Genomic DNA, 57,671 nt, shown 5'->3' on the forward strand with positions numbered 1-57,671 from the left:
AATGTTGAACCTTGGTGAAACTGTTGAGATACAGATGTTGTTTGCACACCATCACCATTTTTAGTTTTACCCGAGGTAAAAACTGATGATGCATACACATCAGCAAACTCAGCTCTCGACTCTTTAAAACCTGTGGTATTTACATTGGCGATGTTATTAGCTGTAACATCTAAATCTTTTTGTGCGGCAGCGATGCCTGTTAACGCAATATTGAAGCTCATAATTGACCTCTAAATTGTTAATATTTAGCCTTCGGCTAGAAATATACTTTAAATGGTTTATGCAATTTCTGCGACATCAGTCAGCTTAATCGCACCGGCTTTAGTGTTGATAATGATGCCATTAGCGCCATTAATACTTACACTTTCAATGTTTTTATATGTGGCTACAGGTAAACTGGTAAATTCCTCACCCATGCTGCCCTCAGCTTTTATACTGTATTCTCCTGCTGGAAGGCTTTCACCTGCTTCATTTTTACCATCCCAGTTAAAGCGTAAACCGCCTGCTGGTTGAGTATCTAAATTAATAGTTCTCACAAGTTGTCCAGAGGCATCCGTAATACTGAGCTTTAAATCTTTAACAGGACTTTCGATTGCGATTATGCCCGAGGCTTCACCGCTGCTGTTAAGATCTAATGTATCTGCTTCTACTAAAGCCTTCTTACCAACCAGAGTTGATGCCTGCAACGCAGAATTGGAGGTCATTGAAGCCGCCAAAGACTCAAATTTTGAATTTAAATTTGCGATACCTTCCGCCATAGTGAAATTAGTCATCTGCGCAATCATTTGATCGTTATCTGCAGGTTTGCTGGGATCTTGAAACGACAGCTGCTGCGTTAACAACGAGAAGAAATCTTCTTGCGTTAGTGCATCACTTTTCTTTTCGCCAGTAACTTGGTTATTCGTCCCGCGAAGTGAATCAATGTAACTTGACGATGCAGTGCTGATATCGTTACTCATAATCTAACCCTCAATTACCGCTGCCCAAGCAACAGTGTTTTACTTAACATTTGCTTCGCTGCATCAGCAACTTGCACATTGGTTTGATAAGAGCGTGAGGCAGAAATCATATTAGCCATTTCTTCAACGACATTAACGTTAGGTTTGTAGATATAACCGTTTTCATCCGCACTTGGATGGTTTGGGTTATATTCAATTTGTAGCGGTTTATCACTCTCTACAATGCCTAGTACTTTAACGCCAACAGACGACCCCTGATTACTGCCAGTTGATTCTGATGCTTTCATCAGCTCAGCGGCAAAAACAGGGTGACGCGCTCGGTACGTTTTGTCTTGGCTTGAGCTAATGGTATTCGCATTCGAAATATTACTCGCGGTTGTATTCAAGCGCACATTTTGTGCACTCATGCCACTACCTGAAATATCAAAAACGTTATATAAACTCATGCTTATGCTCCTTGACCACCGAGGGCTTTTTTAAGGCCTGAAATTTTACCACTCATAAACTGCAGGCTTGCCTGATACTCTAATGAGTTCTTTGTATACAAGTTTCGTTCCACTTGTATATCAACTGAGTTACCATCACCTGTATCTGCTTGATTTAGCGAGCGAAACATTTCACTATTACCAACATAACGACTGCCACCGGCAATGTGATTTGCATCCGTTGTGACCATGTTATTGCCGCCTTGTTGGTGGCTTTTTGCCGCTTTTAATGCTGAGGCAAAGTCGATGTCTTTCGCTTTATAGCCCGGCGTATCAGCATTAGCGATATTGGTTGCTAATAACTCTGCACGTTGCGAACGGATCAACATTGCATGAGGATGAACCCCAAATGCTTTATCAAAACTGATAGCCATAACCATCTCCAAAAAATTGACTTAGGATGTTTAATGCAAAAGGTGAGCCAGTTTAACTAGCTGCTAGGGAGATAAAGGTCTAGGGGAGCAACTCGGTGTTTACATTACTTGTAGGGAGTGGCTTGCCAGCGCGTTTACGTTAAATATAGGAACTAGGTTCTAGGGAAGTGACTAGCCGTTAGGATCCTAAAACCGAGCAGTTGGAAATTCATGGCTAAAGCCATTTCCTACGGTGTGTCTGCTCATTTACCCACATTCACTTCTCTTTGTGCAAAATATATCTTTAAGTGATTGATTCACCATAGAACAGCGAGTTAAGAAGTTAAGAGCTCGCTACGCTTATGCGCAATGATTGTAAGAATAGGCACTAGGTTTTAGGGAAGTGACTAGCCGTTAGGATCCTAAAACCGAGCACTTGGAAATTCATGGCTAAAGCCATTTCCTACGGGTGTATCTTGTGCAAAAGAGCTTTATTTACACAAGATAAACGCGAGCCTAGTTATAGGGGCAGTAAGGTCTTAATTTTAAAATATTATTTCTTTTGATAAATAATACCGGGGTTGCAACGCACCATATCAAATTCGTCACTTAAGCCCGACATCGATTCCGAGGCCCCTAAGAATAAGTACCCTTTAGGATTAAGCGCCTGCGCGAATTGCGCAATAATTTTTGCTTTAACTTCTGGAGCAAAATAAATGAGTACATTACGGCAAAAAATAATATCGAATTTACCCATTAACGCATATGAATCCAACAAGTTGAGATGGCGAAAACTGACCAATTTCTTGATTGAATCATTCACTTGCGCCATACCATTGCCGCTATCTTTGAAAAACTTTTTCCTACGCTCTATCGACAGCCCGCGCGCTAAAGCAAGCGAGTCATATTCTGCATGCTTGCACATATCCAACATGGTATTAGAAATATCGGTACCGATGATCTGAGCGCCCATTTTTAACACGCCTGGCTGTTTAGCTTGAAACTCAGCAACCGACATTGCTATAGAGTACGGCTCTTGGCCTGACGAACTTGCCGCAGACCAAATTTTCAGCGGCCGACGTAACTCTTTATATTCTGGAAATAATTTACTTTGTAGTAGTTCAAACGGGTATTGATCCCGAAACCACAAGGTTTCATTGGTGGTCATAGCATCAACTACTGCGGCACGTAACTGCCGCTCATGTGGGCTCAGCGTTTTACTAACTAGTTGCGACAATGATGCGACATTAAAGCGTACCATTAGCGGAGCAAGTCTGCTTTTGACTAAATAAAGCTTATTATCACCTAGCACAATACCGCATTGTTGCTCTAAAAAAGAACGAAACTGATCGTACTCGCGTTGCTCTAAATGCTTATTTTCCAAAGTTACACCGCCTTTTCAAATTAGTCACAATGAACCCATTTCTTCACTGCTGTCGCTAATTCATCCGGGTTGAACTTAGCAATAAAGTCATCAGCGCCCACTTTTTCAATCATCGCCTGATTAAATACGCCACTAAGTGATGTATGCAAAATCACATGAAGTGGGGCGAGCTTAGGGTCTGCTTTAATTTCTGCCGTTAAGGTATAGCCGTCCATTTCTGGCATTTCAACATCAGAGATCAATAACCCTACTCGCTCGGTAATATCGTTTTTACAATCTAGCTCGGCAATCTCTCGTAAACGTATCAGCGCTTCTTTACCATTTTTAGCAAGCTCTGTTTGCACGCCTAATGGTTCAAGCGCGCGTTTAACTTGATTACGAGCAACCGCAGAATCATCGGCAATAAATACAATGCGCTCACCTAAGTCTTTTTGGATCTCGCCGTCGTTTGCTATTTCAGCACTGACTTCGGTATTTACCGGACAGATTTCATTTAATATTTTTTCAACGTCGAGAATTTCTACTAATTCGTTTTCAATTTCTGTTACCGCAGTTAAATATGAATAGCGACCCGCTCCTGATGGCGGTGGCATTATTTTTTCCCAATTCATATTAACGATTCGTTCAACACCACCGACTAAAAAACCTTGCACAGAGCGATTATATTCAGCAATGATGATAAAACTATCTTTAATATTCTCGATCGCTGGGCCACCTACAGCCATCGATAAATCGATAACTGAAATAGTTTGCCCACGAATGTGCGCGACCCCTCTTATGTAAGGGTTTGACTTTGGCATATTTGTTAAAGGAGGGCATTGCAGTACTTCTCTCACTTTAAACACATTAATACCAAAGCGCTGCCGCCCTCTGAGCTTGAATAATAATAATTCAAGGCGGTTTTGCCCAACCAACTGAGTACGTTGGTTAACTGAGTCTAAAATGCCTGCCATTTCAATCTCCTAAAGAAAGCGAATAATAACGGAACAATAATTGCTTTCTTTTTGTAAAGCTACATAACTACATGGGAGCGTCTGTTTATTGACGCTAAATATTTATACCCTGTTTTCAACCATAAGCATAGTCGAAACATTATGAGTTTGTTAAAAAAAAGCCGAAGATACAGTGTTTTTTATTTTCTTGCTAGCCTATGCCTAGTTGCGCCACTGGCTGCGCAAACTTACAGTAAAGAGCAACTAGAGGAACTCGCTGTATCTTATGTATACGATCAGCTTGATCCTGCTACCGCAGATGATAAACAACTTAACGCTTTAAGTTTAGATAGTCGCATTCCTGATCGCAGTTGCGAGAATGCGCCCTCCTATACAATTCCAACCGAGCCTCCTTTTAATCGGCAGATCACCGTACAAATTAAATGTGATGATTTAAATGGCTGGAGTCAATACGTGCACGTGCGTATGATTGAGCTCTCCCCTGTTATCGTCGCCAGTGAAAATCTAAGTCGTGGTGAAGTGATTGAAGCTCATCATTTGAGTCTAGTTATGAAACCAAAACATTTTGTTCGCGCACAATATTTACAAGACGAAGAGCTGTTGATTGGCAGCCGCAGTAAACGTAATATACGCAGCGGCTACCCCGTTGCTTTAAATCAAATTTGTATGGTCTGCAAAGGGGATAATGTGACTATCTTTGCGACCATTCGCGGATTAAAAATAAAAACTTCCGGTTTAGCCCTAGAAGATGGTACTTTAGGGGAGCAAGTTAAAGTAAAAAATGCAAAATCAGGAAAAGTTTTAAATGCCCGTGTTGACGGCGTTGAGTCTGTGCAGGTAATTATCTAAATTTTCGCATTTATGCTAAAGTTTCTAATGTGTATGCCGATAACTAGGCATAAGTTGGGTAACGTATAGGTTAAAATCATGGTAAGCCAAGTAAATAAAGGTCAGCAACAGGCTAATGTGTTGACCAATGCTAAACAGCAAAAGGTTGATTTGCAAAACAATAATGCAAATACTGCGCAAGCAAATGCCCCTAAAGCAGCTGCTGACTCAGTGAGTCTAACTCCTCAAGCTCAGCAATTAAAATCATTACAAGATAAGGCTCAACAGTCTTCTGGTTTTGATAGTAATAAAGTTGCTGAACTTAAAAAGGCCATTAGTGAAGGTAAATATCAAATTGATGCTGAAAAGTTAGCCAAAAATATCGCTGCATTTGAGTTTGACGTGTATGGCTGATCACAACAGTTTGATCTGCTCTAAACTTGTTATGCAGCTCAATAGTTTAACATCGCTGGCTGATATCTTAGATGATGAATTAACAGCTATCGCCTCCCGTCGTGGTGAGGGCTTAAAAGACATCGCGAAACAAAAGCTTGGTTTTTTGAGCCAAATACAAACCTTAGATAAAGAACTTAAAACTTTACTCGCAAGTAATGAACTCGAATCTACCGAAGTCACAGACTTGATTGCTGACGTACGTAAATTATTAGAATCATGTAAAAAGAAAAATGATGTTAATGCTCATGCAGCCCATCATGCCCAATTAACTGTAAAACAGTTAAAAGACATTTTAATTGGCGTGCCAACGTCAACAACCTATGACCAAGGTGGTAGTGTTGTCCACGGTAACAGCAAAATCGTCCATAATTTAAAAGCGTAGTGCTCGCTCGTAGAAAATATCCTTTGTAATTTCCTTTCCTGTTTTTAGCAATACTTTTATTAAGCTAGCAACTTATTTATTAGACTGCCCCCAACTCCTAGTTAACCTGAGCTTCGGATAAGAAATTACTAATTTAAAGGAACTAAATGCTCGTTCCATGATCCGATCATTCGACCAAGAGTGATTAGAACAAAAAGGAACGAGCATGAACAAGTTAGTTGAAACGTACTGTGATGTCGATGATTTTTCAAAGTTATTTTTCCCAAGCTGGCAGCGTATATTGCTCGAAAATGGTGAAATTAAACGTCGAAGAGCATGCCGCTTATCTCCGTCAGAGGTGATGACTATTATCATCCATTTTCACCAGTCACATTACAGAGATTTCAAAAACTACTACCTTCACTATGTTTGCCGTCAACTTAAAGCCTATTTTCCAGAGTTGCTGAGTTACACAAGGTTTCTCGCGCTTATGCCTAGTGTGGTGGTTCCGATGTGCAGTTACCTCACATCAAAACTTGGCAAGCCCACAGGTATACAATTTGTTGACTCCACTAAAATAGAAGTGTGTCACATCATCAGAGCTAAAAGAAATAAAGTGTTTGAAGGCGTTGCTCATCATGGAAAAGGCACTATGGGTTGGTCATATGGATTCAAACTACATTTAATAATTAATCATTTAGGTGAGATTGTGGCGCTAAAGCTCACAACGGGCAATGTGGATGATCGAGAGCCTGTTTCTGATATGGCGGACTCTATCTTCGGAAAACTCTATGGCGACAAAGGTTATATCAGCAAAGCGCTCTCTGGTGAGTTACTAGAAAAAGGTGTCGAGTTAATCACGACGGTTCGAAAGAATATGAAGAAAAAATTTATTTCATTGTGGGACAGGGCTTTATTGAAAAAACGATTTATAATCGAAACGGTGAATGATCAATTGAAAAACATTTCTTACATTGAACACTCTAGACACCGCAGTATGCATGGCTTTATGCTAAATTTACTTGGTGGATTAATTGCCTATTGCCTAAAAGAGGAAAAGCCGTCATTAGATTTAACATCGCAAGAACTTGAAATTTTAGAGAGTAATAATCTAATGTTGGCTTAACCAGATCTCAGGTTAATATATTTAGCGATGGCGTAATCTTCGCAATCACCAAAACCTTTACCTAAGGTTTCGAGCGGCGTTGCCCAATAGTCATTTTGTTGCCAAAGCTGGATATCAGTGCGGTAGCGTAAGTTGCGCGCAAAAAAATCATTTACGATTAAAATTTTTTGTTGTTCAGTTTTATTCTGCGATTGGACTAACATTGTTTGCCAATTGCGAGCGACGGCTACACGAGCAGGGCCAAACTGTTGGTTCATTTTTTCTAAAAAGGTATTAAATTGGATAGGAAGACGGTCAGCATACACAAGCGTGGTAACAAGTATTAAAAGCAGCACAAAATGCAGTAACGGGCGATTACTCCATTTACTCAAAGATACACAACCAGAGCGAAAAGCCCTCACAGAGGCAACCTTGAGTAGGTCACTAAAAAACGCGTCGAGTTTCTGCTTGCCACAATCTTTATTCAATAAAAAACAGTAAATAAAGCATAGCACTGAAGCGTTAACAGTGAGATATTTTAGTCACTATTTTGTTGCTTATTAAAGCTAAATAGCAACAAATGTATTAGAGCTTAGTAATAGGTTACTTTTTTCACTTCGCGAGGTTTTATCTCGCCGATGTATAAATCATGCACCCGTTTCATATCAAGCTGTAACTCGGTTGCGTAGGTATCACCTACCGCGTAACTCTTAATCACTTGCGCACCTTTGATTATCCCTTGCACTTGGCTTTGCAATTGATCATTTTTTGCAATACTGCCTTGTACCGTTGTGCCTGCGGTGATCTTTTGCCCATACACTTGCTCTGCAAGCTCACGGTAGGCTTCAAGTTTTGATGCTTTTATCGCCATTAATGAACGTTGTGATTGATTATCACCTGGCTGCGCACTAATTGGCGCATAACCGACCGCTTTTAAAATCGGGTAGTTATCTGGCTCTATATACTTATATTCAACATGTTTATCAAAAATACTGCTGCAACCAGCTAAACCTAAACTTGCTAGTAGACAAATTGAAATCACAATACGCATGGCTTCTCTCACGCTTAAACGAATCATTAATTGCTAAATCAATGCACGATCAATGCCATAATTAACCCCTTTACTGGTTTTAAACGCTCAACTCATACAATTGGTACAGTCCTTGCTCTGTTACTTCTAATAGTAAATGCTAATAGCAAATGTATGATCATGGGGTTTGGGAAATGAAGCGAATTATATCAACAGTAGTCATCGCCAGCAGTTGGCTGAGCATCAGTCTATTTTCTCCCAATACAATTGCGCAGTGGTATGAATCAACCGGTCACGCGAGTATAAAAAATGGTGACATCAGTGGTGCTAAATCCGCGGCTATCAAAGATGCCATCACCCAAGCTTTAGTGTTTTCAGGCGCACGGGTAAGCTCAATGCAAACCTTAGTAGATGGGGTGTTAACCCAAGATCAACTAAAAATAAACAGCCATGGTGAAATTCAAAAAATAGAGATGATCAGTGAAGATCGAACATCTGACCAATTTGCTATTACGTTACGCTTAGATATCTTCCCACAACAAGAGCACTGCCCTGCAAATCAATTTACTAAATTTGTTGCGATCACCCAAACACAATTGATTAATCGTGAACAGGCTCGTATGGGTCAAATTTTTGACATTGATAAAGCCACCAGCGAAGCTTTGTATAAAACCTTAAGTAAATCGGCGATGAATGCTAAGCCAACCGCTTATTTTAACTTTCCGATCCGGGTCAGCGAATTTTTTAATCAGCAATACGACTATAGCAACGCCCTATTAGAAGAGATCTCGAGCCGTAGTAATTCGCAATATGTGTTACTCAGCCAGATTGTTGATATTTCTAACAGCGACAAGCTCAATAACAGTTATGCATTTTGGCAAGACGAAACCTATCAACGCTCTTACAAGGTTGATTTTGCTTTATTTGATGGCACCACGTATGAGCGACTATGGCAAAAAAGTTATCGCAGCCAAGCAATTTGGCCATTTGAAAAAACTAAAATTATTGATGTATACAGTGAAAAGTTTTGGAGCTCAGATTACGGCCAAAACATTGCAGATATAAACCAGACTGTAAGCTACGACTTACAAGCGGCGATGGCCTGCTTAGAAACCCAAGGAAAGATTCTACACATTGAAAACAATAAGTTGATCATTAATTTAGGCACAGCTCATGGTATAGAAAAAGGCCAACGTTTAAGTATTGCTCATCATAATTATTTAACCGATGCGGCAGGAAACAAAATGCCCCATCTGATCACCACACTTAATCAGCTACAAGTAGAGCAAGTTTATAAGCAAAGCGCAGTTGCCGTAAGCGTTGATCAACAGCCGCTGCCTAATATTCAAATCAATGATGTTGTTGAATTGATTAGTTCAGAGCCTTAGCCACTGCGCAAGCACCTCAATACCCGCTAAATGTGGGTAATGTTTACGGCATGCCATTACAACATTGCGCTGCTGAGTAGGAAAAATTGGTAAATAACTGATCCCTGCTCGTGCAATACAGGCTAGCTTAGGCACAAAGGTTACTCCGTCATCCATTGCCACTAAAGCTAATAAAGTTTCTAAACTGTTTCCTTGATACTCATTTGATACATCAACGCCTGCGGCAAAACAAAATTGCTGTGCCTGATCTTTAAAACAATGACCATCACTGAGCATCAACAAATTACAGGCTTGCAACTCATCCAAGGCAATTTTGCTGCGTTTTGCAAGGTTGTTTTGGGTTGACATTGCCACCAAAAAGTCTTCTTTGTATAAATTAACTGTATGATAAAGCTTAAGTTCAGGCACATCTGCTAAGATAGCCACGTCTAACTCACCATTATCCAACGCAGTTAAAATGGTGGCAGTTTGCATCTCAACAAAAGCAAATTGACTCTCTGCAAATGCTTCTTTCATAGAGGTAAGCAAGGTTGGTAATAAATACGGGGCAATTGTTGGAATAATGCCTATTCTTACTTTACCTTGAAGTGGCGCACTCGATGTGGCCGCTAGCTCTTTTAATATTTGGGTTTGCTCTAAGATCACTTTTATTTGTGATAACAAACGTTCACCCTGCACCGTTAAAGTAACTTGCTTAGTAGAACGGTCAAATAAAGTTACCCCTAACTCCTGCTCTAATTTTTTTACTTGGCCACTGAGCGTCGGTTGGCTTACATAGCACGCATCGGCAGCTTTACGAAAATGCTTAAAGTGCGCAATTGCTTTTACATATTCAAGGTCTTTTAAATTCATAGCAAACTCACAACTAATCGGTAATACCTATCATAGTAATATAAACAAACGATTGGAGCTATTGTAACTTTCACGACATAATGGCTATCAACAAATCAAGAGGAACTAAAAAACATGTTAAACAATATTGAAGGTCAAACAATTCCACAGGTTACATTTGCAACTCGCGTAAACGACGAATGGAAATCAGTAACTTCTGACGACATTTTCAAAGGTAAAACCGTTGTTGTATTTTCACTACCAGGCGCATTTACGCCAACGTGTTCATCAACGCATTTACCACGCTACAACGAGCTTGCTGGTGTACTTAAGCAAAATGGCGTTGACGACATCGTGTGTGTATCAGTAAACGATACCTTTGTAATGAATGCATGGGCTGAGCATCAAGAAGCACAAAACATTACCTTATTGCCAGACGGTAACGGCGAATTCACTGACGGCATGGGCATGTTAGTTGATAAAAACGATTTAGGTTTTGGCAAACGCAGCTGGAGATACTCTATGCTGGTAAAAGATGGCGTTATCGAAAAAATGTTCATCGAACCTGATTTACCAGGCGACCCGTTTGAAGTATCTGACGCAGATACCATGCTTGATTACATTAACCCTAAGCAGGTTAAACCAGAAGCAGTAAGCTTATTTACTAAACCAGGTTGCCCGTTCTGTAAAAAAGCAAAAGCCTTACTAGAAGAAAAAGGCCTAGTTTACGAAGAAATCACTATGGGTGCTGGCGCCTCACTAACTAGCCTTAAAGCAATATCAGGCCGCGAAACCGTGCCACAAGTATTTATCGGCGGTAAGCACATTGGTGGCTCTGACGATTTAGAAAAATACTTTGCTAAATAAGTAGTTTTATAACCCTCATCAAACTAAAAAAAGGGGCGTTAACGCCCCTTTTTTATTAAAGGACAACACTATGAAAGAACTGCAAACAGACGTTGTTGTAATTGGTGCTGGCACCGCAGGCTTAAGCGCATATCGCAATGCTAAACAACACACTAACAATGTACTAATGATTGAAGCAGGCCCATACGGTACAACCTGTGCGCGTGTTGGATGTATGCCAAGCAAGCTTTTAATAGCCGCAGCCGAAGCCGCTCACTCAATTGAAGTAGCCCCTGCATTTGGTGTACACAGCTCAAAACCAACTATAAACGGTGTTGAAGTAATGGCCCGGGTACGTAACGAGCGCGACCGTTTCGCAGGCTTTGTAGTCGAAGCCGTAGATGAGTTACCAAGTGAAGATAAAATCAAAGGTTACGCAAAATTTCTAGACACTAACCGCGTACAAATTGACGACCATACCATTATTACCGCTAAGCGTTTTGTAATAGCTACTGGCTCACGCCCTGCTTACCCTGGCGTATTTAATAACTTTGGCGACAGACTGATCATTAACGACGACGTATTCAATTGGCAAGATTTGCCAGAATCTGTCGCTGTTTTTGGCCCTGGTGTAATTGGCCTTGAAATTGGCCAAGCCCTACACCGCTTAGGTGTTAAGGTAAAACTATTTGGTGTCGGTGGCGCGATTGGCCCAATTACCGACCCTGTTATAAAGGATTACGCAAATACTGTATTTGCTGAAGAGTTTTTTGTTGATACCGATTCAAACGTCTCTGACATGCAACAAGTGGGCGATAAAGCCCAGCTTAGCTATGTAGACAAAAACGGCAACAAACAAACCGAACAATTTGATTACGTGCTTGCCGCTACAGGCCGCGTACCAAACACCGACAAGCTCGGCCTTGAAAACACTGGTATTGAGCTTGATGAACGCGGCGTACCAATCGCGGATAAACACACAATGCAATGTGGCGATTCAAACATATTTATAGCAGGTGATGCCAGTAACATGATCCCACTACTTCACGAAGCAAGCGATCAAGGCACTATTGCAGGCCAAAACGCAGGGCGATTCCCTGATGTGCGTAATGGCCTTCGCCGCGCTGCAATTGCCGCTGTATTTAGCGACCCACAAATTGCTATGATTGGTGAAACATATAAACAAATAACCGAGCGTTTTGGTGAATGTGGTTGTTTTGAAATTGGTGAAGTCAGCTTTGAAAACCAAGGCCGGAGCCGCGTAATGTTGAAAAACAAAGGCCATATGCGTTTATACGCAGAGCAAGGCACAGGCTTATTTTTAGGTGCCGAATTTATTGGCCCACAAGCTGAGCATATCGCCCACTTACTGGCATGGGCTGTACAAAACAAAATGACCGTACCGCAAATGCTCGATATGCCATTTTATCACCCAGTGATTGAAGAAGGCCTGCGCACCGCACTGCGTGATTTAAACGCCAAGCTTAAATTTGGCCCAGACATCATTAACCAATGTATGGAATGTGGACCGGGGAACTAGGTTGCTAGGTTGCTAGGTTGCTAGGTTGCTAGGTTGCTAGGATAAAAATATTACCAATAATCAAGGAGGTCTAGGCCTCCTTTGGTATTATTGGTTAACTCTATCACCATGACTTGGCGGCGTTGAGGTAACAATAAAAACCAAATCCTCCTCACCATAATTACATAGTAGATGAACAACCCCCGCAGGCACATGCAAGCCCTGCTGCGGATTTAATATGTGCGTTTCAGCTTCCACTATCAAACTAGCCTGCCCATTAAGTACAAAAAAGAACTGCTCTGCAAACTCATGCTTATGCAACTGCTCACAACAGCCCGGCGGCACTCGCTCTTGGATCACACTCAATGCCGCACTTTTCACCAAATGCCAACCATCGCAGTTATCACCCCAGTTATAATGCTCAGCGTTTTCTATTGAAATAGGCATTGCCATATCTTCGTTATCCCTTAAAAACGACTGCACAACAAGGTAAAACATCACAGTTTAAAATGGTAGTAAATTTAATTCATACAACATAATAACTAGGCTTAGTTCTGGCTATTATGTAAAACATAGACCTCGCAAAACACCTCATATATTTATAGAATAATAGCCCACTTAAAAGGAGTTATTATTTTGATGAACAATATAGAAAACTTTGAACAAACCCTATATTTAGACGCGAAAGCAGGATTCACTAAAATTGTACAAGATCACGGTAACGATCTTTATGTACTCGGGTTTTATCACACTGGAAGCTACAGCCTGCTGCCAATGTTTAATACTTTATCCGATTTAAAAGAAGTCTTTGAAGAAGAATACGATAGCAAAGAGGATGACTTTTTATTAGCAAAATGGAATCCGGATGACTTTCCTTCACTTGAAACCTACTCTGAATACTTTGCCAGCACTGAAGAAGCCTGCTATGAACTCAATGATACCGATTTCAGTGTAACTCATGAACAAGCACAACAGCACTGGCAACAATGGTTACAAGTATTAGAACGCGTGTTAATTCGTCTCGACACCGAAGGCATGTTTGCAAACGGTATTAATCGTAACAAAGTCACCTTAGCAATACTGGCTTACGATGAAACCGAGGAAGAACAGTTTTCACGTATTAAACGCATAAATCCGCCCGCAGTTTTAGCAACGATTCAAACAGATTTTGCAACAATGATTGCCAGCCGTAACGAGGCAGAGCAATTAGCGATGGCAGAATTTGAGCGTATTCTACAAGAGCGTTAGTTTTTAGAAATATGTGAGTAAGTCAGTATTAAAAACTAACCCTGTCAAATTATTATCGTTAACTAATTTTTTGAAATCGTCGGTGCAGTAAAGTGACAGACCTGATTGCATTTTCGATTTAAAAATAAGCTTATTGCTTATATCCTCATCATCAAAAACAAGTGATTTTAACCCATCTTCAAAGCCATCTAGGTATGCTCTTTCTGTTAGGCTCAAATCCTCTTGAGCAAATATTAATGGATTGAACAAATATAAGTTATCACCATGAGGATGTAACTAATTTTGTGTAAATGCCTATCATAATTTACTCTATCAAGAGTTTAAGGATTAGGCGATGAACATGAATAAAGAAGAACTTGAAGCGTTTGCAAAAGAAGCAGCTAAAAGCATTAAAACACCTGACGATTTAAATCAATTTAGTCAGATGTTAAAAAAGATAACCGTTGAAGCCGCACTTAATGCAGAAATGGATGAACATTTAGGCTATCAAAAACACAGTAAATCCACGAGCAGTAATAGCCGAAACGGTAAAACAAGTAAGCGTATCAAGACAGAAGACGGTGAGTTTGAGCTTGATACGCCCCGCGACCGTGAAGGCTCTTTTGAGCCGCAGCTTGTTAAAAAGCATCAATCTCGATTCACCTCAATGGATAATAAAATTTTATGGCTGTATGCCCAAGGAATGAGCACACGCGATATCGTGAATGCTTTTCATGAGTGGTATGGCGCTGATATCTCTCCCACATTGGTGTCACGTGTTACCAGTGCTGTTATGGAGCAGGTCACTGAATGGCAATCTCGCCCCCTGGATGCGATTTATCCTATTGTTTATTTGGATTGCCTGGTTGTAAAAATACGCCAAGATAAGCGCGTTATCAAAAAGTCTATTTACCTTGCTTTAGGTATTAATATTGACGGCCATAAAGAATTGCTTGGCATGTGGATTTCAGAAAATGAAGGGGCTAAGTTTTGGTTGAGCGTGCTCACCGAATTAAGCCAACGGGGCGTTGAAGATATCTTAATCGCGTGCGTAGATGGCCTGAAGGGATTTCCTGATGCAATTAATACTGCTTACCCGCAAACTCATGTTCAATTGTGTATAGTGCATATGGTTCGCAACTCATTGAAATATGTCTCATGGAAAGATTATAAAGCCGTGACGGCTGATTTGAAGCTGATTTACCGCTCGTCGACAGAAGAGGAGGCGTTGCTGGAGTTGGAGCGATTTGCAGAGAAATGGGACAATCAATATCCTCAAATAGCAAAGTCATGGCGTGCGAATTGGGACAATTTAAACACGTTATTTAATTATCCGGATGCAATACGAAAAGCCATTTATACAACGAATGCCATTGAGTCACTCAACAGCGTTATTCGCCGAGCGATTAAAAAGCGTAAGATATTTCCAAATGACGACTCTGCGAGAAAAATGATTTATTTGGCAATAAAAGAGGCATCGAAAAAATGGACGATGCCAATTCGTGACTGGCGAAATGCAATGAGTCGTTTTATCATTGAATTTGAGGAACGACTCAGCAAGCATATTTAAAATGTAAAACGGGCAGTTACACAGAATCCGTTACAGGCTCTATCACCATTAGTCTTTAAATCAATGAACTCACCAAATTCACTTAAAGAGGCATTTAAGCACTCATAAGCAGGTTCATTCAGCACTAAAAATGAGCCGTATAAATTAACGTCATAATTTTGCTTTTTTGCCCTTGGTTCATGCTTACATTCAAAACCATTAGGAGATAGCTCTGATAATGTAGCTTTTCCTTTAGGGACATCATTCATAACGATTTGAATAATATTATCGCTCAAAGGCTTATTCGAGTTCTTAACTATCTGTTTTGACATTTCCATTATATCAAGGTTAATTACATCGTAAGCATTTGTTGGCTTTCTTAATTGATATACATTCATATGCCTTTCCACTGCTTATCTATTTTCTCAAATATTTTACTTGGCAACGTACCAGTCCTAATTGCAACTTTTACATTTCGAAGTTTATTCATAAATAAAGCTTTATTTGCATTCATGTCACCACCTAAGCTACCACCTATCCATGATTCATAATTATATCTATGTATTTTTCTGTGAGGTGGCGCATCTTTTGTAGCCCAGTCATGAGACTTATTTTTAACAAAGTTAATAAGCCAAATACCATTGTGTGGATCGTTAATTCCTATACCTGCCATATGAAGGTTTAACCTTGCTCGTAATATGGCTTGTTGGTTATATCGTCCTTTACCTGAAATTATATGATGTGCTTCATGCTCTTTTGTCGGCTTAGGTTCACCAACTGAAAACAAGAAACGCGCAAGTATATTTGTTGGATGATGCTGTTCTTCCGCAAGTTCAAACTGCGCAGACGATGAATTTAATTCTCGGTATTCCTTGAGTGCTATTTGCGCAAATGATACTGATTCGATGCGTTTTTTCTCTGCTTGTAGATGATCATAATCTTTAACTAATTTTTTTAACTTCTCAGCATCTGGATTCTGTTTGTTAGCCTCGTCATGGTACTTTTTTGCTTTTAATTCGAAGTTATAAATAGCCATTGCTAGCGGAGATGGATCTGAAGGGCGTTAGGGTCTAGGGTACGTTTTTTGTAATTGCATAGTAAAATAGTCCATTATTTCAATGTGGTGAATTTAATATAGCCCCAGCCCAAACGCAAGCCATTTTATAATTACACATATTATAAACCACTCCAAAATGTAGCGGTCAACCTAATCTAGAAGCATACTTAAGCACTTTTTAATAACCTTATTTCACATTCTCGCCCACACACATAGCTTACTTCGCAACAACTTTGTCACTATGACTTAGTGGTGTTGAGGTAACAATAAAAAAGTAGTGTTTTAATAAATATAAGTTCACCACACTTATTCGCGCATAAAAGTGTGAAAACCCGCACTTATTCGCGCGTAAAAGTGTAAAAACTTGCATTTATTCGCGCAATAAAGTGTAATTAATCATCTAGTGAGTAATGTGAGACCTGCCATGCAACGATTAATTTTAGAAAAGTTATTAAATTGGAAATCTAAACCAGCACGAAAACCATTATTAATTGATGGCGCTCGCCAAACTGGTAAAACTTATTTATTACAAACTCTGTTAGGCAGTACTTTTGCAAACGTGATTCGAATCGATTTTTTAGAATCCCCACAAATGAGCGAAGCGTTCGAGGACTCGTTATCACCCGATGACGTACTATCTAATATTGAGCTACTTACAGGAAAAACGTTTGACCCTAATACAGATCTACTGATCCTTGATGAAATAGGCGAATGCCCTAAAGCAGTCACATCTCTCAAATACTTTGCTGAACAAGCGCCGCATATGCACATTGCCGCCAGTGGTTCTAATATCGGTTTATTAAACTCCTTTCCGGTAGGTAAAGTGGAGCAACATAATCTGCGCCCTCTCACATTTCGTGAGTTTCTGATCGCCTCGAAAGAAACCGCTCTAATTAAGGCATTTGCAGCACAAACAAACTCAAGTGCAGCACATAGTAAATTATTCTCAAAACTCACTGATTATTACTTTACTGGTGGTATGCCTGAGGCTGTAAGTACATGGTTCGATTTATCTGATCACAGTATCATTGACCGCGTTCAAGCTGTAACTGACATTCATAAAAACTTAGTACTGGGCTATCAACGAGACTTCGGCAAATACTCAGGAAAAGTAGATGCAGGTTTAATCGAAGCTGTATTTAATAATGTTCCAGCACAGCTATCATCAGTGATGGATGAATCGGTTAATCGCTTTAAATTTAAAGGGATGCACGATAAAAAATCTCGCTATGGTGATTTTGAAAGCGCTATTTCTTGGTTAAATAAGTGCCGCTTGATACTCAAAAACCACCCTATTGACGGCACACCTAAAAGCCCATTAGCAGCATATAAAAAAGACAATATCGTTAAGTTATTTCTTTTTGATGTCGGCTTATTAAATCATATGCTAATCATTGGGTATAAAGAGATAAAACAACAAGGCTATGAATACAAAGGCTTTGTGGCGGAAAACTTTGTACAACAAGAACTTGCTGCACAAGGCATTGACCCAACATATTCATGGGGTGATGCAAGAGCGGAGATCGAATTTGTAGCCTCTGATGACGAAGGCAACATACTGCCTATCGAAGTAAAAAGTGGTAAACGCACCAAAGCAAAATCACTACAATCGTACATAAATAAATGCCAGCCCATCAAAACAATTAAACTCACCGGCACGCAAGGTTCATCACCACTGGAGAAGGAATATATTGTCCTGCCGCTCTACTACAGTGAATATGTAGTAAGCAAACACCTGAGGCTGATAAATTGATAAAAGATAGACCTCTCAAACTTCATTACGATATAAATGAAGAGGCTGGCGAATGCTCGCAAAGCTCATATCAAACACCAATACAAAGCCAAAAATTACCTTTAGCTAGCCATTTGCAACATTGGCAAAGAGTGTCTTATCTGGAGTTCTGTAAATAACTGTACTTAATAAAGCCATTATTGCTTTCTTAGTCAGCTTTGAGCGAGGAACTGTCGTTGAATAAATTAATCAACTGGCATATAAAATTTGCCACTGTTATAAGTTGCTTTAGAATATAAGCAAGCGATGTTGCGGTAGAAAAATTGGCAACTTGCCTTTTAATAAACTGCTAGAAGTATAAGGGAATTATGGTGTATATTTGTAAGAGTTGCATTGAGATTGATGCAGTACAACGAGAGATTGAGAAACTAAGCGTAGGTAAGAAAGTTTGTGATTACTGTAATTCAACTAATCTCGTTGCTCCGAAAGACAGCATCTTTTCATTCATAGAGAATAATTTTTTTGAATCACTTGTCCACATTGATGAATGCAGTGCTCATGAGCGCGCCTCTTTTTGGGGAGGAAGTAATGATCTCTATGTTAAGGAAATCTGGGAAATCATTAACGATCTAGAATTGAATAACGAACTCTTAGAAGAAGACTTAACTAAGTACTTAACACAAGGTCTTTCCATTCATGATAACCTTTTTACACTAGATGACGGGACATTAGAAAACAATTCCTATCAAGATAAATGGCTTAACTTTATTGACTCCATATCACATGGTAAGCGATTTTTTAATATTGAAGTCAGCCAGTTCTTAGATGACTTATTCTCTGTATTACATAAAGAAAATCATATTAATGAGGCTATATGTACGGTATTAGACCCAGAGGTTTCATTGTATCGTGCACGTATCGCAAATACTAAACTCGAACGTGAAAACATCATAAGTGATCCATCAAGGCAGTTAGGTGCAGTACCAGCCTATTTAGCCAGTGACCAACGAATGACACCAAGTGGCATATCAGCATTCTATGCATCATCTGATCGAGATACATGCTTTAGTGAGGTTCGCGCTATTACTGGTGATTTGGTAATTTCTGGAGAGTTTACTGTTAACCGTCCACTGAAATTCTTAGATTTACGAAAGCTTGAAGAGATAAGCAAAAATAAATATCACCCTTTTGAACCAAATTATGCAAAAAATTCACATAAAAGTGCTTTTTTAAAGCAACTAATGTTTCTTTTATCAAAGCCAGCCTCGAAGAGACAAAACTCTAGTTACCTAGAAACTCAAGTTATATTTGAATATCTAAGAGTCAATTTTGGTGACGACATTTCAGGCTTGGTGTTTTCATCGGTACAAACAGGTCTAGAGGGGCTTAATGTGGTCTTATTCCCTGAAAAGTCGAGCGTCAGCCTCTATACGTACCATGAGGGGCAATCAATGGCGTTTAGCGAATCGCATTATCCCGAGCTTGGCTTTTACGCATATTCCAAAAGCTCGACTAGTGAAACTCAAATAAAAGATCATAAATCTGATTTATCATTTGTAAGCAATAGCTTGGAATTACACTATATCGAAGCAGTGAAAACAGTTGCAAAAAGACAAGATATATTTATAAACCACGGTGAATTATAATTCTAACAAAGCGTTTAAGACTGATTACTAACGGCGGCTTCTGGCACTTTGGCGAAGTTCGGCTTAGAGCGAAAAGCAGACAAAAAAAGAGTCGATTCGTTCAAAAACAAATGTCCGCAACACTTTCATAGGTGAAATTTACATGAGCACGGAGAATTTCAATGTCCCTTACTTAAATCCAATTAATGGTTTAAAGGAAAGGGCATTTCTATCAAAGTATTAGCACCGAAAGTCCTTCGCCATGCTGTTGGAGAGACTGCATGTTTTTGTTTAAAATGTAACCTAAATGAAGTGGCGGTTTGAAATCCAACCCGTTCAGCGATTTGTTCAATCGACAATGCGGTGAGTTCTAACAATTCACGGCTGCGCTGCAAGCGCTCATTCACTAACCATTCGACAACAGTCATCCCGGTTGCCTTTTGAAACCGCCTAGTAAAGGTACGTCTACTCATCCCAACTACAGTAGCAAGTTCATCGATACTATGTGGTTTGGCGATGTTCTCACGCAGAAAATCGATCAGTGTGTTAATTTGAGCTTCCGAAGTCGAGCGAGCGATTGGGTGTTCTATAAATTGTGCCTGCCCTCCCTCACGATGGGGCGGAACCACCATTAAACGGGCAAATTTGTTGGCAATTTTCACCCCAAAAAACTTTCTGACGATATAGAGGCAACAATCTAAACTTGCCCCTGTACCAGCTGAGGTAATAAGCCGCTGGTCTTCGCTATAAAGCGCATTGGTGTCTAACTGGATTTGGGGAAATCTGGTTTTAAAATCCTGCTCAGCTAACCAATGAGTACAGGCTTTTTTCCCATCCAGAATACCTGCGTAGGCTAAAGCATAAGTGCCGTAACAAAGCCCTACCAGATAAGCCCCTCTGTTGTAGGCTTCTCGCAACGAATAAAGCATCTGAGCACTGGGTTTTTCATCCAGCTTATGCCAGCCGGGTACAATAACCACATCCATTGTTGCCAGCAGCTCCAGCCCTCCGTCAGGTTGAACAAACATACTCCGCTCGGCGTTGATGGCGCTGCTATCGGGTGCAATTAGAAACAATTCAAACAGCGATTCTTCAGGGAGGATAGACCCAAAAATCATATAGGGTACAGAAACATGAAATGGGCTGAAGGAAGGATAAAGCACCAAGCCAATTTTTAGTTTTGTCATAGCGTCCCCGCAACGTCTGAAAGTTTGAATTCTACTGATGTGGCCCAATACTTTCGAATATTGTCATTTAGGTCAGTTTTTGTCAATTGTATTGTTCTTTATCATAGCCACTGTGTTGAACACCTCACTTAGTTGATATGGAGAACAGAGATGAACTTAAGAACCTTAATGTCCAGTCTAATAGTTGGTAGCGTTTTGTTGACCGGGCCTGCATTAGCTCAGGCAACGCCGGATAAAAACACGCCAGCCCACAAGCAGACACAAATCCAGCTGGTGCGAAATGCGACACTCAAAATTAGCTATGCGGATACCACCTTTCTGCTCGACCCTATGTTGGCGAAAAAAGGAGCTTATCCGGGGTTTGAAGGCACCTACCGTAGTACGTTAAGAAACCCATTGCTGGAATTACCTATGTCTGTTGACGAAGTCATTTCCGGAGTGGACGCCATTATTGTCACGCACACGCACTTGGATCACTGGGATGAAGCCGCACAGCAATTACTGCCTAAAGATCTGCCAATATTTGTGCAGCATGAAGCAGATGCAGCATTAATCAAATCGCAGGGGTTTAAACAGGTTACTGTCATCCATGATCGCACTGAGTTTGAAGGTATTACATTGACTAAAACCGGTGGTCAACATGGTACGGACGACATGTACGCAGTTCCGCAATTGGCCGCTTTGCTTGGTGAAGCAATGGGCATTGTATTTCAGGCTCCCGGTTACAAAACAACATACGTGGTTGGGGATACGATCTGGAACGGTGTTGTAGAACAAGCTTTAAACAAGCACCAGCCGGAAGTTGTGATCCTGAATACCGGCTATGCACAGCTTGAGGGATTTCCAAACTCTATTATCATGGGAAAAGAAGACGTGACTCGAACCAAAAACATTGCACCTCAAGCAACCATTATTGGCGTGCATATGGATGCAGTGAACCATGCAGCCTTGTCTCGTAAAGAACTGAGAGAATTTGTTAAAGCCAATAGCCTGACGCAAAGTGTCAAAGTCCCAAACGATGGCGAAATATTGAAGCTTTAACAAGCCACAGGATCAATTAATTAATAGCAGCTTGCCGACAGGCGGCTGCTATTGCTTCGGTGTGGTCGGACTGATTCGGACACTTCAATTTAGCCACACTAAGTCCTCTAGAACCTGTGACATCTTGAAACACAAAATTAAGAATCCAGCATTGTTAACTTTTTTCGCAAATCATTGTTGCCTAAATTCGGATAATAAGTGCAATTTCTCAGATTAGATGGCCAGCTGTTATAATTCGGCCATTTTCTCGCCAAAGGAAATTGCTTTAATGAAATATAAACAGCTGACACAAGAAGAAAGATACCAGATTTACGCGTTAATAAAAGCAGGAAATAACCAAAAGCAGATAGCTGAAGAACTAACTCGTTCACCGTCATCTATTTCTAGAGAGCTAAAACGCAATAAAGGACTTAAAGGCTATCGGCCTAACCAAGCCAATAACTTTGCTGAACAAAGACGTAAGTCATCTTTCAAAGCAAGTAAGTTAACAGAGGACGTCACTCACTGGATTAATAAATTGTTGCATGACGGACTTTCCCCTGAGCAAGTGGCAGGCCGCTTAGCTTTAGAGAAACAGGTCGTTTTACATCATGAAACAATTTATCAATATATTTACAGAGACAAGGCTCGTGGTGGCAAGCTACATAAGACACTCACTCGTGCATGTAAAAAGTATAAAAAACGCTATGGAAGCTATGATAAACGTGGACAGATAGTTAATCGAGTCAGCATTGATGAACGCCCAAGTATTGTGGATTCAAAGTCTAGGATTGGTGATTGGGAGGGCGATACAGTGATAGGTAAAGGGCGTAAAAATGCGCTTGTCACAATGGTTGAACGTAAAACGTTATATACAGTCGTTCACAGAATTGAAAGCAAGCATGCGAAAATAACAGCCGATGCGCTGATCACGTGTATGACACCATATAAAGGTAAGGTTATTACCGTGACGTTAGATAATGGAAAAGAGTTTGCTCACCATGAGCATGTTGCACAAAAATTAGAAGCTGATGTGTATTTCGCTCATCCCTATTCATCATGGGAGCGGGGCATAAATGAGAATACCAACGGCTTACTTAGACGCTTCTTCCCCAAGGGAACTGACTTTATGGCGCTAAGTGAAGCAGAGATACAGGCGGCAGTTGATAAGCTCAACCATCGGCCAAGAAAAACAAGAGGGTATAAAACCCCTCATGAATTATTTACGGGGCAATCAGAAGTTCTGGTGGCTGCATAATGATTGCACTTAATACTTGAATTCAAGTTGTCTCCAAAATTTTAAAGCCTTTGTTTATCTTCATTAACCTAAGCTTTCATTGAAAAGTTATAATACGACTGCTGCAACTTCTATTGTCTGCTTTTGGCACAAAGCAGCCTGAATGTAATTTGGCTATTTTAATGAAAAGACAACGCTAAATTCTTTATATTTCAATTTACGATGCTATAAATGTGCTATAAAAAACAGGCGGAAGAAAAAACAAAACACGTAACCCATTGACTTTATTGGTAGCCCCTACAAACACCAAACTGAACCAGCAAGCACATGAAAATTAACAACTTAATAAAACCAAATAAATGCAAATGTAACTACCAGTGTAACTAAAGCTTTTTGTCACCACTTTGCAAATATCATTTACAGCTCACATTAGAAGTGGAATTATTGAGCCACCAATAAAAAAGGACAATTATTCATGGAACGAATTAAATTAATATTTAAGATAGCCGCCTACTCATCATTTCTAATACTGGTCATTTGGTACTCATCAGGCAGCATCCTAAAAAGTTATGACCTAGCACAAAACGGGAAAGTAACCACAGCTAGAGTAATAGCATATCAATACAGTGAATCAAGCGGACGAAAAGTGCGCACCAAAAGACACCATGATCATTTGATAACTTTTGGCACTCATAGAGATTTAATAGATTTAGGTAAAGAAGTAAAAGTTGGTACTGAGTTTTACATCGTATACAGCACAGCCAACCCATCAAACTTTGTAGCAGGGAAAACTAAACATTCTGTATTTGAATACTTAAAGCAAGAGCATGGACTAGTTGGCCTAATTATAGGGCTGCTCTTAGTCATTTTTTTACCATTAGAGATATTAACCTTAGTAAAGCGAGCTATTTCCCCACCAAGCCGACCACAACCCACTCTAGCAGAAGTTAAACAAGCACAAATTGAAATAGGCAACGCTCGAGTAAGAATAACTAAGCCACTAAAAAAGTCAGTAATAATCGCCTTAGTTTCATTTGTCCTTCTTTTAGTTTTAGGTGATCACAAGGGTTCGTATAGCGACCTAATACTAACCTCAGCGTCTTTCTCTGCCGCAATATTTTTTATTGCATACTTGTTCACTTATAAACCAAAAAAGAATTAAAGCTATCAAATTGCATAATATTGCCTTGCTAGTAAACTACCTTTAAATATCGAGCAATTATATCAAAGGTTAGTTTATGAGTTATTCAATTATGCAAGCAGGCCAAAGCACAAAAAGCAAAGCTACCGGCTCACTTAAAACGCTATCGGACTTGGAACAGAACCGCGACATGACCAACGCAAACTTAAAACAACAAAAAAAGAATGCCCAAATTAGCGGGGCAGGAACTGGCGCAATGGTTGGCGCAACTTATGGAGCGTCAGCGGGGCCATGGGGAATAGCCATTGGAGCGGCTATTGGCTATGCTGCCGGTTCACTTTAAAACCGCGCATTGAGTCGCGAATTTACGCAGCTACCACCCTATCTAAGCAATAAATAACCAAAGGCATCAAATGGTTAATAATTTATGAGTGCGCATTTCATTAGTGCGCACTTTAACTGACCACCAGCAAACCGCTACAACTCATAGCCAAAAACACACCTCAAAAAGTAAACATTATTTAACGTTGAGATCATAGTAAATTTATAACGTGCTCAGCCGTTTCATGTGACCAATACAAAAGCCTGTAGAAATAGCCAGTATTGACTGGTTAAAGCATCTACGCCGATAATAATATTCTGTGATGGTGAACCACTTTTCGGCAATTAGAGCCTTACAAGTCGTACCAAAACAGGTTTGTGAGGGGTTACGGTCTGCGTAATCTCTCACCTTCCATAACTAAGAGTACAAATCGTAAATTCAAGCCCTCATTTGTTCCGCTTTAAATCACTATCAAATAAAAAACAATGACTTAAAAATTCAATTGTTCCGCCATTTGTTCCGCACTGTTCCGCTCATTCGGCGCAAAAAAACTATAAATCCCCTTAGAACCAAACCACTTTAAAATTCATTAGCCTTAGGCTTTATTCTACTAGCACCGTAATTTTTAGCCTGAGTAGCTTTGTAGCCCTTCCCACGCGCTTTAGCTAAATAAGATATACGGTAAATAGCCTCTTGCTGTGACTCCAAGCAATCGCGCTTCATGATGTAATAGCAATTTTTCGGCACATAAGCCGACCCATTTAAATCAGCCCATATCTGAATTACCTTTTTGGTTATGCTGTTTGGATAGTTAACTTTTGCCCCATCAATCATAAGCGCATAGTGATAGTGCTGTCGTTTTGCTCTCTCAAGCTCCCTACACCACACAAAACCAATACGACTAACCCCATACTGAGCCTTAACCCATTTAAACAGCCTACGGTTAAATACAGTGATTATTTTGTTGCCTGGCGTGTACGACTCCATACGCAAATCAAAACGAATTAACATCACACGGCTATGGTTGCTCAGCATGGCCTCAATTTGGTCTAGCATAGCTCGCATAGGCTTAACCATTAAGCCACTTTTCCCAGCGTTCACCCACCAGCCTTTATCACCGTGGACAAAAATGTGTTCATACCCTTTATCATTGTTACTTATGGTTAGTTGGTTAGTCATTCATGAGCCGTAGATATTATTAAATACCCAGTTAATTGTTAGTAGCTACTATCCATAGCTATAACGCCTCTACTGGAGCGCACCTTAAAAAATCGCCTTTTTTCGAGGGTAAAAAACCGACTTTGAGTGTTCATATTGTTTCACCAACAAAAAGCCAAAAACAACAAAGCTCACAGCGATAGTGTTCACTTACATTAAAATGCCGCTACATGAGTTTTTAGGCTGTTTTCTTAGGTGGGTTTCCCTTGGTCGTGATCACTACCAAGGGATAATTCAAAGTTGATTTAATATGCTGCTGGCGCATAGTTTTATTAAGCGGCCTGTTCATCAGAACGAGTAAGCATTTTACCTAATTCCTTTATGGCATCTTCAAGCAAACCATCCGCCAGCCAAATTACATTACTTAAATGCTCGCCAGTCAATCCGCCAAGATCCTCACTGTTACGCAAAGCATCCAATACTGATTTAGCTTGAATTAATAGCTGTTCAAATTTTAACTGCTCACCTGATAGCTCCCCAAAATACATATCAACACAGTCTGTCAGCACTCCCCCAATGCGATCACTAACAGTCCAAAGTAGACTAGCTAATGTAGTGCGCGGCATAGTCTTGTAGTTATCATTAGCAACGATGAAAGTCGTTAGGCTATATACCTGATTAATAACCCCATCAAGATAGTCAAAGTTATCCATCGAAATACTAATATCCTGCTTCATATTATTTGTAGTCATTGTTCTGTTCCTTATTGATTGAATTTTATTAAGTGCCAGTAATGGCAATACTTTAGTAATTACTACGGCAAACGATTAAAGGGCGCTAAATACTCCGCCTCTTGTTCCTTACTTAGCATTCCTGCCTTTCGCCTTGCTCGGCTCGCATTAATCTCTTTCAAAATTACCACAGCTATTTCTGGTGATGAAAAACTATACCTAAGATGAGTGCCTATACCGTCTGGATTCTCGTCACTCACTCGTGTAAATTCAAAGCCATGCAATCGCTCTAGCTGCGTAAAATAGTTCCTACCACTGGATAGGCCAACGTTAAGCAAAATATCGTTTTCTGTAGCGCCTGTGGGATGCTGCAAAATATAAATAAATGCGCGTTCTTTCTTTGGCTGCGTTCTCGGCTTTTTTGGGCTATTATCATTGGCTGCTAAATTGGCTTGAGTGGCGGCTTTTTTGCCGCTGCTCCCTTTCATTAGGCCGCCTCCTCGTCATGCTCCACACAAGGTAGGCTTTCCATCCAAGCCTTAATCTCGCTTTCAAGCCAACCCACTGAACGAGCGCCTAAGTCCCGTCTAGCAGGAAATAACCCCATTTTTTCCTTACGCCAAATTGTAGGGCGGCTCATACCAGTAATTTTTACTACTTCGCGTTGCTTTAAAATTCTATCAATCATCTCGCTTCACCTTGTAAATTATTGCAAAAAATGAACAAGGCAAATGTTAGGGCTTATGACTTCATATTGCGCAGTAGCTAACTTAACGCTGACCAGTATTAAGGTTAACTACTAATTTATAAAAGTTAAGCCATTGTAATTAATGATTTTACTAATTATTATTTTTCTTCTTTTCTGGGTTTAGAGCATCACAGATATAGTCATAAATCGTAGATCTAGCTCTAGCCTTTTTAGGTTTTCCATTTCCATCAGAACCCTCAAAAAATTTATAAGAGTGATCCACCACCTCATTTGCAAGTGAGTCAGCCACAACCTTTCCTGTGTTCTTATTGATACAATCCTCCCTTTTATTAGCTAAAACCCATAACGCAGCTTCAAGCACTTCTATTCTTTTCAAAGCGTTATTTAAACGTCCACCTAAGCGCTTACCATCTTCGACCTTTGATAGCTTCTGAGGCTTAGATGCTTGCGCCAAAACTGCTACTTGATCAGCCTTAATTAATAAGTCATCAATTTGAGGGTATATAGGGTGAGCATGATGTACTTCAATACCTTTGTATTCCGCCGGCTCTTGGAACTTTAACCTCCACGTTTGCCCTTCCATATCTTCCACCAACCCAACACTAAAGCTCTCATAGAACTGGTGATGTTCGTAGGGGTCAATAACATTGCTACCCGCTTCAACATCATTATCTTTGAACTCTACACCTAAATGTAAAAGCAATAATTCATGGAAATACTCGTCACACTCCTCTCTATTTAACTTAAAGAAACCCTCTAATTTTTCTATACTTTCAGGGCTTTTCTGTTGATTTTCGCGCACTCCATAACGACTATGTCGACCAAATAATTCAGTATAAAAATCAATTTTCCCTCTGTTATAATGCTGAAATAAACGCTTTAACTTCTGTTTATCGTCCATATCTGCTTTATCAAAAAGCATCTCTAACGCTTCATCTACACTAATAAATTCATCCATTAGCTAATCCTTAAACTACTTTTAAATGCTGGCTGCCAGTGACCGAATAATCACCCTTACTAGCCGCTTCAATATGATCAGACCACCAGCACATCATTTTACGTCTGCGCTCTAAATAGTCGGTTCGGTTGTAGGCTGCGCGTACTTGGTTTTTATCAACGTGCGCTAGTGCTGCCTCAATTAAATCGGAGTCAAAACCCTGGGCGTTTAACGTGGTACTGGCTAGTGCGCGTAAGCCGTGGGCTGTCTGCTTGCCTTGTAATCCCATACGCCTGAGCGCTGCGCCTAACGTTTCTCTGCTTAGGTGGGTACGCGGGTTATTATCAGAAGGAAATATAAAATCACGGTGTCCGCTAATAGGCTTTAAATACTCCAGCAGTGATAACACTTGCGGGGTTAAGGGGATCGCTTGTGGCTTGCGCTTTTTCATGCGCTCAGCAGGTATATTCCACACCCGATTATCAAAATCAATTTCACTCCACGCCGCCCCTGCTGCCTCTGCCGGCCTAGCCATTGTATGAAGCTGCCACTCAAACAAGCATTTAGTGATCAGCTTTAAACGCGCACTGTTAACGGTTGCTAATAGCATAGGTAATTGCTCAGGAGTCACTGTAGGCATGTTCGTATGTTTAACAGTGCCAAACGCTTTACCGATACTGTGAAGGTGGTTAATCGGCATACGCCCAGTATTAACAGCATAGTCCATCACCTCATTAATACGCTGACATAAACGGCCTAACATATCGAGCTTATTAGCGGCCTCCAATGGCCTCAACGTTTCAATGGTTAGCTGTGCGGATAGCTTGCTTATAGGTACTTTTCCTAGTGCGGGGTAAACATGTAGCTCAAACCCTCTACGGATATTAAAAGAGTGTCGCTGACTTACCTTAGCTGTTTTAAGGTTGAGCCATTCAGTAGCCACCGCCTCAAACGTGTTCTTTGCCTCAGTTGCTTTAGTGCTTTGAACTTCTTCTCTGTACTCTTTAGGGTCAATATCTTTCGCAAGTAGCGCCTTTGCCCCATCCCGTTTTTTTCTGGCCTCAGCCAACGTTACTGCTGGGTAAACACCAAAACTTATCTGTGCGCGTTTTTTTATATGCGGACGGTAGTAATTAAACAACCAAGTTTTAGAGCCATTTTCTTTTATACGCAGACCAAGCCCACCACCATCTGATAACAGGTATTCTTTGGCTTTGGGCTTCGCATTTTTTATCTGCGTATCGTTCAAAGGGGTTGTTGCTCTTGGCATGTTTCACTCCACTATCGAATAGGTAGCCAAACCTAAAAATGGGATACTAAAATCAAGATCCGCATTCTTCCTTTAATTTTCATTGGCTTAATAGAATTTAAGCGATTTTAGTTACACCAAAATCAACAAACCGATTCGGTGTAACTAGCAGTGTAACTAAAAATATGAAATGTAGCGATACCAAATTTTACAACCTGAAACATGAGAGGGTTATTTACAGTGGGATATATGGCGATTTTAAATTTATTGCTGCGGTATTTTTATGTATGAAACGTGTAAATGGTAGCCCCTACAGGAATCGAACCTGTAACTGCCCCTTAGGAGGGGGCCGTTATATCCATTTAACTAAGAGGCCAGAGCTAGGTGCTAGGAAATTATAACGGCTTATCCTATTTACAATCAAGCAGTTAAATGGACTTAATCGTTAAGCTAATTAATACTCGCGCGTTGTAGGTGGATATCGGCGTTGTTGAGTACGTAATATGGCAAGGTTTTATTACTACTGGCGATGACGCGTTTACTGCTGATATCGATAATACGGGCGTTTACTTCAACGCCGCTGTTGCGGTAAATCAAGGTGCCTGACAATACGTGGCTGGCAATGTGTTTATCAGCCAGTTGCTCTATATCACGCGAAAACACAAAGTCGCCACGAGCATTGACTGCTATGTAGTCGGTGGTTTTAAAGTCAACAATACCATAACCAAACTTTTGCAGTTGATGGATAAAGCTCTCTGATAACTGGTTGCCTAACTGACTGCTGTTATTAAGGCTGGCATCTAAATCAACAAATGAAGTTACGGCAATCGATACATCTAACTCGGTTTGCATGGTATCGACTAAGTCTAACGCCATTTGCTCCACATAATTAACTAAGGTTTTATGGTGCTTGCTAGGAGTAAATTGCGCTGAATTATCAAGTGGCTCTTGGCTATTAGCTTGAGCTTGCAGCAATGGAGTAAGGTCGTACTCGTACTGGCTGGTGGTGCTTTGTACTGGCTCAACAGGCGCTGAGTTGTTCATCATATTACATGCACTGAGCGTACTAAGCAGTAACCCTGCAGTTACTAAAGACGTGCTCGCTGTTAACTTACTCATTATAGCCTCACTTACTCGCTTGTTTGAGCATTACGCCGTCAGTGCGATAGCTGCTGTCGAGTGCATCAACCACAGATTGTGGAATAAAGCCTTGCGCAGAGCCTACAACAGCTTTGCTTGCTAAGCCAATAATGCGGGCATTAACGAGTACGCCACCTTGGTGATTAACCATAGTACCGGCCAGTACGTAGTTAAAGTTTTGATCTTGGCTAAGCTCTAAATAATCACGGCTAAATACAAAATCACCGCTTGGTGTGACGCGCATAAAGTCGGTGGTTTTGAAATCTATCACTGGTACACCAAAACTGTGTAGCTCGTGCATAAAGCTTTCGGCTATTTGATTACCCAGTAAAGTACCGTCGTTGTAGTTGTCGTCTAAAAAGATGAAGCTCGATACCGCAAGTGGCGTTTTACTGTTCACGTACTGTAGGTTTTCTGCCATATCTTGCATGATACCGCGCACATAGTGATTAATATTTTTACGCGTTGGTACACTAACTTGGCTGCTGTCATTGATCACCGCGGTATTATTTTGATACAGCGAATTGCTTTGCCCAGGAGCGGCAACCATTCTTTGATCATCAACCAGTTGTGGCGAATTATTCATACCTTGTGCGCTGCTCGGTTGTGTCATTTGTGCGCAACCAAATCCCAGTGGCAAACATAAAGTTAATATTAAGCGTTTCATGAGAGCTCCTAATTAGTATTCGCTGCGGTAAATGTAACCGTCGCGCTGTTGTATTTTTTCGTCGCCCCACATTACATTAATGGGGATCTCTGTGCTGGCTGCTGATACAACGCGGCTATCTTGCGTATTTACCATGCGGGCATTAACTATATAGGCATGTTGTTGCCGTGTTAATGTACCGGTGATGACAAAGTCAATATTCTGACGTTGACGTAATTTACTAATATCGCGACTTAACATACCGTCAGCATTACTAGCTAGGTTAAGGTGCTTTTCAAGGCGATATTCAATGGTGTTGTAACCTAGTTGAGTAAACTGAGTTAATAAACTTTCTTGAATTTGTTGGCTCAGCCCAGCTCCCTGCCCTTGTGCCAGCTCAGTATCAAGCCCACCGGCTAAGTAAAAGCTAGTTACGGCAATCCGCGCGGAGCTTTTAAATGGCCCGTTTACGTGGCTAAGTTGGGTGCTTAAATCGCCCACATACTGATGAACCGTATACGGCGCCATCGACGCTTTTTGGGCTTCGGTACTAGGTGCTGGTGGTTTTTCTTGCGTTAAACTACACGCCGTTAAACTCAGCAATAATAAACATAACAAAAGGCGCATAATTGCCATCCTTACTAAACATGGCAATTACAAAGCAAGTATTGTGCCTGTTTATAATTTTATTGGGTTGTCTGTGTAGTGAGTCACCATGCAGTTGAGCTGTTGTTGCTTTAATTTATCGCAATCAGCTTGGGCATTTTTTTGATACTGATACGCGCCGAGTTTAAGCCGATAATATGTGGTGCCTTTTACCTGCGCCGTTTCAACATTGGTGATCGCACTCGTTGTAACTAAACTGGGGGCTTTTTGTTGAATTGCTTGCCAGCTGGTTGCCAGTTGCGCTTGTTGGGTAACGGAGACTATTTGAAGTGCAAATAATGCCTGGAGATCGCCAGATGCCATAGGGGCTAATTCTGCTTTATGAACTGGCGATTGATGTTGCTGTTGCGATGCTGCCGGCGCACTACTTTCAGTTTGATCTTCATTCGCGATTGCAGTTAATTGTGCGATCAATAAGTTTAAATCGCTTTCAATTAATAATAGCCTTTCAATATCTGGTTTTATTGCTTGCCACTGCGCTGAACTTGTTTGTAACTGCTGTAACTCTTGCTTTGTTATTTGCACATACTGATCTGCTGTAGTCGTTTGTGCATTTTGTGTCTCGGTCTCGGTACTTTTACACCCCACTAGCCCAACAACAGTCAAGGCAAATAACATAGCGGTAATCATGGCAACAGGCTGTTTAATATTCATTGGCATTCCTTTAATGAAGTATTGTTCGTTGTTCAAGCTCACACTTCAAGCCTTGTGTTATGAGTGACTGACAAATGCCAGCGAACTCAGGCTGAGCATGCTCTGCATACCCTAAAGCGAGTATATACTTATTTTGCTGTTGATCGTGAATATAGAATACTTCTTGCTGATTTAAGGTTAAGCGCGGGCTAATCAATCTTAAGTAGGTTTTTAGCATCATTAATGATGAGAAACTGCCTGCATTAACAATAGTACCTGATACTTGCTCAAGAGACTTGAGGGTAAAATCGACACCAAGTAATACATCCCCTTTAGGAGATAAATTAACTTTAACCTGTTGAGTATTTTTTAGTGCTTTACGATCTTTGAACTGTTCATCAACCACAGCCCGATACTGCCCTGGCCGTAGGTCGGTAAACAAATAATAGCCATCATAAGCCGCTTGGGTGTTGGCAACTTCTTTATCGTTTTGATCTAACAAGGTTATTTTTGCATAAGGCTGCACATAAGTGTGATCGCCTTGCTGCTGATACACCACCCCTTCAATTTCGCTGGCGTTATTTAGCGGGTAATCCATGTATTCAATAAATCCTGCTCTTGGCGTGATTGAAAAGCCCTCATTGGCAGGCACAAAAAACGGATCGGGGAAGCTGTCTCTATCGAGCACAATATCTGTGGTGCGATTAGCTGGCATTGAGGTTAACAATGCAATGCCATTTTCATCGGTTATTGCTTGGCGATAATTTTGCAGCCCTTTTACTTTTATACCAGCAACACCTTGCTCGTCAGGATCCATAATGCCGTTGTTATTTTGATCTAAAAATACCCGTAACATTAATGTACCTGTCGTTGTTAAGCTTTGCTTAGACACAAAATAGTGATTGTTTTGTGTGTCATAACCAAGGCTGAATCGGCTATATACGCCAAGCTGCCAGTTATCTTCACTGTCGTAGTTTAGATTACTAGTGAGACTAAACTTATTGCTTTGCCAACTTAAGCCTAAATCAGCCGATTGAATATCATTAATACGAGAATCACGTAAGGTGACTTCTGCTTGCAGTTGACTGGTAATACTACGGTTAAACTCAGCCTCGTAGCTGGTGACTTCATTGATAGGAGATAATGTGTAATCAACACTAAAACGACTATAAATACGACCCAAACGCCCTTGCAAACGTGTTGAGCCATACACTGATTCAACATTATTACTTTGTTGCCATTGTAATTGGTTGCTCAAAGCTAGGCCTGCAATCGCATAATTCAAACGGTTCTGTGCTTGCTTATAGATGCCTCGGTTATCTGATGTTTGATACAATAAATTGTTTTGGTAGTTTAGCCGCCCGTAACTGTTTTGCATCAACTCGCCAGCCATATCAAACTGATAGCTGTCGTATTTTTGTTTTAATTCATCGGTTCGATTCGTTGCGCTAAAAAGTAAAGATTGATCAGCAAATTGCGTGCGTGCTGTAAGTTCAAGCTCTTGTTCATGTTGATTATTTTTCTGGTAGTCTAAGTTTAATAGCAGAGCGCTAAATAAGCTAAGGTTAGTCCCCAGTGACATGTGTTGTAGGTCGTCATGTGTTCTTTTTTGTGCCAATGCAGCGGTATATATCGAGAAGTCGTCTGTAATACCTTGCTCGTAGCGCCCTGCTATTTGCCAGCCCGTGCTGTCATTATTGAAGGCAGTATTGCCAAGCAATTTTTTACCCTGCTCAGAGACTGATAGTTCATAAAATCCTTCACCTTGTGCTAATTGGTTACTATCAATAAAATAATATTCGCTTTTTCGCTCGACCTGCCCTTGAGGACCATAAAAAATAAGCTCGAAGTTATTCTCACCATAAAACAAATCAACATTATCAAAAATATAACGACCATCTGATAAGCTTAATTGCTGCGCAATCAATACGCCGTTACGATAAAGCTCAACGTCCCAGCCTAACTGAATCGGACCACTTAAATTAATACGGTTACTATCAAATTGTTGAGTCAGTCCGCGGTTTGAAAACTTAATACCACGACCATACTGACTGTTGTAACGGCTGCCAACTTGTGTGGCCGTTACATCACCAAACTCAACTTCACTGGCTGCTAACACTCCAAGTAATGAGCTTTGCGGGTCTTGCTTAGTAAATGTTAAACGCGAATCGCTGAGTAAATCGCCCTCGCGACCAGATAAAAAGTATTCGGCAGATAAATAAGCAAAGTCTTGTGCACCTAATAATGAGTAACTTGTTCTATTTTGATTTTTATCAGCACTGTAGTTTAATTGTAAATCAGCAACAGGTGATGAAAGCGCTTGATACGGGCTGGCTTTCCAAGGCAAGGTGGGCTTGGCATTACGATTCGAGGGGTTAAGCCTTCTAGCATGGCGTTCTCGCTGTTGTTCAATTGGTAATAAGATGGTCGAACTTAACTCTATTTCTAAATCACCATAATCGACTGTAAATTGCAGCTCAAAAACCTCTTTTAACTGCGCCATTTCAATATACATGTCATCATCAATGCTAATATCAGCAGCCGTTAGTTCAAGCATACCTGCGTCAGTTATCAGTGTTGCAGGCAGGGTGCTGGCATCTAAAATGAAAGGCTGTTGATCTCGATACCAGCCTTGAGCAGAGCGAGTTACAAGATCAACTTCTATTCCAAATTGCAATATATCAGCTAGGCTACTAAGGCCAAGTTGAATACCCTGATCACTTTTTAAAGCGAACACCTCGCCTAAGTAGTAATCATTTAAAGACAACGAAAATAATAAAAACTCACCGCTTGCGATCCGCGGTTGGTTTGACGCAACAGGGCTGTTAACGTTAGGCTGAGAAGCTGTTGGTAAGTCGGTTAATTGAGCTTCAATCTTGCGAAGTGTTTTTAATGCATCATTCACAGTTACGTTATTAGTCGCGAATGCATTGTTACTAAGGCATAAACTTAGCCATAGTAACAAATACTTTGTAGTGCTATTCATGCTCAGCAAAGTTTAAAATTTTAGCATTTTTGCACTAACAGCTAGATTAAGCTCTGCAAAGTTTACATCTGTGTATTCTTCGCTGCCTATGTATTTAAAAATAATATTACCTGGTTTATCCAATGTTTTGTCACTAAACAAACTTAAAGTCACGTCTGCATTATTTACTTCTGGGTAAATACTTAAATTGCCAATCTCGGCTATTTTTTCAAGCTTATCATTGGTATTCGATTGATAATAAGCACTTAATTTACCGTAGCTACTAAAGTCACTGTCTCGGATAAGTTTCAATTTAAGTTCTGGACGTTGATTTATCGGATTTTGAACCACCTGTACTTGCTCAATTTCAACTGTTGGGATTTTAGCGTTCTGGCGTAACACCACTGGAATGCTGTAGCTCATGATCATATTAATTTTTATTGAACTCGTACTATTTGGGTTTTCATTTGGCAACGTCTGAAATAATAAATGCGAACGATATTCACCATCTGCTAACTGTTTTGGTTTTCGAATTGCAATTTTAACGGTTTGCTTTTCACCAGGCGCCAAACGCATTTGCTTTGGTGATAAGCGCGTCATCGGGCTTAAACTTGTCGCCGTCGGCTCAAGTAAGGTTACATACCCTCCGGTTGATGTGGATTGCTTTTCGCTCCACTGCACTCGGTAAGTTTTGTACTCGTCACTGGTGTTGATCACTGTGACCTTTGCAGTACGTTGACGCTCGTCAAAACTAATACGAGTAGGAGAAATAAGTAAATTCGCCATTACCGCCTGGCTAAAAAAACAAAAGCTTAAAAGCAGTATCACGGTTAATTTATTAAACATTTAAATCCTTAATAATCCACTGAAATTTCTAAGTTTGTGGTTGTTGAATAGTCGCCGTCAACATATTGTTTGCCGCTTGTATTTATTTCTAATTTACCACCAATAAATACATGCACTTCGCTAAACTCATCGCTTTTTGCGTCTTTAGGAAAGCCATTTAAGGTCACTCTAAAGTCGGCACTACTACTTCCTTTAGTATTGTGTTGCATAGTTGCAGGAGCCACTAAATTCATAGAGACTCGAGTGCCAGGGGGGATGTCAGTGAGTATCAGCTCAGCTGGGCGACCTTCTTTAAGGATATAAATTTCGCCAGAGGTGCTAATCGAACCATCATCCTTGATAATTACAGAACCTTTTTGATCACTTTTAAGAATAACTAAGGTGCCAAAATCAAGCGCTTGTTGCTCTATACTCGCAGCTCTTGTTGACTGTGAATACAGTAGTGAGAGCATCGCAAATAACAAGAAAAAACGCATGATTAAATTAATAAGCAACTTCTAATTGAAAAGTGCCTGTGTACTCAGTATCTCGGTACGCTTCGCTAGAAGTTATTGATGCTGTAGAAAGAGTTGCACCAATATTAAACGATACATTCCCATCACTATCCGCTGTTAAGTTTGGAGAGCCGGTTGTATAGTAAGTATTAGCATTTGGGCCAGTCGTAATAAAGTATGTCCAACCACTAACTGTAAAGTTTGGTTCATTTAAGCCTTGCCCATCAGAATCTAAAACTGTCGCTGTTGGATCAGAAATAGTTAAACGAGCATTTGGGACTACTTCTGACACTGTGAAAGATGTAGGTTTGCCTTGTGCAATAATTGAAATTATGGCTGGTGCATTATCTAATCTAGATGAAATAGGATTTGCTGTAGGTTCAGGGTTGATAGTTAATGTAGCTTGATTATTACCAGTTGGATCGGCAACCGCACGGATAGTACCAAAATCTAAATCGTCAGGTCCTTTTGTCAATACAACTGTATTTTGTACTTTAACTTTCGCATCAAAACTTTCAATTTTAGCGTAAGTAGCGAATGAGCTTACTGAAACCGATATAGCAAGCAAAGTTGAAAATAATTTCATGTTAAATCCTTATAAGAGATGGGACATTACCCTATGTTGCCCCTATCTTAGATATTATCGACACTCAGAACAATTACTTTAAGCTTAATTACTGAAAAAATCAGATAAATAGCTTATTTAATTACAAAGGCTGACCAACAAATGGGGCACTCAGGCATTTTTGGCCTAAATTTTGTGCTAATGAACAAAAAACATTGGCTTCATTATAGTTTTGAAATGGTCCAACACGCAGTCCATACAAGGTAACGCCTTTATTTTGACGCTCAGTCATTACAAAACTTAATTGGCTAAATGCGTTAGGGTATTGGCGATGTAGTCTGGCTATTTTAGTTCTGACCAACTGCGGTTTTAAATACAGGCCAAGTTGTGCACCAGGTAGAGAGTCATTTAAGTAGGACTGGTTAATGTTGTTAGGAACTTGGCTTTGCTCAGTTGATGTTTCACTCAACGGTGGCAAATTAATATCATCGCGACTATGCACAACGGCAACATCATTTGGACGAAGGGCTGCTGGGTTTTCAGCTATGTTAGTATCTGCTGAAAGTGCCATTATTAACAGTTGTAGGTCAGCTTCCATAGCAGCTAAGCGATTTATGCTGTCTTGTTGGGAGTGCCACTGCTGTACATACTCTTTTACTTGTTGATCTGATATTAATGCTGGTTGCTTTTCAGGCTTGTTGATATTACTACTACACCCGTTTAATAAAATAGTTATAGTGATCAATGCAGTTGTAAACCAAGCTTGCTTTTTTAAACACATCATCTGTTAGCGCATCATGAAATAGGAATGCTGTATTGTAAGCAAAGTAAGTGCCAGTTTCAGTATTTTAGGCCATAAAAAAAGTGCCATGCTGGCACTTTTCTTAAATTGGATTAGCTAAATCAACTTAAACTAAGGTTTTAATAAAGTCACTAAGCTCATCTTTAAATTCATCACGACGCAGTGCAAATTCAATAGTTGCTTTTAAATAGCCCAATTTGCTGCCACAGTCGTGGCTACGCCCTTTAATGGAGTATGCATCAACCGCTTCTTTGTCCATTAGCATGGCAATAGCGTCGGTAAGTTGAATTTCATCACCCGCCCCAGCAGGGGTTTTCGCAAGTAATGGCCAAATATTCTTACTTAAAACGTAGCGCCCTACGACCGCTAAATTTGATGGTGCTGAGTGTACCGGTGGCTTTTCAACCATGTTTTTGATTGGCGCACTTTGTCCTTGCTCAAGCGTTGCATCGCCTAAGTCAACAACACCAAACTTATCAACATCTTGCATTGGTACTGGCTCAACCATAATTTGGCTGTGCGCGGTTTCATTAAAATGCGCGATCATTTCAGCGAGGTTATCTTTTTTAAGGTTGCTTTCTACGTCATCAATTATCACATCAGGTAAAATGACCACAAACGGTTCATTGCCGATAATAGGCGCAGCGCAGTTAATCGCATGCCCTAAGCCTTTCGCTTCACCTTGACGAACATGGATGATAGTTACATCTTTTGGACATATAGCTTGTACTTCAGCGAGTAATTGTCGTTTTACCCGTTTTTCGAGCGTTGCTTCAAGTTCAAAACTGGTATCAAAATGGTTTTCAATTGAGTTTTTACTTGAGTGGGTTACTAAAACGATTTCTTTAATGCCTGCCGCAACAGCTTCATTAACTACATATTGAATCAATGGCTTGTCTACAACCGGTAACATTTCTTTTGGAATAGCTTTAGTTGCTGGCAACATGCGAGTACCAAGACCTGCAACTGGGATCACTGCTTTCATAATATTTTTCCTTAAATAGTGACTATATTTAATGATTATACCGAAAATGGATATTTAATTGCATCGTGACATTGATAGCCATGCACCTCAAAGTCATCGCGGGTGACCCAAGTTTCAATGTCTTCGAGTGATTTAATTTTTGGATTAATCGTAAGCGTTGGTGATGCAAATGGCTCACGTTGTAACTGCACATCGCGCATTAATTCCAGTTGGTTCTCATAAATATGTGCATTAACAATTTTATGGTAAGCCTTGCCCGCTTTGTGTCCGGTGATCTGCGCAACTAACGCGAGTAATACAAAACACTGAATTTGATTGAAATTCAGGCCAAGCGGTACATCACAACTACGCTGATAAGAAGTTAGATAAAGTGTATCGCCAAGTAACGAAAAAGTATGCGTATGCATACATGGACGTAAACAACCTAAATCAAATTCACCGGGATTGTAAAAGGTGATAATCTCACCGCGATCATCCACGCCATTTTTAAGGTTATCAATCACCTTTTTTAGCTGATCTAAAGGCGTGCCATCTGGGCGCTGCCAATCTCGAGCTTGTACACCGTAAACACGGCCCATATCATCCTCACCCTTACGGTTTGGATTATTTAGCCAGGCTTGGTTTTCATTGGCGTTAGCATCCCAAGTCATGCAGCCAATGTCGCGAAATTGCGCTGCGCTACTGTAACCACGAAGGTAACCTAACAGCTCTGCGATTGCAGCTTTGTAATAACTTTTTCGGGTGGTGATCATTGGGAACTTATTGTTCGCAACGTCGTATTCAAGCTCCGCATTAATGACTGTTAAACAACGCGTTCCTGTGCGTTTATTCTCAACCCAAATACCTTCATCAACAATGCGCTGACATAATTCTAAATATTGTTTCATTATTCGCTTCTTTTTTATGCTTTACTTGCAACAGTTGGCTGTGGTTTTTTGTAAGCCCATATTATCAAACCAAGGCCTGCAATGACCATCGGCAATGACAATATTTGACCCATCGAAATAAAACCGCCAAATAAGCCTAAATGCGCATCAGGTTCACGTACGTATTCAACACAGAATCTAAATACACCGTAGCCGAGTAAAAATAATCCACCGACACTACCAGCCGGACGCGGCTTTTTAGTAAATACATATAAAATAATAAACAGGACTAGGCCTTCTAAAAACGCTTCGTACAATTGTGATGGGTGACGTGCAAGCGGCCCGCCAGTAGGAAACACCATACCCCAAGGCACATCGGTAGTTCGCCCCCATAACTCGCCATTAATAAAGTTACCAATACGCCCTGCTAACAGACCAACTGGTACTAACGGTGCAACAAAATCCCCTACTTCAAGTAACTGTTTTTTACGTGTCCAAGCAAATATACAAATCGCGGTGATCACACCCAATGTACCACCATGGAATGACATGCCACCTTGGTCAATCCTAAATAGATAGAGTGGATTTTCTATAAAATAACTAAATTGGTAAAACAATACGTAACCAATACGCCCACCCAGAATGACCCCAAGCATGCCGTAAAAAAGTAAATCACTGACTTGTTCTTTTGTCCAACTAGAGTTTGGTTTAGCTGCTTGTCTATTTGCCCACCACATCGCAAAGGCAAAACCAATTAAATACATTAAACCGTACCAACGTACGCTTAGAGGACCGACCGTAAATATGATCGGATCGATCTCTGGAAATTCAAGAGCCATATAAATTAAACCTTAACTAAAAACCATTTGAAGTGCGATAATTACGAGTAACACCGCGAACACTTTTTTTATCGTTGAAACGGGTAAATAATGCGTTGCTTTAGCCCCAATTGGCGCCATAAACCACGAAGTTATTACTATACCTAATAATGCCGGTAAATACACAAAACCTGCAAAGCCATGTTGTAAATCGGTAACTTGCCAGCCTGCGCTGATATATCCCACAGAGCCAAATAGCGCTATTACAATGCCACATGCCGCTGCACAACCAATCGCTTTTTTAATATCCACTGAAAAATAATGCAGCAACGGTACAATCAGTGCGCCACCACCGATGCCAATTAGACCGGAGAGACCGCCCATTATCGCGCTAACGGCGCCAATAATAGGACCACTCGGCATAGGTTTAGTTGCAACCGGTTTATCACGAGCTGACAGCACCATGCGGGCTGCAATAAACACTACACTTACAGCAAATACGATACGTAATAATTGTTCCGGAATTAAACTGGCTGCAAAGCCGCTGATCAAGGCGCCAAGTCCCACACCAGACATAACCCAAGGCGCAATTTCCCATGGTACATTATTGTTTTTATGATGAGCTAATGCAGATGACGCAGAAGTAAATAAAATAGAGGCAAGTGAGGTGGCGATAGCGATAATTAATACATGATCAACCGCCACAACATCAAAACTCACTAATAACGCACTGAGCACGGGCACAATAATCAAGCCACCACCTATGCCTAACAACCCAGCTAAAAATCCAACCACACAACCTAATAACGCGCAGCTGAGGATCAGTATGACTAAATCATGCATAGCAAACTCTTATATTTTAAATGTTATATGCATATACTAATCGATTATATCGGATCTTTACAGCACTCGTTTTTATAACTAAGAAGCCTGATTTGGGGTATAAAATAATTCCCCCAATTGATGTTCAATCATAAAGTTACGGGTAAGCCTAAGTACTTGTTTTGCAGTAGATTGAGCTAAACATTCTGCCAGTAGTGTTTCCATATCGCTGGCTTTTAAACGCCTTAACACCCATTTTACTTTACTTAATGATGAATAGTTCATACTTAAACGTCGATAACCCATAGCAATCAATAGTATGGCACCTTCTGGATCACCGCCTAGTTCGCCACACAAACTAAAAGACATTTCATATTGCTGGCACTCTTTTGCAACTTTTTGCAGTACTCTTAATACTGCTGGGTGATAAGGATTAAATAAATCAGCAACACGGGCGTTAGAGCGATCAACAGCGAGTAAATATTGCGTTAAATCGTTACTCCCTACAGAGCAAAAATCTACTTTTTTAGCCCATTCTGGCAGCATAAATACACTGGATGGTACTTCTAACATAACGCCAATCTCAGGGCGTTCGATCGTGTGCTCTGGGTATTGCTCTGCCAGCTCAAAATAAGCTTGCTCTAATAACGCTAAGGATTCATCAACTTCTTCTGTGCCGCTGATCATTGGTAACATTATTTTTAAGTTACCTAAGCCGATATTAGCCTTAACCATGGCTTTAAGTTGATCTAAAAATAACTCGGGGTGATCTAAAGTAACACGAATACCACGCCAGCCTAAGAAGGGGTTTTCTTCTGTTATATCAAAGTAGTCGAGTACTTTATCGCCACCAATATCGAGAGTACGCATCACTACAGGCTCTGGGTGATAGCATGATAATACTTCGCGATACCAATTTTCTTGCTCTATCTGTGAGGGAAACTGGCCTTTTTGCATAAACCACGCTTCAGTGCGGTATAAGCCGACACCATCGCAGACCTTGGTATTCACTTTTTCGGTATTGAGATCTAAACCCGCATTGAGCAATAGACTAATATGCTCGCCATCTAATGTTATGGCATCACACTCTTGTTCAGCTATAAACTTATCATTGAGTAGACTTTCTTGATGTTGTAGTTGCAAATATTCAGTTTGTAGCATTTGCGAAGGCGAAATATACAGCCGCCCAGCATAGGCATCTAATATCATTTCTTTACCATCAAACTGCAACAGTGGTAAATCTTCGATGCCCCAAATTGCCGGGATCCCCATGGCACGGGTTAAAATTGACGCATGGCTATTAGCTGCGCCATTGACACTCACCACCCCGACCAAATGCCCTTTGGGTACTTCTGCAAGCATGGCTGGCGTTAAGGTGTTTGCGATAAGGACGGTATCTTTGGGGTAACTTTTTACAGCATGCTCAGTGTTAACCAAATGATGCAACACGCGTAGACCAATGTCTTTCACATCAACAGCGCGCTCTTTGATGTATGGGTCTTGCATAGCATTGAATTGCGATATCAGTCGCTCTATCACTATTTTCAAGGCACTTTTTGCACACCAACCTTCCTGTAGCTGTGCTTCAACATTTTGCCCTAAGCTTTTAGCATCGAGTAGTTGCTGATAGACATCAAAAACAGCTAACGCCTCTTTAGGGATTGAATCACTGAGCGTCATCGACAAGGTATTAAATTCTTTGCGAGTAGCTGCAACAGCTTGCGTAAATAAGCGCCGTTGCTCTGCGTTGTTTTCGTCTTTTTTTAATTCGATAGACTTAAAATCAAGCTTTGGCAGAATAACAAATGCCTGCCCTATCGCAATCCCTGGCGCACTTGAAACCCCTTTAAGCACCGAGGTTTGATGGGAAAATTCATCTTGGCGTAGGACTTCTTTGATTTCAGCATGCGCTAATTGTGAGGCAAGTTGCGCAGATAACGTAATTAAGAATGACTCTTCGTCTTGGCTAAATACTCGGGCCATTTTTTGTTGTACAACAATAACGCCCAGTACTTTTTTTTGATGTACCACAGGCACAGACAAAAATGCGTTATAGCCTTCTTCATTTACTTCAGGAGAGAGTTTAAAGCGCGGATGAGATTTGGCAAAGGCGATATTTATTGGCTCTTCTCGTTGCGCAACTAAGCCAACAAGGCCTTCGGTAAAACCGATTCTAAATTTACCAACCGCAGCAGGGTTTAGCCCTCTGGTGGCCATTAGAACGAAATTATCTTGGCTGTAATCAGCAAAGTAAATGGAGCAGCACTCAGTTTTCATGGCATCTTTCACCATTTCAACAAAACATGCTAGCGCACTATCCAAACTCGCTTGTTGCGAAACGGACTCGGCAATAGCTCTGAGTGTAGCCAGCATAATACTGCTCCTTTATATTATTTACCTTTGTGTCGCCAATTATCTTTAGGTTGTTCTCGTTTATTAAAAGGCATCGCAAAAGGCGCAAATTCTTTCATAACACGACGATAGACATCTCGCTTAAACGATACAACTTGCCTTACCGGATACCAATAACTTACCCAGCGCCAATCATCAAACTCAGGATGATGTGTTTTTAGTAAGTTAACGTCTTCATCTTTACAACGCAGTTTCAGTAAAAACCATTTTTGCTTTTGCCCAATACACACCGGACTTGAATCTCGGCGGATCAAACGCTTGGGCAACTTATAACGTAACCAATGTTTTGAACTTGCAACAATTTCTACATCTTCAGGACGCAAGCCGACCTCTTCGTGCAATTCACGAAACATGGTCTGCTCTGCGGTTTCACCACTATCAACTCCCCCTTGAGGAAACTGCCAAGAGTGCTGACCATAACGTCTGGCCCAAAAAACCTGCCCCTGATTATTGCAAATTACAATTCCGACATTGGCACGAAAACCTTCGGCATCAATCACCTTAGTGCCTCATTTGTAAGTCGATTTTTAATGATTGTTCCACATTAGCTGCGATACGGCAATCAATAATGCCAGTTTTACGCATCTTACTCACAGCTTGTGCATAACTTTAGTTTATACAGCTCATTTTGCAAACAAATCCACAATGGCAGATCTAATAACTCGCCTTTTCCACAGTTTCTGTGGATAACATTGTTTATAGTTGTGTATTTATCCCAACAAGTTATCAACCACGTTGGCTGCCATTGCTAATGAAACAGTTAAAAACCATTAAATTCAATGTATTAAGCTTAAAGTCAGCAAGTTTCAGTTTGTCTAAAAACACAGCAAACAACCTTTGAACAAAAAACACCCAAACACAAAGATATCCACGGTTAAACTCTTTTGCTATCATCAGTAATGAATTTATACAACTAAATAACCTGCGATGAAGCCGATAAAACCACATTCAATCAATGAATTAATGCAACGAGTTAGCAACATTGCAGGACTGACATTAGGTCAATTAGCGAGTCAATATCAGTTTAAAACACCGGTGCATTTATTAAAGGAAAAAGGCTGGACAGGCCAATTGATTGAATATGCACTGGGTGCAACAGCAGGCTCAAAACCCACTCCTGATTTTGAAGAACTTGGCATAGAGTTAAAAACCTTACCAATTTCCTATAAAGGTAAACCACTAGAGACTACCTTCGTGTCGGTTACACCATTATTAAATGTAACAGGTATGACATGGCAGCACAGCAATGTGCGCAAAAAACTCAATCATGTATTGTGGCTACCCATACTTGGCGAGCGAGACATTGTGCCATTTGATCGCACCATCGGCAGTGGCTTTTTGTGGCACCCCTCCGCAGAGCAAGACGCGCAATTGCAACGAGACTGGGAAGAGCAAATGGAACTGATTGCACTAGGGCGTGTTGATGAGATTTCCGGGCATTTAGGCGATGCAATGCAAATTCGCCCAAAAGCTGCCAACAGTCGCATTGTCACCGATGCCATTGGCCCTAATGGGCAAATTATTAAAACCCTGCCCCGCGGCTTTTATTTAAAAACCAGCTTTACCGCAGAGATTTTAAAGCAACAGTTTCAGCTTTAGCGCCAAAATATGCCCGAGGTAAACTCATACCTACATAAAAAAATCCCCGCAGTTGCGAGGATTTTTAAAAGCTTAAATCATATTCTTAGAAAAGAATTACTGACCTTTTACTTCTTTAAGACCATTGTACGGTGCTTTAGCGCCTAATTGCTCTTCGATACGTAGCAATTGGTTGTACTTAGCAACACGATCAGAGCGGCTCAATGAACCTGTTTTAATTTGACCTGCAGCAGTACCTACCGCTAAATCAGCGATGGTTGCGTCTTCGGTTTCGCCTGAACGATGCGATATAACAACTGTAAAGCCTGCATCTTTCGCCATTTTGATTGCAGCTAACGTTTCAGTTAGTGAACCAATTTGGTTAAATTTAATTAAGATTGAGTTAGCAATACCGTTGTCGATACCACGCTTTAAGATCTTAGTATTAGTTACGAATAAATCGTCACCCACTAATTGGATCTTGTCGCCAAGTAATTTTGTTTGGTGTGCAAAACCATCCCAATCAGACTCATCAAGACCATCTTCAATCGATACGATTGGGTATTGCTCAGTCAAATCTTTAAGGAAATAGTTAAACTCTTCAGACGTGAATTTTTTACCTTCGCCTTTAAGGTCGTAGATATTTGCTTCTTTGTCGTAAAACTCAGAGGCAGCACAGTCCATAGCAAGTGTAATGTCTTTACCAAGCTCGTAGCCTGCATTAGCAACAGCGACTTTAATTGCTGCAAGTGCCGCTTCGTTTGAAGCAAGGTTTGGTGCAAAGCCACCTTCATCACCAACGGCTGTTGAATGACCGTCTGCTTTAAGTACTTTTGCAAGGCTGTGGAATACTTCTGCGCCCATACGTAGGCCTTCGCGGAAGTTAGCAGCACCAACTGGCTGGATCATAAACTCTTGAATATCTACAGAGTTATCAGCATGCTCACCACCATTGATGATATTCATCATTGGTAATGGCATAGAATAAACACCTGGCGTACCGTTTAGGTCTGCAATGTGCTCATAAAGCTCTACTTTTTTAGACTGTGCAGCGGCTTTAGCTGTTGCAAGTGATACAGCTAAGATTGCGTTGGCACCTAGTTTTTCTTTATTTTCAGTACCATCTAAATCAAGCATGATTTGATCAACCGTGCTTTGCGCTAATGCACTTTGACCTTCTAATGCACTGTTAATTTCATTATTAATGAAACCAACAGCCTTTAATACACCTTTACCTAAATAACGTGCTTTATCACCATCACGTAATTCTAGTGCTTCGCGAGTTCCTGTTGATGCACCAGAAGGTGCTGCAGCGCGACCCCAAGAACCGTCAGCTAAATGTACATCAGCTTCTACAGTTGGGTTACCACGCGAGTCCATAATTTCGCGACCGATCACTTTTACGATATTTGACATCTTGATTCCTCTTTTCCCAAAATGGTGAGTCTACTCCGACTTTATTAATTTTCCTTAATGCCGTCGGTTTTAAAAACAAATAAGCCGTGCATAGAGCACGGCTTATTCACATTACGATGACGCTTTTTGATGAGTATGCGCAGCGGCAACAAACCCTTCAAACAACGGATGACCATCGCGTGGTGTTGAGGTGAATTCCGGGTGGAATTGAGCCGCAATAAACCACGGGTGATCTTTATTCTCGATGATCTCAACTAGCTTTTTATCTTCCGATAAACCAGTGAAGCTCAAGCCAGCTTGTTCAAGCTGTTCAACAAAATTATTGTTTACTTCGTAACGATGACGATGACGCTCAACAATCTCGTCACTACCATATACTTCACGTACTTTAGAACCTGGTGTTAAATGACATTTTTGTGCGCCTAAACGCATTGTGCCACCTAAATCAGATTTCTCATTACGTGTTTCAATATTACCTTCAGCATCTAACCACTCAGTGATCAAACCAACAACAGGGCTTGCTGAGTTAGCATTGAACTCTGTTGAATTTGCATCAGTCAAACCGGCAACATTACGTGCGTACTCAATTAGCGCAACTTGCATGCCTAAACAAATACCAAGGTAAGGTACTTTATTTTCGCGAGCATATTGAGCCGCTAAAATCTTACCTTCAACGCCACGACCACCAAAGCCACCAGGTACTAAAATAGCATCAAGGTTAGCAAGTAGTTCAGTGCCTTTGCTTTCTACATCTTGCGAATCAACATATTGAATATTAACTGTTAAACGGTTTTTAAGACCTGCATGTTTAAGTGCTTCGTTTACAGATTTATACGCATCTGGTAATTCAATGTATTTACCAACCATACCAATGGTCACTTCACCCGTAGGGTTTGACTCTTGGTATAACACTTGTTCCCATTCAACTAGATCGGCTTCTGGAGCGTCAAGGTGAAAGCGACGACATACAAAGTTATCTAGCTCTTGCGATTTTAATAACGCAGGAATTTTATAAATGCTGTCTACATCTGGTAATGAAATAACCGCTTTTTCTTCAACGTTAGTGAAAAGTGCAATCTTCGCACGTTCGTTGTTTGGTAATTTACGATCTGAACGACAGATAAGAATATCTGGCTGAATACCAATTGAGCGTAATTCTTTTACAGAATGTTGAGTTGGTTTGGTTTTCACCTCACCTGCTGGGCCTAAGAATGGCACTAGCGTTAAGTGAATAAACAATGCGCGCTCACGGCCAATCTCTGTGCCTAGCTGACGAATTGCTTCTAAAAATGGTTGTGACTCAATATCACCAACCGTGCCACCGATTTCAACGATTGCCACATCATGGCCTTCAGCACCGTCGTAAACACGTTGCTTAATATCGTTGGTAATATGTGGAATTACCTGAATTGTTGCACCAAGGTACTCACCACGACGTTCACGACGCAGCACATCTTCATATACACGACCTTGTGTGAAGTTGTTACGGCTTGTCATTTTGGTACGGATGAAACGTTCATAGTGACCTAAATCAAGGTCAGTTTCAGCACCGTCTTCGGTGACAAATACTTCACCATGTTGAATTGGGCTCATTGTGCCTGGGTCAACGTTGATATAAGGATCCAGCTTTAAAATGGTAACATTTAAACCGCGGGCCTCTAAAATAGCTGCCAACGATGCTGCTGCAATACCTTTACCCAACGAGGAAACAACCCCGCCGGTAACGAAGATAAATTTTGTACTCATGCGAACCCTAGAATATCAGGAATTAAAAGGAAAAATATAGAATCAAGACGGGGCGAAATTATAGCAAAGGCACTGCCATCAATCCAGTGAAAGTTAGCAATTCTCTGCACAAAAAACGCACTCAGAGTCCATCCTTATTTACACAGGCTTTTTTATCGCTTCCCATGCGGCGTCCATTTGCTCGAGCGTTGCCGTATCCAGTGACTGTCCTCGCTCAGTTAAATATGCTTGAACTTTTTCAAAGCGTACTGAAAATTTATCATTTGCAGCACGTAATAGTTGCTCTGGATCGCGTTTAATATGGCGTGCGACATTCACCGTCGCAAACAACAAGTCCCCTACTTCTTCAGCGCTGTGCGCTGAATAGGGATCAACCGCGAGCGCTTCTTTTACTTCATCCACTTCTTCGGCCACTTTATCTAGTGCGCCATGATAACTTGGCCAATCAAAACCGAGCCCGGCAACCCGTTGCTGAATTTTTTTGGCCTTACTTAAACTCGGTAAGTTTGCGGGTATATCTTGCCACAGTGAAGGCGGAGCATTATTGGCTTTTTCTATACGTTCTTGTGCTTTTATAGCTTGCCATTGCTGAGCAATTTGTTCATCGGTTAAATTCTGTTGCTGGGCAAAAATATGCGGATGACGCCTTATCAACTTATCATTGAGCCCTTGCACAATATCATGAAAATCAAACAAGCCTTGCTCTTTACCAAGCTGCGCATAAAAAATCACTTGAAACAGTAAATCACCCAGCTCAGTTTTTAATTCAGAAAAGTCACCTCGTTCTATACAGTCGGCAACTTCATAGGCTTCTTCAATAGTATGCGGCACTATGGATTTAAAGTCTTGCTTTACGTCCCAAGGGCAACCCGTTTTAGGATCGCGTAACCTAGCCATAATAGTCAATAACTCAGATAATGCATTTTGCTGACTCATATTACCCTCTAATGGCTGCGCTTGGCTTCATGTACACCTTCAATTTGATGCAGCTTCGATAACAGTCGATTCGTGCTTGATAAATCATGCACTTCAACTTGCATCGTAAATAGCGCTAATTGTCGGTCGTCCACAGTTTCCATGTTCATATTCAGCACATTGACTTTTTCATTTGCCAGTACGGAACTGATATCGCGAATAAGCCCTGCTCTATCGCTGGCTTCGATTTTAATCGCTAACGCATACGAGCCGTTAATTTCGTCTGACCAACTAACTGCCACAACCCGTTCAGGGTGCTGTGACTTAAGGTTAGTAAATGAATCACAATCATCACGGTGCACGGCAATACCGCGTCCTTGGGTGATATAGCCGATGATCTGCTCACCAGGTACTGGGCGGCAACATTTAGCCACGTGACTCATTAAACTACCTACCCCATCAACCACGATACCGTTTTTATCGCCACTGTTTTTGGTTGGATTTTTAAAGCGGATCACCGGCTCGTCATCAGAGCGATCCGTTATAAAGTTAAGCAGCTGATTTAAGCGTACATCGCCCGCACCAATCGCGACCATTAAGTCTTCAAGCTCTTTAAAGTTATAACGCGAAATAGCCGGCTCTAAATGCTTGTAGGTCAGATCAAGTTTCTGCAATTCGTTATCAAGAATTTCTTTGCCGGCACTGAGGTTTTTATCACGGTCGAGTTGTTTGAACCAATGATGTATTTTCGCTCTAGCACGGGACGATTTAATGTAGCCCAGCGATGGGTTTAACCAATCGCGACTTGGATTCGGTTGTTTTTGGGTTAAAATTTCAACCTGATCCCCCGTATGCAATTGATGAGTAAATGGCACTATTTTGCCAAATACTTTGGCGCCAATACAGCGGTGCCCTACATTTGAGTGAATATAGTAAGCAAAATCCAGTGGTGTTGCGCCCAGTGGCAAGTCAAAGATATCGCCACGTGGGGTGAAAACATAAACTCTGTCTTCAACAACTTGGTTTTTGAGTTCATCCGCTAAATCGCTACCATCAACCACTTCTTCTTGCCATTGCAGTAATTTACGCAACCAGCTAATTTTTTGCTCATAGCCAGAACCACGCCCTGGCAGCGCACCTTCTTTATACATCCAGTGCGCAGCCACACCAAGCTCTGCATCTTGGTGCATGGCATGAGTTCGAATTTGAATTTCAACGGTTTTGCCCTCTGGGCCAAACACCACTGTGTGAATCGATTGATAGCCATTTTGTTTAGGGGTGGCAATATAATCATCGAATTCTTTATTAAGATGGCGCCAATTTGTATGTACTATGCCCAGCGCACCGTAACAATCTTGCAATTCATCGACCACAATACGCATGGCGCGAATATCAAACAGCTGATCAAATTCATAATTTTTTTGCGCCATTTTTTTATAGATGCTGTAGATATGTTTTGGCCGACCATAGACCTCACCTTTGATGCCTGCTTGAGCAAGTTTATTTTTAACTTGTTCAACCATATCGACCATATAGGCTTCACGACCGAGTCGTTTGTCATCCAATTGTTTAGCAATATTTTTATAAACATCTGGGTGCAGATAACGAAACGCTAAATCTTCCAACTCCCATTTTAATTGGCCAATCCCTAAACGGTTAGCAAGTGGCGCAAAAATATCGGCGGTTTCTTTTGCGGCAATAACGCGCTCTTCTTCACTGGCGTTTTTAACATCACGCAAATGGCATACTTGCTCTGCAAGTTTGATAACAACAGCACGAACATCCTCTACCATGGCTAGTAACATACGGCGGATATTATCCACTTGAACGGTACCAGTACCTTGATGAGCCAAGGTGCTAATAGTTGCCATTTGCGAAACACCGGTTAATAGAGTTCCTACATGATTGCCCATCACGTCAGTGACTTTTTCAATATCAATCAGATCAGCTAAAAAGCATGGCGTAATATACGCTGTTGCTAAGGTATCTGCGTCGAGATTCATTTCCACCAAAATTTCGACCATTTCCATGGCAATATTTTGTTGCTGATGATTGTGCAGTTCAGCGCAAAGGGTATTCGCTTTAGTTAATAACTCGCATTTTTCTTGCGTTAAATTCAGTAAACCAAGTCGTGTGCTGAAATCACCCGGTTTGTCGTGCTGGTGTGATTGCCGAGTAGCTACCATAATGCGCTCTACCTCCTTTGAAATAACGCCATTGTTTCAATATGTCCGGTGTGTGGAAACATATTCATTAGCCCAATTTTTTGCAGTGAAAATCCAGCTTGCGTAATAATTGCACTGTCACGGGCTAAAGTAACAGGATCGCAAGATACATATAAAATCGTTTTAAATTGCTTAAGAGGCAGTTGCTCTAAAATAGCGAGTGCGCCAGTACGTGAAGGATCGAGTACTAATATATCCAACTCTTTACTAAACCATGGCGCTTGCTGCATGTTTTGAGTTAAATCAAAACAATGAAAATGAGCATTGGCTATATGGTTAGTTTGCGCATTTTGCGCTGCCATTGCAACCGCTGAAGCAACTCCTTCGACACCAACAACAGTTTTTGCATTGTTTGCCAGCGCTAACGAGAAGTTACCGATGCCACAAAATAAATCTAGTACTTGCTCGTCTCCATTTAAGTTAAGCCAATCAACTACTTGAGATAACATAGCCTGATTAACCTGCGCATTTACCTGAATAAAGTTTTCCAAGCCAAATTCAAACTTTAAACCAAGTTCAGGTAATTGATAAAATGGCATCGCTACATGGTCGTGATTAATGTGTTGCGTTTCGCCCTGCCATATTATTTGCCACTGGTGAGTTAACCCTAGTGCTGCAATGGTATTTTTTAATTTATCACTAATGGTTTTAGTATGGCGGATCACCACAAAGTTTTGTTCATCCGCCTGGCATAATTGTATATGACTGACACTACGAAGTTCATTGTATTGATTTAACAGTTCATCAAATACAGTGAAAATATCCGTAAACGCGTCACTTAATACCGCACAGTGTTGCACGCTTACTATTTGTTTAGAGCCTTGCGCACGATAACCTACACGCATTTTTTTTGCGGTTTTATCAAACATCACAGCTAAACGCGCACTGCGGCGATAGTGTGTTGATTCGCTCAATAACGGGGCTTGCCAGTTCATAGCATCAAGCTTGGCGAACTTGGCAAACAACTGGCTCACCGCTAATTGCTTTTCAACTAGTTGCTGATCAAGACGCAAGTGTTGCAGCTGGCAACCTCCACATTGTTGATAGTACTCGCAAAATGGTTTTACTCTGGCATCACTCCGATGGTCGACTTTTACTGTTTTCGCAGCACTATAACGGGCTTTATCTTCGATTAATTTGGCTTTAACCGTTTCACCGGTTAGAGCACCACTGACAAAGCACACTTTATTATTGTGTTTGGCTATGCCTCGACCTTGATGATCCATACCGGTAATGGCTAACGTTAATGACTGCCCTGAAAGGGTTTTCTTTTTTGCTTGGAAAAACTGCGCCATCGGGCAACACCTTAAATATTGATTCTACGAGGGTGATTGATTACTAGCTTATAAGTATATACTCTTTAACTAACTAATAATGATAACAACGTTCACTTATGACTAAACTTGGTTTGCGCGACTCAGTTTTAACGCTAACACTCATTCCCACTGTGATTATCGGATTACTCCTTGGCGGCTATTTTACAATAAATCGTTACATTGAGCTTGATGAAATTTTATATCAGCAAGGTACAACCATTTCTGAGCCACTTTCGATCGCGATTGAACAACCGTTATTAGCTAAAAATAAGCAGCTATTAAATCGTTTGATCAGCCACGCGCACAATAAACATTCACCAGCAATTAAGAGCATCGCCATTTTTGACGAGCACAACGAACTGGTATTAACCAGTAATTACCACCGTGATTTTGATGATCTAATGCATACTGAGCACTTGCAAGTAAGCAAAAATACTAAAGTGATCAACAGCAGTCAGCTGATTACTTTTTTCACCCCTATCATCAACCACTCAACCCCAGATGCACAGTGGAACAACGCCGCTTTTCAAACCTCACTTGGCACTGTGGTTATTCAGCTCAATAAAGATCAAGCTATTATTGGTCAACAGCAAGCATTATTAGTCAGTGGTATTGTGATCATTTTGGCCTTAATGTTAGCCGCGATCCTAGCTATCAGGCTGAGCCACATGTTTATGAACCCATTAAATAAGTTAGTACTTGCTACCGACAAGCTAATAGAAGGTAAAAGAGAAACGGGCCTAACAACACCAATGATGGGGGAGTTCGAACTATTACGCCAAGGCCTTAACACCATTTCCGATACTATGGTGATGCAAAAAGATGAAATGCAAAAGCACATTGATCAAGCGACCAGTGATTTACGCGAATCATTGGAACTGTACGAAACGCAAAATATTCAGCTCAGTATTGCTAAAACCGATGCCCAAGATGCCAACCGCGTAAAGTCTGACTTTTTAGCAAAAATGAGTCATGAACTACGCACGCCGCTAAATGGGGTTATCGGCTTTACCCGACAATTACATAAAACACCGCTAAATAAACACCAAAAAGATTACCTCGATACTATTGAGCTCTCAGCAAATAGTTTAATGACTATCATCAGTGATATTTTAGATTTCTCTAAGCTTGAAGCGGGCGCCATGGAGCTTGAATCGATCCAGTTTCAACTTCGCGATACCATCAATGAAGTACTTACTTTACTTGCCCCTAGTGCACATGAGAAGCAGCTAGAGCTATCAATTTATATTAATGCGCAGGTGCCTGATAACATTACAGGCGATCCTACTCGCTTTAAACAAGTGCTGATCAACCTGATCAGCAATGCAATTAAATTCACCGAAAAAGGCGCGATTAAAATTGATGTAGGCCATCGCTTACTTGATGAAGAACGTACTTCTATTTTGGTGTCAGTGACCGACACTGGTGTGGGTATTCCAATGGATAAACAAGATGCCTTGTTCACGCCATTTGGCCAAGCAGACTCTAGTATTACCCGTAAGTTTGGTGGCACAGGGTTAGGCCTTATAATCACTAAACACATTGTTGAAAACATGGGTGGTCGCATTACCTTAAACTCGGCACCAGGCAGTGGCACCTGTTTTACTTTTAATAGTGTTTTTAGATTACCAAATCATACTTATACCAGCGACTTACCGAGTAAATCGCTCGCAAACAAACGTATTTTATACCTAGAACCGCACGAGCATACCCATCATGCCGTACTCTCGTTGCTGACCGAATGGCAAACTCAAGTTACTGCATGCTTTGATCAAGAAAGCTTTTTACAAGAACTCAATAAAGAGTTTAATTACGATATTTGCATTATTGGTCACGTGGCCGCTGTTGACGAAATGCAACGATTAAAAAGCTATATCAAAGCAGTCCGTGAATCGACCGACTACCTGTACTTAATGCTCAATTCGGTATCGCACAATATGCGCGAAGCCTATATAGGCTGTGGCGCTGATGCGTGTTTAAGTAAACCACTTAACCACCGTAAACTCTGTGAAGTGTTGGCCGCACCATATCGACTCGATCATCCAGTACATAATATTGAAGAGAATGACGAGAAACTATTGCCACTAAAAGTATTAGTCGTTGATGATAACGATGCCAACTTAAAGTTAATTTGTACTTTGCTAGAAGAGCAAATTGAAGTCATTGATACCGCTCACAATGGCTCACAGGCCTATAGTTTGAGCAAAAGCCATAAATACGACATTATCTTTATGGATATTCAGATGCCAATTATGGACGGTATTACCGCCTGTAAATTGATCCGTGAATCATCATTAAACGAAGATACACCTATTATTGCCGTTACGGCTCACGCCTTAGCGGGTGAAAAAGAACAGCTCATTAAAGATGGTTTTAAAGGTTATTTAACCAAACCAATTGATGAGGACATGCTGAAACAAATTATTAGTGATCACAGCCCTCAAGCACCAATTAGACGTGACAAAAGTCGCCATGATTTAATCACTCTTGAGCCACCATTTACTAGCACCTCACTAGATTGGTCTTTAGCCCTGCAACGTGCCGGTGGTAAAAACGAGCTGGCACTAGAAATGCTCAATATGTTATTGCTAAGCGTACCTGAAACCTTACGCCTACTTGATGAAGCAACCGAAAAGCAAGATTGTGAACACCTATTAAGCATTATTCATAAGTTTCATGGTGCCTGTTGCTACACCGGTGTGCCAAAGTTAAAAGCGCTCGCAGAAGCATTGGAAACCGCATTAAAAGGTGATTGTGATTTAAGTTATATTGAACCTGAGTTATTTGAGTTACAAGACGAACTTAATAACCTGATGAGTGATGCAGGCTTAGCAGAGCCTTAACGGCACTGTCGCGCAAGCGCTTCTCCTGTTTTTAAGCTGCTGATCTGCCATGCTACTGTGGCATTTTGTTGAGCCAATGTGACCTTAGCAATATCACTAACCATGTAATCACCAGGCACATTTAATCGTGTTAAGTAACTCGATAAAGACTGCTGGCAATATGGACCTGTGTCACCGTGGATCACTAAAACGGGTTTTTTCACCGTACTGGCAAACTCACGTAGTGCATCTCGGTAAATCTTAAAACCATCACACTCTTGATGCAGCGCTGCGTCACATGCAGGTTGATCCGTTTGATGAGTATAGATATCAGCTTGAAAGGCGATTACATACCCTTTCGCTGTTGGGTTTGCTTGTGCCAACCACTGCAGATTATTTACATCTCTTGCATCGGCTTGTTGATAAGCAAGCTGTTTATCACTGTTGAGTATCTGCCTACGACCATTATGCGTGCCAGCAATATGCAGCGTCATAAACTCAACATCGGCGAATTGCCAACGAGCATTTTCTATCATACTTGCTTGGTACTTAAATTTTTCTAGTTGCTTAGCTTTTTCAAAATAGGTGCGATCGTACATCAGACTTTTTAAAAATACTAAGCGCGCTAATTCATCATAGCGGGGGGTTAAATTCGTTCGATCGCAATCAGTCCATTCATTATCACCTGGGGTATAAATAAATGGTTGGGAAGATAACGAGCTTAACAATTGTTTGTTTTTTGTCAGCAGCTCATCTGTACACGGCTCAGCCCCTGATTTCAGATCACCTACATGAAGTAAAAAAGCATGTTCTGTGCTATTTATTTTGCTGCCTAAAACTCCCGTTGGCATTAAATTTAGTTCATCTATTGGGGTGTATGGCATATCCCCCATGACCAAAAATGCATTGCTAGCCAACACCCAGCTTAAGCTGATAAGACCCATCATGATATCCTTAATGACACGTTACAAAACGACCATAATAAGCTCTCATACTAACAAACAAATGAACACCTAAATAAACGGCTTTTTTTTATCAGACTTGCTAAAATGGCGACATAGTTCCTGCAGAATTAATTGATTATGCCTTTTTCCACCACTTATACATTAGATAAACCTTATTTCTATGAATGTTTTGATGAGTCACTGCCCTATAGTGCCCAAGCAAAACCCAAATATGCATTGTTAGTATTGTTGGTAAGTTTAGGACTGATCGCAATCTATGCGATGAATAAGCATTATTTAGGTAATTTTTTAATTTTGGTGGCTGTGCTTGAATGCGTAGCATTTTATTATCGCAGGCCTTGGTGGGTAACGCGACAAATGCTCAGTCGTGCATCAGGATCAGAAGCTACTTTAACCATAGATGAAGACGGTTTTAAGAGTGTTAATCTACATAAGAGTTACCAGCTAACGTGGCAAGATATCGATGAGGTGATTTTTACTCCTCGCGGTATTATTTTAAAAAGCCGCCGCGGTATGCAGTATATTTCAAATAGCGTACTCAGTGATGAGATGATTGAATACATAAAAAAAAGAGCCACTAAATAGTGGCTCTTTCATATCAATTAAATTGATTAAGCATTGCCCGGGTTCGGGTTAGACTTTTCAGCTT

General features: G+C 40.8%; 59 protein-coding genes and 1 tRNA gene (2 of these 60 running past the window's edge). 18 read left to right on the forward strand and 42 right to left on the reverse strand.

The annotated features are described in order from the left end of the window. The 6 genes from flgE to NDQ71_RS06510 all read right to left on the reverse strand — a co-directional run. Positions 1-221, reverse strand: the 5' portion of a protein-coding gene (gene flgE, locus NDQ71_RS06485) for a flagellar hook protein FlgE (RefSeq protein ID WP_301562459.1). 1,135 nt of this gene lie to the left of the window's left edge; the window shows 221 of its 1,356 coding nt (coding positions 1-221); the start codon lies at positions 219-221; the stop codon falls past the left edge of the window. Positions 222-278: 57 nt separating this feature from the next. Further along, positions 279-959, reverse strand: coding sequence for a flagellar hook assembly protein FlgD (locus tag NDQ71_RS06490; RefSeq protein WP_301562460.1), 681 nt, complete (start codon positions 957-959; stop codon positions 279-281). Positions 960-973: 14 nt separating this feature from the next. Beyond that, positions 974-1,405, reverse strand: coding sequence for a flagellar basal body rod protein FlgC (gene flgC / locus NDQ71_RS06495; RefSeq protein ID WP_301562461.1), 432 nt, complete (start codon positions 1,403-1,405; stop codon positions 974-976). Positions 1,406-1,407: 2 nt separating this feature from the next. After that, a complete protein-coding gene (gene flgB / locus NDQ71_RS06500; RefSeq protein WP_301562462.1) occupies positions 1,408-1,818 on the reverse strand; it encodes a flagellar basal body rod protein FlgB in 411 nt (136 codons plus the stop codon). A gap of 532 nt (positions 1,819-2,350) precedes the next feature. Continuing rightward, entirely contained in the window at positions 2,351-3,181 is an 831-nt protein-coding gene (locus tag NDQ71_RS06505) for a protein-glutamate O-methyltransferase CheR (protein ID WP_192540973.1), read from the reverse strand. 20 nt (positions 3,182-3,201) lie between these two features. After that, on the reverse strand, positions 3,202-4,134 hold the full coding sequence (locus NDQ71_RS06510) for a chemotaxis protein (RefSeq protein ID WP_064666493.1): 933 nt from the start codon (positions 4,132-4,134) through the stop codon (positions 3,202-3,204). Positions 4,135-4,275: 141 nt separating this feature from the next. Here NDQ71_RS06510 and flgA point away from each other — a divergent pair, with 141 nt between their 5' ends. The 4 genes from flgA (at position 4,276) to NDQ71_RS06530 (ending at position 6,905) form a co-directional block, all read left to right on the forward strand. Further along, a complete protein-coding gene (gene flgA, locus NDQ71_RS06515) occupies positions 4,276-4,983 on the forward strand; it encodes a flagellar basal body P-ring formation chaperone FlgA (RefSeq protein ID WP_064666492.1) in 708 nt (235 codons plus the stop codon). Between the two features lie 78 nt (positions 4,984-5,061). Continuing rightward, complete coding sequence (flgM, locus tag NDQ71_RS06520; RefSeq protein ID WP_016710622.1) at positions 5,062-5,376, forward strand: flagellar biosynthesis anti-sigma factor FlgM; 315 nt, start codon at positions 5,062-5,064, stop codon at positions 5,374-5,376. Next, entirely contained in the window at positions 5,369-5,800 is a 432-nt protein-coding gene (flgN, locus tag NDQ71_RS06525; protein WP_192540974.1) for a flagellar export chaperone FlgN, read from the forward strand. The genes flgM and flgN overlap by 8 nt, the downstream gene beginning before the upstream one ends. 205 nt (positions 5,801-6,005) lie before the next feature. Continuing rightward, positions 6,006-6,905 (forward strand): IS982 family transposase, encoded by a 900-nt coding sequence (locus NDQ71_RS06530; protein ID WP_033103763.1) that lies wholly within the window; start codon positions 6,006-6,008, stop codon positions 6,903-6,905. On the opposite strand, the gene NDQ71_RS06535 is transcribed toward NDQ71_RS06530, so the two are convergent. Next, on the reverse strand, positions 6,902-7,306 hold the full coding sequence (locus NDQ71_RS06535; RefSeq protein WP_301562463.1) for a transglutaminase-like cysteine peptidase: 405 nt from the start codon (positions 7,304-7,306) through the stop codon (positions 6,902-6,904). The two genes, NDQ71_RS06530 and NDQ71_RS06535, sit on opposite strands and share 4 nt — an antisense overlap. A 170-nt stretch (positions 7,307-7,476) precedes the next feature. Further along, complete coding sequence (locus tag NDQ71_RS06540) at positions 7,477-7,935, reverse strand: LPP20 family lipoprotein (RefSeq protein WP_192542993.1); 459 nt, start codon at positions 7,933-7,935, stop codon at positions 7,477-7,479. A 173-nt stretch (positions 7,936-8,108) separates the two neighbouring features. On the opposite strand from NDQ71_RS06540, the gene NDQ71_RS06545 reads away from it, so the two are divergent. Continuing rightward, complete coding sequence (locus tag NDQ71_RS06545; protein WP_301562464.1) at positions 8,109-9,302, forward strand: flagellar assembly protein FlgT; 1,194 nt, start codon at positions 8,109-8,111, stop codon at positions 9,300-9,302. On the opposite strand, the gene NDQ71_RS06550 is transcribed toward NDQ71_RS06545, so the two are convergent. After that, positions 9,291-10,154, reverse strand: coding sequence for a LysR substrate-binding domain-containing protein (locus tag NDQ71_RS06550; protein ID WP_301562465.1), 864 nt, complete (start codon positions 10,152-10,154; stop codon positions 9,291-9,293). The genes NDQ71_RS06545 and NDQ71_RS06550 overlap by 12 nt on opposite strands. Positions 10,155-10,268: 114 nt before the next feature. On the opposite strand from NDQ71_RS06550, the gene NDQ71_RS06555 reads away from it, so the two are divergent. Continuing rightward, positions 10,269-11,000, forward strand: a complete 732-nt coding sequence (locus NDQ71_RS06555; protein ID WP_064666481.1) for a glutathione peroxidase — start codon at positions 10,269-10,271, stop codon at positions 10,998-11,000. Positions 11,001-11,070: 70 nt separating this feature from the next. Beyond that, positions 11,071-12,519, forward strand: a complete 1,449-nt coding sequence (locus NDQ71_RS06560) for a dihydrolipoyl dehydrogenase (protein WP_192542997.1) — start codon at positions 11,071-11,073, stop codon at positions 12,517-12,519. Between the two features lie 87 nt (positions 12,520-12,606). Here NDQ71_RS06560 and NDQ71_RS06565 read toward each other — a convergent pair whose 3' ends face one another. Then, positions 12,607-12,951 (reverse strand): cupin domain-containing protein, encoded by a 345-nt coding sequence (locus NDQ71_RS06565; RefSeq protein WP_301562466.1) that lies wholly within the window; start codon positions 12,949-12,951, stop codon positions 12,607-12,609. Positions 12,952-13,137: 186 nt separating this feature from the next. Between NDQ71_RS06565 and NDQ71_RS06570 the strand changes: the two genes are divergently transcribed. Together NDQ71_RS06570 and NDQ71_RS06575 are read left to right on the forward strand one after the other, a co-directional pair. Beyond that, complete coding sequence (locus NDQ71_RS06570; protein WP_192542999.1) at positions 13,138-13,746, forward strand: DUF4303 domain-containing protein; 609 nt, start codon at positions 13,138-13,140, stop codon at positions 13,744-13,746. 340 nt (positions 13,747-14,086) lie between these two features. Then, positions 14,087-15,295, forward strand: a complete 1,209-nt coding sequence (locus NDQ71_RS06575; protein WP_192543251.1) for an IS256 family transposase — start codon at positions 14,087-14,089, stop codon at positions 15,293-15,295. Here the strand turns inward: NDQ71_RS06575 and NDQ71_RS06580 are convergent. Continuing rightward, complete coding sequence (locus NDQ71_RS06580) at positions 15,292-15,672, reverse strand: hypothetical protein (protein ID WP_301562467.1); 381 nt, start codon at positions 15,670-15,672, stop codon at positions 15,292-15,294. The genes NDQ71_RS06575 and NDQ71_RS06580 overlap by 4 nt on opposite strands. After that, complete coding sequence (locus NDQ71_RS06585; RefSeq protein ID WP_301562468.1) at positions 15,669-16,310, reverse strand: AHH domain-containing protein; 642 nt, start codon at positions 16,308-16,310, stop codon at positions 15,669-15,671. Before NDQ71_RS06585 ends, NDQ71_RS06580 begins: the two co-directional genes overlap by 4 nt. Positions 16,311-16,755: 445 nt before the next feature. On the opposite strand from NDQ71_RS06585, the gene NDQ71_RS06590 reads away from it, so the two are divergent. Together NDQ71_RS06590 and NDQ71_RS06595 are read left to right on the forward strand one after the other, a co-directional pair. After that, on the forward strand, positions 16,756-18,084 hold the full coding sequence (locus NDQ71_RS06590) for an ATP-binding protein (protein WP_301562469.1): 1,329 nt from the start codon (positions 16,756-16,758) through the stop codon (positions 18,082-18,084). 347 nt (positions 18,085-18,431) lie between these two features. Then, on the forward strand, positions 18,432-19,709 hold the full coding sequence (locus NDQ71_RS06595) for an RES family NAD+ phosphorylase (RefSeq protein WP_192543001.1): 1,278 nt from the start codon (positions 18,432-18,434) through the stop codon (positions 19,707-19,709). Between the two features lie 182 nt (positions 19,710-19,891). Here the strand turns inward: NDQ71_RS06595 and NDQ71_RS06600 are convergent, their stop codons facing one another. After that, entirely contained in the window at positions 19,892-20,875 is a 984-nt protein-coding gene (locus tag NDQ71_RS06600; protein ID WP_086998162.1) for a GlxA family transcriptional regulator, read from the reverse strand. A 150-nt stretch (positions 20,876-21,025) separates the two neighbouring features. Here NDQ71_RS06600 and NDQ71_RS06605 point away from each other — a divergent pair, with 150 nt between their 5' ends. The 4 genes from NDQ71_RS06605 (at position 21,026) to NDQ71_RS06620 (ending at position 24,616) form a co-directional block, all read left to right on the forward strand. After that, positions 21,026-21,916 carry an MBL fold metallo-hydrolase gene (locus tag NDQ71_RS06605; RefSeq protein ID WP_301562470.1) on the forward strand — a complete coding sequence of 297 codons (891 nt, stop codon included), beginning with the start codon at positions 21,026-21,028 and terminating at the stop codon, positions 21,914-21,916. Between the two features lie 268 nt (positions 21,917-22,184). Then, a complete protein-coding gene (locus NDQ71_RS06610; RefSeq protein WP_086959932.1) occupies positions 22,185-23,153 on the forward strand; it encodes an IS30 family transposase in 969 nt (322 codons plus the stop codon). Between the two features lie 454 nt (positions 23,154-23,607). Beyond that, entirely contained in the window at positions 23,608-24,294 is a 687-nt protein-coding gene (locus tag NDQ71_RS06615; RefSeq protein WP_301562471.1) for a hypothetical protein, read from the forward strand. Positions 24,295-24,370: 76 nt separating this feature from the next. Next, the gene (locus NDQ71_RS06620) at positions 24,371-24,616 is read left to right on the forward strand and encodes a hypothetical protein (protein WP_301562472.1); all 246 of its coding nucleotides are present in this window, start codon (positions 24,371-24,373) and stop codon (positions 24,614-24,616) included. 558 nt (positions 24,617-25,174) lie between these two features. On the opposite strand, the gene NDQ71_RS06625 is transcribed toward NDQ71_RS06620, so the two are convergent. From NDQ71_RS06625 to rppH, 22 genes are all read right to left on the reverse strand, one after another. Next, positions 25,175-25,774, reverse strand: coding sequence for an inovirus-type Gp2 protein (locus NDQ71_RS06625; RefSeq protein WP_301562473.1), 600 nt, complete (start codon positions 25,772-25,774; stop codon positions 25,175-25,177). Between the two features lie 311 nt (positions 25,775-26,085). After that, complete coding sequence (locus tag NDQ71_RS06630; RefSeq protein WP_301562474.1) at positions 26,086-26,505, reverse strand: hypothetical protein; 420 nt, start codon at positions 26,503-26,505, stop codon at positions 26,086-26,088. A gap of 62 nt (positions 26,506-26,567) precedes the next feature. Beyond that, positions 26,568-26,972, reverse strand: coding sequence for a hypothetical protein (locus tag NDQ71_RS06635; protein ID WP_301562475.1), 405 nt, complete (start codon positions 26,970-26,972; stop codon positions 26,568-26,570). Beyond that, positions 26,972-27,172, reverse strand: a complete 201-nt coding sequence (locus NDQ71_RS06640) for an AlpA family transcriptional regulator (protein ID WP_138611398.1) — start codon at positions 27,170-27,172, stop codon at positions 26,972-26,974. The genes NDQ71_RS06635 and NDQ71_RS06640 overlap by 1 nt, the downstream gene beginning before the upstream one ends. A gap of 151 nt (positions 27,173-27,323) precedes the next feature. Further along, the gene (locus NDQ71_RS06645; protein ID WP_301562476.1) at positions 27,324-28,151 is read right to left on the reverse strand and encodes a hypothetical protein; all 828 of its coding nucleotides are present in this window, start codon (positions 28,149-28,151) and stop codon (positions 27,324-27,326) included. A gap of 10 nt (positions 28,152-28,161) precedes the next feature. After that, positions 28,162-29,400 carry an integrase domain-containing protein gene (locus tag NDQ71_RS06650; protein WP_301562477.1) on the reverse strand — a complete coding sequence of 413 codons (1,239 nt, stop codon included), beginning with the start codon at positions 29,398-29,400 and terminating at the stop codon, positions 28,162-28,164. 280 nt (positions 29,401-29,680) lie between these two features. Continuing rightward, positions 29,681-29,755 (reverse strand) — tRNA-Arg (locus NDQ71_RS06655). Positions 29,756-29,829: 74 nt separating this feature from the next. Beyond that, on the reverse strand, positions 29,830-30,498 hold the full coding sequence (locus NDQ71_RS06660; RefSeq protein WP_192541544.1) for a FlgO family outer membrane protein: 669 nt from the start codon (positions 30,496-30,498) through the stop codon (positions 29,830-29,832). A 7-nt stretch (positions 30,499-30,505) separates the two neighbouring features. After that, the gene (locus NDQ71_RS06665) at positions 30,506-31,186 is read right to left on the reverse strand and encodes a FlgO family outer membrane protein (RefSeq protein WP_192541545.1); all 681 of its coding nucleotides are present in this window, start codon (positions 31,184-31,186) and stop codon (positions 30,506-30,508) included. Between the two features lie 12 nt (positions 31,187-31,198). Then, the gene (locus NDQ71_RS06670) at positions 31,199-31,792 is read right to left on the reverse strand and encodes a FlgO family outer membrane protein (RefSeq protein WP_301562478.1); all 594 of its coding nucleotides are present in this window, start codon (positions 31,790-31,792) and stop codon (positions 31,199-31,201) included. Positions 31,793-31,843: 51 nt separating this feature from the next. Next, on the reverse strand, positions 31,844-32,485 hold the full coding sequence (locus NDQ71_RS06675) for an SPOR domain-containing protein (protein WP_301562479.1): 642 nt from the start codon (positions 32,483-32,485) through the stop codon (positions 31,844-31,846). A 10-nt stretch (positions 32,486-32,495) separates the two neighbouring features. Continuing rightward, on the reverse strand, positions 32,496-35,450 hold the full coding sequence (locus NDQ71_RS06680) for a hypothetical protein (protein WP_301562480.1): 2,955 nt from the start codon (positions 35,448-35,450) through the stop codon (positions 32,496-32,498). A 12-nt stretch (positions 35,451-35,462) separates the two neighbouring features. Next, positions 35,463-36,275, reverse strand: a complete 813-nt coding sequence (locus tag NDQ71_RS06685; RefSeq protein ID WP_192541548.1) for a molecular chaperone — start codon at positions 36,273-36,275, stop codon at positions 35,463-35,465. Positions 36,276-36,283: 8 nt separating this feature from the next. Then, the gene (locus NDQ71_RS06690) at positions 36,284-36,751 is read right to left on the reverse strand and encodes a DUF4402 domain-containing protein (protein WP_192541549.1); all 468 of its coding nucleotides are present in this window, start codon (positions 36,749-36,751) and stop codon (positions 36,284-36,286) included. A gap of 7 nt (positions 36,752-36,758) precedes the next feature. Further along, complete coding sequence (locus NDQ71_RS06695) at positions 36,759-37,355, reverse strand: DUF4402 domain-containing protein (protein WP_192541550.1); 597 nt, start codon at positions 37,353-37,355, stop codon at positions 36,759-36,761. 121 nt (positions 37,356-37,476) lie between these two features. Beyond that, complete coding sequence (locus NDQ71_RS06700) at positions 37,477-38,118, reverse strand: SPOR domain-containing protein (protein WP_192541551.1); 642 nt, start codon at positions 38,116-38,118, stop codon at positions 37,477-37,479. Between the two features lie 124 nt (positions 38,119-38,242). After that, positions 38,243-39,121, reverse strand: coding sequence for a UTP--glucose-1-phosphate uridylyltransferase GalU (galU, locus tag NDQ71_RS06705; RefSeq protein ID WP_192541552.1), 879 nt, complete (start codon positions 39,119-39,121; stop codon positions 38,243-38,245). Positions 39,122-39,156: 35 nt separating this feature from the next. Then, a complete protein-coding gene (locus NDQ71_RS06710) occupies positions 39,157-40,008 on the reverse strand; it encodes a thymidylate synthase (protein ID WP_192541553.1) in 852 nt (283 codons plus the stop codon). A 14-nt stretch (positions 40,009-40,022) separates the two neighbouring features. After that, positions 40,023-40,826, reverse strand: a complete 804-nt coding sequence (gene lgt / locus NDQ71_RS06715; RefSeq protein WP_192541554.1) for a prolipoprotein diacylglyceryl transferase — start codon at positions 40,824-40,826, stop codon at positions 40,023-40,025. Between the two features lie 12 nt (positions 40,827-40,838). Further along, positions 40,839-41,648 carry a sulfite exporter TauE/SafE family protein gene (locus NDQ71_RS06720; protein WP_301562481.1) on the reverse strand — a complete coding sequence of 270 codons (810 nt, stop codon included), beginning with the start codon at positions 41,646-41,648 and terminating at the stop codon, positions 40,839-40,841. 78 nt (positions 41,649-41,726) lie between these two features. Beyond that, positions 41,727-44,000, reverse strand: coding sequence for a phosphoenolpyruvate--protein phosphotransferase (gene ptsP / locus NDQ71_RS06725; protein ID WP_192541556.1), 2,274 nt, complete (start codon positions 43,998-44,000; stop codon positions 41,727-41,729). 17 nt (positions 44,001-44,017) lie between these two features. After that, complete coding sequence (rppH, locus tag NDQ71_RS06730) at positions 44,018-44,539, reverse strand: RNA pyrophosphohydrolase (RefSeq protein ID WP_064666466.1); 522 nt, start codon at positions 44,537-44,539, stop codon at positions 44,018-44,020. Positions 44,540-44,966: 427 nt separating this feature from the next. Here rppH and mutH point away from each other — a divergent pair, with 427 nt between their 5' ends. Beyond that, positions 44,967-45,638 (forward strand): DNA mismatch repair endonuclease MutH, encoded by a 672-nt coding sequence (mutH, locus tag NDQ71_RS06735; protein ID WP_192541557.1) that lies wholly within the window; start codon positions 44,967-44,969, stop codon positions 45,636-45,638. A gap of 96 nt (positions 45,639-45,734) precedes the next feature. Here the strand turns inward: mutH and eno are convergent, their stop codons facing one another. The 5 genes from eno to rlmD all read right to left on the reverse strand — a co-directional run bounded on the left by eno (position 45,735) and on the right by rlmD (position 53,214). Next, complete coding sequence (gene eno, locus NDQ71_RS06740) at positions 45,735-47,033, reverse strand: phosphopyruvate hydratase (RefSeq protein WP_064666464.1); 1,299 nt, start codon at positions 47,031-47,033, stop codon at positions 45,735-45,737. Positions 47,034-47,144: 111 nt separating this feature from the next. After that, positions 47,145-48,779 carry a CTP synthase gene (locus NDQ71_RS06745; protein ID WP_064666463.1) on the reverse strand — a complete coding sequence of 545 codons (1,635 nt, stop codon included), beginning with the start codon at positions 48,777-48,779 and terminating at the stop codon, positions 47,145-47,147. A gap of 138 nt (positions 48,780-48,917) precedes the next feature. Beyond that, entirely contained in the window at positions 48,918-49,715 is a 798-nt protein-coding gene (mazG, locus tag NDQ71_RS06750; protein ID WP_192541558.1) for a nucleoside triphosphate pyrophosphohydrolase, read from the reverse strand. 8 nt (positions 49,716-49,723) lie between these two features. Then, on the reverse strand, positions 49,724-51,880 hold the full coding sequence (relA, locus tag NDQ71_RS06755) for a GTP diphosphokinase (RefSeq protein ID WP_064666461.1): 2,157 nt from the start codon (positions 51,878-51,880) through the stop codon (positions 49,724-49,726). An 8-nt stretch (positions 51,881-51,888) separates the two neighbouring features. Then, complete coding sequence (gene rlmD / locus NDQ71_RS06760) at positions 51,889-53,214, reverse strand: 23S rRNA (uracil(1939)-C(5))-methyltransferase RlmD (protein ID WP_192541559.1); 1,326 nt, start codon at positions 53,212-53,214, stop codon at positions 51,889-51,891. A gap of 98 nt (positions 53,215-53,312) precedes the next feature. Here rlmD and barA point away from each other — a divergent pair, with 98 nt between their 5' ends. Continuing rightward, the gene (gene barA / locus NDQ71_RS06765; protein ID WP_301562482.1) at positions 53,313-56,078 is read left to right on the forward strand and encodes a two-component sensor histidine kinase BarA; all 2,766 of its coding nucleotides are present in this window, start codon (positions 53,313-53,315) and stop codon (positions 56,076-56,078) included. Here barA and NDQ71_RS06770 read toward each other — a convergent pair. Then, complete coding sequence (locus NDQ71_RS06770) at positions 56,075-57,004, reverse strand: hypothetical protein (RefSeq protein WP_192541561.1); 930 nt, start codon at positions 57,002-57,004, stop codon at positions 56,075-56,077. The two genes, barA and NDQ71_RS06770, sit on opposite strands and share 4 nt — an antisense overlap. 135 nt (positions 57,005-57,139) lie before the next feature. On the opposite strand from NDQ71_RS06770, the gene NDQ71_RS06775 reads away from it, so the two are divergent. After that, a complete protein-coding gene (locus NDQ71_RS06775) occupies positions 57,140-57,607 on the forward strand; it encodes a YcxB family protein (RefSeq protein ID WP_064666457.1) in 468 nt (155 codons plus the stop codon). Between the two features lie 26 nt (positions 57,608-57,633). Here the strand turns inward: NDQ71_RS06775 and csrA are convergent, their stop codons facing one another. Next, positions 57,634-57,671, reverse strand: partial view of a carbon storage regulator CsrA gene (csrA, locus tag NDQ71_RS06780; RefSeq protein ID WP_004587515.1) — the 3' portion only. 154 nt of this gene lie beyond the right edge of the window; 38 of the gene's 192 nt are visible here — the last part of the coding sequence; its start codon lies beyond the right edge, outside the window; the stop codon is at positions 57,634-57,636.

The sequence above is a fragment of the Pseudoalteromonas sp. KG3 genome (assembly GCF_030436385.1).
GTDB lineage: Bacteria > Pseudomonadota > Gammaproteobacteria > Enterobacterales > Alteromonadaceae > Pseudoalteromonas > Pseudoalteromonas prydzensis.

Excerpts from the sequence above, each read along its gene's own strand:
- NDQ71_RS06490 (WP_301562460.1), bottom strand. The coding sequence starts at position 959 with ATGAGTAACGATATCAGCACTGCATCGTCAAGTTACATTGATTCACTT.
- flgC (WP_301562461.1), bottom strand. The coding sequence starts at position 1,405 with ATGAGTTTATATAACGTTTTTGATATTTCAGGTAGTGGCATGAGTGCA.
- flgB (WP_301562462.1), bottom strand. The coding sequence starts at position 1,818 with ATGGCTATCAGTTTTGATAAAGCATTTGGGGTTCATCCTCATGCAATG.
- NDQ71_RS06510 (WP_064666493.1), bottom strand. The coding sequence starts at position 4,134 with ATGGCAGGCATTTTAGACTCAGTTAACCAACGTACTCAGTTGGTTGGG.
- flgA (WP_064666492.1), top strand. The coding sequence starts at position 4,276 with ATGAGTTTGTTAAAAAAAAGCCGAAGATACAGTGTTTTTTATTTTCTT.
- flgM (WP_016710622.1), top strand. The coding sequence starts at position 5,062 with ATGGTAAGCCAAGTAAATAAAGGTCAGCAACAGGCTAATGTGTTGACC.
- flgN (WP_192540974.1), top strand. The coding sequence starts at position 5,369 with ATGGCTGATCACAACAGTTTGATCTGCTCTAAACTTGTTATGCAGCTC.
- NDQ71_RS06530 (WP_033103763.1), top strand. The coding sequence starts at position 6,006 with ATGAACAAGTTAGTTGAAACGTACTGTGATGTCGATGATTTTTCAAAG.
- NDQ71_RS06540 (WP_192542993.1), bottom strand. The coding sequence starts at position 7,935 with ATGCGTATTGTGATTTCAATTTGTCTACTAGCAAGTTTAGGTTTAGCT.
- NDQ71_RS06545 (WP_301562464.1), top strand. The coding sequence starts at position 8,109 with ATGAAGCGAATTATATCAACAGTAGTCATCGCCAGCAGTTGGCTGAGC.
- NDQ71_RS06550 (WP_301562465.1), bottom strand. The coding sequence starts at position 10,154 with ATGAATTTAAAAGACCTTGAATATGTAAAAGCAATTGCGCACTTTAAG.
- NDQ71_RS06555 (WP_064666481.1), top strand. The coding sequence starts at position 10,269 with ATGTTAAACAATATTGAAGGTCAAACAATTCCACAGGTTACATTTGCA.
- NDQ71_RS06560 (WP_192542997.1), top strand. The coding sequence starts at position 11,071 with ATGAAAGAACTGCAAACAGACGTTGTTGTAATTGGTGCTGGCACCGCA.
- NDQ71_RS06565 (WP_301562466.1), bottom strand. The coding sequence starts at position 12,951 with ATGGCAATGCCTATTTCAATAGAAAACGCTGAGCATTATAACTGGGGT.
- NDQ71_RS06570 (WP_192542999.1), top strand. The coding sequence starts at position 13,138 with ATGAACAATATAGAAAACTTTGAACAAACCCTATATTTAGACGCGAAA.
- NDQ71_RS06575 (WP_192543251.1), top strand. The coding sequence starts at position 14,087 with ATGAATAAAGAAGAACTTGAAGCGTTTGCAAAAGAAGCAGCTAAAAGC.
- NDQ71_RS06580 (WP_301562467.1), bottom strand. The coding sequence starts at position 15,672 with ATGAATGTATATCAATTAAGAAAGCCAACAAATGCTTACGATGTAATT.
- NDQ71_RS06585 (WP_301562468.1), bottom strand. The coding sequence starts at position 16,310 with ATGGCTATTTATAACTTCGAATTAAAAGCAAAAAAGTACCATGACGAG.
- NDQ71_RS06590 (WP_301562469.1), top strand. The coding sequence starts at position 16,756 with ATGCAACGATTAATTTTAGAAAAGTTATTAAATTGGAAATCTAAACCA.
- NDQ71_RS06595 (WP_192543001.1), top strand. The coding sequence starts at position 18,432 with ATGGTGTATATTTGTAAGAGTTGCATTGAGATTGATGCAGTACAACGA.
- NDQ71_RS06600 (WP_086998162.1), bottom strand. The coding sequence starts at position 20,875 with ATGACAAAACTAAAAATTGGCTTGGTGCTTTATCCTTCCTTCAGCCCA.
- NDQ71_RS06605 (WP_301562470.1), top strand. The coding sequence starts at position 21,026 with ATGAACTTAAGAACCTTAATGTCCAGTCTAATAGTTGGTAGCGTTTTG.
- NDQ71_RS06610 (WP_086959932.1), top strand. The coding sequence starts at position 22,185 with ATGAAATATAAACAGCTGACACAAGAAGAAAGATACCAGATTTACGCG.
- NDQ71_RS06615 (WP_301562471.1), top strand. The coding sequence starts at position 23,608 with ATGGAACGAATTAAATTAATATTTAAGATAGCCGCCTACTCATCATTT.
- NDQ71_RS06620 (WP_301562472.1), top strand. The coding sequence starts at position 24,371 with ATGAGTTATTCAATTATGCAAGCAGGCCAAAGCACAAAAAGCAAAGCT.
- NDQ71_RS06625 (WP_301562473.1), bottom strand. The coding sequence starts at position 25,774 with ATGACTAACCAACTAACCATAAGTAACAATGATAAAGGGTATGAACAC.
- NDQ71_RS06630 (WP_301562474.1), bottom strand. The coding sequence starts at position 26,505 with ATGACTACAAATAATATGAAGCAGGATATTAGTATTTCGATGGATAAC.
- NDQ71_RS06635 (WP_301562475.1), bottom strand. The coding sequence starts at position 26,972 with ATGAAAGGGAGCAGCGGCAAAAAAGCCGCCACTCAAGCCAATTTAGCA.
- NDQ71_RS06640 (WP_138611398.1), bottom strand. The coding sequence starts at position 27,172 with ATGATTGATAGAATTTTAAAGCAACGCGAAGTAGTAAAAATTACTGGT.
- NDQ71_RS06645 (WP_301562476.1), bottom strand. The coding sequence starts at position 28,151 with ATGGATGAATTTATTAGTGTAGATGAAGCGTTAGAGATGCTTTTTGAT.
- NDQ71_RS06650 (WP_301562477.1), bottom strand. The coding sequence starts at position 29,400 with ATGCCAAGAGCAACAACCCCTTTGAACGATACGCAGATAAAAAATGCG.
- NDQ71_RS06660 (WP_192541544.1), bottom strand. The coding sequence starts at position 30,498 with ATGAGTAAGTTAACAGCGAGCACGTCTTTAGTAACTGCAGGGTTACTG.
- NDQ71_RS06665 (WP_192541545.1), bottom strand. The coding sequence starts at position 31,186 with ATGAAACGCTTAATATTAACTTTATGTTTGCCACTGGGATTTGGTTGC.
- NDQ71_RS06670 (WP_301562478.1), bottom strand. The coding sequence starts at position 31,792 with ATGCGCCTTTTGTTATGTTTATTATTGCTGAGTTTAACGGCGTGTAGT.
- NDQ71_RS06675 (WP_301562479.1), bottom strand. The coding sequence starts at position 32,485 with ATGAATATTAAACAGCCTGTTGCCATGATTACCGCTATGTTATTTGCC.
- NDQ71_RS06680 (WP_301562480.1), bottom strand. The coding sequence starts at position 35,450 with ATGAATAGCACTACAAAGTATTTGTTACTATGGCTAAGTTTATGCCTT.
- NDQ71_RS06685 (WP_192541548.1), bottom strand. The coding sequence starts at position 36,275 with ATGTTTAATAAATTAACCGTGATACTGCTTTTAAGCTTTTGTTTTTTT.
- NDQ71_RS06690 (WP_192541549.1), bottom strand. The coding sequence starts at position 36,751 with ATGCGTTTTTTCTTGTTATTTGCGATGCTCTCACTACTGTATTCACAG.
- NDQ71_RS06695 (WP_192541550.1), bottom strand. The coding sequence starts at position 37,355 with ATGAAATTATTTTCAACTTTGCTTGCTATATCGGTTTCAGTAAGCTCA.
- NDQ71_RS06700 (WP_192541551.1), bottom strand. The coding sequence starts at position 38,118 with ATGATGTGTTTAAAAAAGCAAGCTTGGTTTACAACTGCATTGATCACT.
- galU (WP_192541552.1), bottom strand. The coding sequence starts at position 39,121 with ATGAAAGCAGTGATCCCAGTTGCAGGTCTTGGTACTCGCATGTTGCCA.
- NDQ71_RS06710 (WP_192541553.1), bottom strand. The coding sequence starts at position 40,008 with ATGAAACAATATTTAGAATTATGTCAGCGCATTGTTGATGAAGGTATT.
- lgt (WP_192541554.1), bottom strand. The coding sequence starts at position 40,826 with ATGGCTCTTGAATTTCCAGAGATCGATCCGATCATATTTACGGTCGGT.
- NDQ71_RS06720 (WP_301562481.1), bottom strand. The coding sequence starts at position 41,648 with ATGCATGATTTAGTCATACTGATCCTCAGCTGCGCGTTATTAGGTTGT.
- ptsP (WP_192541556.1), bottom strand. The coding sequence starts at position 44,000 with ATGCTGGCTACACTCAGAGCTATTGCCGAGTCCGTTTCGCAACAAGCG.
- mutH (WP_192541557.1), top strand. The coding sequence starts at position 44,967 with ATGAAGCCGATAAAACCACATTCAATCAATGAATTAATGCAACGAGTT.
- eno (WP_064666464.1), bottom strand. The coding sequence starts at position 47,033 with ATGTCAAATATCGTAAAAGTGATCGGTCGCGAAATTATGGACTCGCGT.
- NDQ71_RS06745 (WP_064666463.1), bottom strand. The coding sequence starts at position 48,779 with ATGAGTACAAAATTTATCTTCGTTACCGGCGGGGTTGTTTCCTCGTTG.
- mazG (WP_192541558.1), bottom strand. The coding sequence starts at position 49,715 with ATGAGTCAGCAAAATGCATTATCTGAGTTATTGACTATTATGGCTAGG.
- relA (WP_064666461.1), bottom strand. The coding sequence starts at position 51,880 with ATGGTAGCTACTCGGCAATCACACCAGCACGACAAACCGGGTGATTTC.
- rlmD (WP_192541559.1), bottom strand. The coding sequence starts at position 53,214 with ATGGCGCAGTTTTTCCAAGCAAAAAAGAAAACCCTTTCAGGGCAGTCA.
- barA (WP_301562482.1), top strand. The coding sequence starts at position 53,313 with ATGACTAAACTTGGTTTGCGCGACTCAGTTTTAACGCTAACACTCATT.
- NDQ71_RS06770 (WP_192541561.1), bottom strand. The coding sequence starts at position 57,004 with ATGATGGGTCTTATCAGCTTAAGCTGGGTGTTGGCTAGCAATGCATTT.
- NDQ71_RS06775 (WP_064666457.1), top strand. The coding sequence starts at position 57,140 with ATGCCTTTTTCCACCACTTATACATTAGATAAACCTTATTTCTATGAA.